Here is a 57,671-nt window from a genome sequence, read left to right on the forward strand (position 1 = left end):
TTAATCAGCGCTTCCCTATCTGGTCGCGGCGAACAATCAGCACTTCGGCGCGGCGTCGACGCTGCTGATGCCGGGCCGCGGTGTGAACATGGGCGATGGTTGGGAAACGCGCCGCCGTCGCGAGCCGGGCAACGACTGGGCGATTATCGCGCTGGCGCAGCCGGGCGTGATCAGGAAGATCGAAGTCGACACGGCTCACTTCAAGGGCAACTATCCGGACCGCTGCTCGATCCAGGCCGCGTATGTGACGGGCGGCACAGACAGTTCGCTCGTCACGCAGGCGATGTTCTGGCCGGTGCTGCTCGGCGAACAGAAGCTGGAGATGGACAAGCAGCATGTCTTCGAAAACGGGATCGCGGCGCTTGGGCCCGTCACGCACGTACGCTTCAACATCATTCCGGACGGCGGCGTGTCGCGTCTGCGTCTGTGGGGCACGCTCGCATCATGAAAGCGCTCGCGATCGAACCACTGACCAAACAAGCGTTCGCCGCGTTCGGCGACGTGATCGAACTCGCAGGCGCGAAGCAGATTCCGATCAACCTCGGCACGACGATCCGCTATCACGATCTCGCGAAGGTCGACGTCGCCGACCAGCACGGCCGCACGCTCGTGAACCTGTTTCGCGGGCAGCCGCGCACGCTGCCGTTCGAAGTGAAGATGCTCGAGCGTCATCCGCTTGGCAGCCAGGCGTTCGTGCCGTTGAACGACAAGCCGTATCTGGTCGTGGTGGCGCCGCCGGGCGAACTGGACCCGGCGAAGATTCGCGCCTTCGTGACGAGCGGCTGGCAGGGCGTCAACTATGCGAAGGGTGTGTGGCACCATCCGCTGATCGCGTTGGGCGACGTGAGCGACTTCATCGTCGTCGATCGCGGCGGCGATGGGCCCAACCTCGACGAACAGGATCTGGCCGAGTCGTTATGGCTGACTGAAGATGCGTTGAGCGCGGTGGCGGTTTGAGATTGGCCGCTTCGGTGTAGCGACCGGTCGATCGGAAAAGGGCCCATGGCATGCCGTGGGCTTTTTGCCGTAGCGCTCGCGAAACAGCGTGGCGACGTTCTTGCCCAGCACCTGAACGTCGAGCCTCATGAGTTCGCGTCCGGGCTGCGCTGTTCAGCGAGGGCATCGATTTCGGCGATTTCTGCCCTCATTGAGCCCTTGAGACACAAAATGCCGCCTCCGAATTGTGCCTCATGGGCTACATTTCAAGCGAATTTACCTGTTTTGTAGCCTTTGAGCTACAAAAGATGGTCGCTAGCCTGAAACCACCCCGCCAAAAGGGCACAAAAAAAACGGGCTTGCCGCTTGCGCGAAAAGCCCGCTTCAGAGTTGCACGTCAATGGCCAAGCCGACCGTCACGGCCGGTGCTGCGCGCTCACTTCACTGCGCCACCTTCGAACCATGCGGCGATCTTCATGCGCTCGTCGTCGGTCATATGCGTGACGTTGCCGAGCGGCATCGCCTTCAACGTCACGGCCTGCTGATAGATCCGCTGTGCGTTCTGCGAGATTTCGTCTGGCGTATCCAGCAGCACGCCGGCCGGCGCGCTGCCCATCATCGTCGGATGCGCGGAGTGGCACGCCACGCAGCGCTGCTGCAGCACCGGTGCAATGTCGGCCACTTTGATCGACGGCGCGTTCGCCGCTTGCGCTTGCGACACGACCGCCTTCGGCATGGTCCAGAAGAGCGCGCAGAACATCAGCGCAATGCCCGCGAGCGGCAGATACCACAACACCTGGCCGCGGTGGCGCATCACGAAGAACTGGCGAATCAGCGCACCAGCCAGCATGATGATCAGGAGTACGGCCCAGTTGTACGGATGCGTATAGGTCATCGCATAGTGGTTCGACAGCATCGCGAACACGACCGGCAACGTGAAATACGTGTTGTGCACCGAACGTTGCTTGCCGCGCTTGCCGTAGATCGGGTTCGGCGTGTTGCCCTTGAGCATCGCATCGACCATCTTGCGCTGGCCCGGAATGATGACGAAGAACACGTTGGCCGACATGATCGTCGCCAGCATCGCACCCATGATCAGGTAGGCCGCGCGGCCCGCGAAGATATGGCAGGCGAGCCACGCCGCGATCAGCACGTACACACCGACGCAGATGCCGAGCACCTTGTCGCGGTTGCCGAGCAGGCGGCACAGCGAGTCGTACACGATCCAGCCTGCCGCGAGGAAGCCGAGCGCCGACGCGACGGCCACCACCGGGCCCATGTCGAGCACGTTCCTGTCGATCAGATACGTGGTCGGCGAGAACAGGTACAGCACGGTGAACAGAGCAAAGCCCGACAGCCACGTGGTGTACGACGGCCATTTCGACCAGTGCAGGTCCTCCGGCATTTCCGGCGGCGCGACGGTGTACTTCTGCATGTTGTAGAAACCGCCGCCGTGCACGTGCCACAGTTCGCCGAACACGCCGCGCTTGCGCTGGTTCGGATCCTGCGGCGGTGTCAGGCTGTTGTCGAGCGCGACGAAATAGAACGACTCGCCGATCCATGCGATCGCGGCGATGACGTGGAACCAGCGAATCGCCAGGTTCAACCAGTCGGTGATAAAGCCTTCCATGAAACTCCTCCACTTCTGATTCGTTGTATGCGCGATGACGTTCGCGCCGCAGCGGCCCGGCTACCCAGCGGCTCGTGAGCTGGCACGAGGGTCACTGCACTGAGCGCGGGGGCGCGGGGGGCGCAGGGCGAGGGACGCGCTGCGTCCAGTTCCCACGGCGTCGTTCTTTTTGGATCTCAGGTTCGGGTAGGTCCTCGCGGACGTCTCCTAGCTGCCGCGATACGTGCTGTACGACCACGGCGACACCAGCAGCGGCACGTGATAGTGGGCAGCGGCATCGGCCACGCCGAAGCGCAACACCACGCGATCGACGAAGCGCGGCTCAGGCACTTTCGTGCCAATCGATGCGAAGTAGTCGCCGGCGCTGAACACGAGCTCGTATTCGCCCGCGACGAGCGCGTCGCCTTCGAGCAGCGGCTCGTCGCAGCGGCCGTCGTCATTGGTGGTGGTGGTTTTGAGCGCGCGCCGCGTGTCGCCGGCGAGCGCGAAGAGTTCGATCTTGATGCCCGCACCGGGACGGCCGTTCGCGGTGTCGAGCACGTGGGTAGTGAGCTTTCCCATTCGCAATTTTCCTTATGTGAATGCGAGGTGTCGGCGGCAGCCCGATCCAGATACGTGTGCGGCGGATCGAGGCTCCACGTCAGTGGCTACATACCCGTCGGCGAATTGAAACGAGCGCCGTGGCAGCCATTGTAAAAAGCTTGTCCAGCTCAGCGCACGAGAGATAGGAAAGATAATAGCTGGCGCATGACGGACAGCCTGGTGAAAGCCACAGCGAGTCGATTCGTTCGACTGTTGCAACGTCTGTGTCCCCGCCGGACGATCGTACTGGCGTCAAAAAAGGTCCACTATATCGGCAGCGTGAAGTTGGGTATCGCGTTGGCGCGAGTTGTCAGCGTTATTTTGACCGTCGAAGGTTACGCCTGTGCGCCGCAGCCGCCACGAGCCGGACCCGGCCCACGCACGGCACGCGCCCCGAAGGAAGTCCCCTTGGGGGGCGCCCCGAAGGAAGTCCTCTCGGGGGATATCCCGAAGACGGCGAAAAACGCTGGGTAACCGGGCCAATTGCGTTCGACGGACGCGGCGGCACGGTTGGCGTGCCGTCACATCGTGTTCGAACGACTTTGCGCGGAAGCATTGAAGCGGAGAAACGGATGACGATGGAGCAGGCGGCGCAACAACCGACGCAAGGACCGGCGCAACAACCGGCGCAAGGACCGGCGCAACAATTGGCGCAACAGGCAGATAAGCCGAAGAAAACGATGCTGGTCCAGCACGCGGACGTGCTGGTCCAGCACGCGGACGTGCTGGTCACGATGGACGGCGCGCGGCGTGAATTGCGCGACGGCGGTCTGTATATCGAGGGCAACCGCATCGTCGCGGTCGGACCCACGGCGCAGTTGCCGCAAACAGCCGACGAGGTGCTGGACATGCGCGGCCAACTGGTGATCCCAGGCCTCGTGAACACGCATCATCACATGTATCAGAGCCTGACGCGTGCGGTGCCCGCCGCGCAGAACGCCGAGCTGTTCGGCTGGCTGACCAGCCTCTACAGGGTGTGGGCGAACCTCACGCCGGAGATGATCGAAGTCTCCACGCTGACGGCGATGGCCGAGCTGTTGCTATCGGGATGCACGACGTCGAGCGACCATCTGTATATCTATCCGAACGGCAGCCGGCTCGATGACAGCATCGCCGCGGCCCGGCGGATCGGCATGCGTTTTCATGCGGCGCGCGGCAGCATGAGCGTCGGGCGGAAAGACGGCGGCTTGCCGCCGGATTCGGTGGTCGAGCGCGAAGCGGACATCCTGAAGGACACCCAGCGTCTGATCGAAACGTATCACGACGATGGGCGTTACGCGATGCTGCGCGTGGTGGTGGCGCCTTGCTCGCCGTTCTCGGTGAGCCGCGACCTGATGCGCGAATCGGCGCGGATGGCGCGACAGTTTGGCGTGTCGCTGCATACGCACCTCGCGGAGAACGCCAACGACATCGCGTACAGTCGCGAAAAGTTCGGCATGACGCCGGCCGAGTATGTGGAAGATCTGGGCTGGGTCGGCCACGATGTGTGGCACGCGCACTGCGTGCAACTCGACGACGCGGGGATCGACCTGTTCGCGCGTACCGGCACCGGCGTCGCGCACTGTCCGTGTTCGAACATGCGGCTCGCGTCGGGCATCGCGCCGGTCGGGCGCATGCGGCGCGCGGGTGTGCCGGTGGGGCTGGGCGTCGATGGTTCGGCGTCGAACGACGGCGCTCAGATGATTGCCGAAGTGCGTCAGGCGCTGCTGTTGCAGCGGGTCGGCTTCGGGCCCGACGCGATGACGGCGCGCGACGCATTGGAAATCGCGACCTTGGGCGGCGCGCAGGTGCTCAACCGCGACGACATCGGCGCACTCGCGCCTGGCATGGCGGCGGACTTCGTGTCGTTCGATTTGCGTCAGCCGCTCTTTGCCGGCGCGCTGCACGATCCGGTCGCGGCTCTGGTATTCTGCGCGCCGTCGCAGGTGAGCTACAGCGTGATTGGCGGCAAGGTGGTCGTGAAGGACGGACAGCTCACGACGCTCGATCTCGGACCGGTGATCGAACGGCACAACCGGCTGGCGAAGACGCTCTACGAAGCGGCGGCGTGACCCGGGAAAACGACGCGGGGAAATGGCGAGAGGAAAACGAAGAGAGGAAAACGGCGCAGAGAGGAAAACGAAGAGAGCAGGGTCATCAACGCCCACCGCCATGCACCACACGGCTGCCGATTCGATAACCCGCGCAACGACGCGTCAAGGCTTGTCGATCAACGTCCTGGTCGCTTCAGCGACGAGGCCGCGCAGCCAGCGCACTTCATCGGAGTAGTGCACGCGCTCGTGCCACAGCTGGTAATACTGCATCGGCGGGAAATCGAGCGGCGCGGGCACCACGGTGAGCGGCAGGAACTTTGCGTAGTAGTCGGCAAAGAGGCGCGTCGTCGTGAAGATCAGATCGGACTTGATCAGCACGTACGGCGCCAGATTGAAGTAGGGCAGTGTGACGACCACATGACGCTTGAGCCGCTCACGCGCGAGATGCACGTCGATCGCGCCGCGTTGGCCCACCGAATAGGGAGTCGGCGCGAGATGCGGGGCATTCAGATACTGGTCGAGCGTGAGGCCGCCGCGTTTGGCGAACGGATGCGCGTTGCTCATCAGGCAGACGATCTGATCGACGAACAGGTTCGACAGATGCAGTTGCTCCGGCGGCTCCGGCCAGTTGCCGACCACGATGTCGAGCTTGCCGTCCTCGAGCGCGAGTTCGTAGTCGAACGCCGGGCCGAGCGAGTGAAATTCGAGCGTCGCGTTCGGCGCGGCCTGGCGAAAGCGTTCGACCACGGTCGGCACGAACAGCACGTTCAGATAATCCGGGCAGCCGATCCGGTAGCAGCGGATCGAAGTGGCTGGATCGAAGTTGTGTTGCTGGAACTTGATGCGTTCGATTTCGCGCAGCGCGTTCTGCACCGGTTCGAGCAGGCGCAGGCCATATTCGGTCGGCACCATGCCGGATTTGCCGCGCACCAGCAGCGGGTCGCCGGTGATGTCGCGCAAGCGGCGCAGCGCCGCGCTGATCGCAGGTTGCGACTGATTCAGCTTGACCGCTGCGCGCGTGACGCTGCGTTCCATCAACAGCGTGTGCAGGACGCGCAGTAGGTACGTATCGATCGCCTCGCGTTGCTGACTCATGACTTCTCCGAAATATATGGGCTGGCTGATCGAACGGGGGTGGAGATATATGGCTTTTAGTATGGACGAAAAACGGCGTCAAGCGTGGCGTACCCGCAGAGCGTGCTGTGGCGCGGGTTTGCGGGAATTTTGGCGGCTCGACTGAGCGGGTCGAATTGGGTATTGTCATCCGGTTGTGGTGACGGATCGTCCGCCGGCAAGGTGGACAGACGCGTCGTAACCGGCGGTCACTGACGTACTACGGAATCACATGAGCGACTCTTCCTATAGCGACGGCGCCGCCGCGCAGCCGGCAAACGGGCCGACAGACAAGCCGACCAGCGGGCCGACAGACAAGCCGACAAACGGGCCGACAAACGGGCCGACAAGCGGGCCGACAAACCGGCCGGAACAGACGGCGCCCCGGCTGGTGCTCCAGGGCATCACCAAACAGTATCCGGCCGTGCGAGCCAACGACGACGTCACGCTGGTCGTCGCGCCGGGTGAGATCCATGCGGTGCTCGGCGAAAACGGCGCCGGCAAAAGCACGCTGATGAAGATCATCTACGGCGCGGTGCGGCCCGACGCCGGTGAGATCCACTGGGAAGGCCAGGCGGTCGAGATCGCGAGCCCGGCCGCGGCGCGCAAGCTCGGCATCGGCATGGTGTTCCAGCATTTTTCGCTGTTCGAGACGCTCACCGTCGGCGAGAACATCGCGCTCGCGCTCGACGAACCGTTCGATCTGAAGACGCTCTCCAAACGGATTCGCGAAGTCTCGGCCGACTACGGTCTCGATATCGATCCGCAGCGGCACGTGCATAGCCTGACGGTGGGCGAGCGGCAACGCGTCGAGATCGTGCGCTGCCTGTTGCAGAATCCGCGCCTGCTGATCATGGACGAACCGACTTCGGTGCTGACGCCGCAAGCGGTGCGCAAGCTGTTCGCGACGCTGCGCCGGCTGGCCGCCGAAGGTTGCAGCATTCTCTACATCAGCCACAAGCTCGACGAAATCCAGGAGTTGTGCGACACCGCCACGGTGATGCGCGGCGGCCGCGTGACCGGCCACGTGAAGCCGAAGGGCGAAACCCACGCGTCGCTCGCGCAATTGATGGTCGGCCATTCGCTGCCCGACTACACGCGGCGCGAACACAATCCGGGCGCCGTGCTGCTCGACGTGAAGCAGTTGTCGGTGCAGAGCGACGACCCGTTCGGCACGTCGCTCGAGAACGTGTCCTTCAGCGTGCATGCCGGCGAGATCTTCGGTATTGCCGGCGTGTCGGGCAACGGCCAGGCGGAACTGCTGGCGGCGCTATCTGGCGAAAAGCAGGGTGAAAAGCGGCGCGGCGTGCGCACCGACGCGGTCACGATCTGCGGCAAGGCGGCTGGGCGCCTCGGCGCGGGCGGCCGACGCGCGCTCGGTTTCGGCTTCGTGCCGGAAGAGCGTCTGGGCCGCGGCGCGGTGCCGGCGATGACGCTGGCGGAAAATGCGTTGCTCACCGCGCATCGTCAGCAGATGGTGAGCTCGGGCTGGATCAAGGCCGGCGCGATGCGCGCGTTCGCGAAGCGCTGCATCGACGCGTTCGACGTGCGCTGCGGCGGCCCGGAAGCGCTCGCGCAAAGTCTTTCGGGTGGCAATCTGCAGAAATACATCGTGGGCCGCGAGATGCTGCAGGCACCCAAGGTGCTGGTGGTCGCGCAGCCCACATGGGGCGTCGACGTCGGCGCGTCGGCGTTCATCCGCCAGCAGCTGCTCGATCTGTCGGCGCGCGGCGTGGCGATTCTGGTGATCTCGGAGGAACTGGAAGAGCTATTCGACATCTGCGATCGCATCGCGGTGCTCGCCGGCGGTCGGCTTTCACCGGTGCGCGCCGTCGGGGCGACCAACGCCGAGGAGATCGGCCGCTGGATGGCGGGCCTGTTCGGCGGCCGCGAGGGCGCGGCGCCATCGGCGGAACAGCCGGCGCATGCCTGATCGCGCGAGGCTCGCCGCCCGGCTCGATCAACGGAACCCGAACCCGGTCAATCACCAATAAATCAAACGCTACCCATGATGCTTCCCTATCGACTCGAAGCCCGCACGACGCCTTCGCGCACGATGCAGCTCGCCGTGCCGCTGGTCGCCGCGTTGCTCACGCTCGTCATCGGCTTCCTGATTTTCAGCCTCGTGGGCCGCGATCCGCTGCAGGCGATGCACGCGTTTTTCATCGAACCGCTGTCCAGCGTGAACGGCTGGACCGAACTGCTGCTGAAGGCGTCGCCGTTGTGCCTGATCGGACTCGGTCTCGCGATCGGCTATCGCGCCAACGTCTGGAACATCGGCGCCGAAGGCCAGATGCTGCTCGGCGGCATCGCCGCCAGCGGTGTCGCGATCTATTTCGATCAGGCCACCGGCTGGTGGATCCTGCCGACCATGATGATGGCCGGCGTGCTCGGTGGCATGGCGTGGGCGGCGATCCCCGCGCTGCTGAAGAGCCGCTTCAACACCAACGAGATTCTGGTCAGCCTGATGCTCACGTATGTCGCCACGCAACTGCTGATCTATCTGGTGAGCGGTCCGTGGCGTGATCCGCAGGGCATGAATTTTCCGCTCTCGGAAATGTTCAGCGGCGACGCGCTCTATCCGACGCTATACGGCGACTGGCACTGGAAATGGCTGCGCGGCACGCGGCTGAATGCATCGGTGTTCATCACGCTGATCGCGATTCCGCTCGTGTGGCTCTTCATGCGCAAGAGCTTCGCCGGCTACCGGATGAACGTCGGCGGTCTCGCGCCGCTCGCCGCGCGCTATGCCGGCTTCTCCGCCAAGAAGACCATCTGGACCTCGCTGCTGATCAGCGGCGGCCTCGCGGGTCTCGCCGGCATGGGCGAGATCGCCGGCCCGATCGGCCAGTTGCAGGCGACGTGGTCGCCGGGCTACGGCTTCACCGCAATCATCGTCGTGTTCGTCGGGCGGCTGCATCCGCTCGGCATCGTGCTCGCGAGTCTGCTGATGGCGCTGCTATATCTCGGCGGCGAAGCGGTGCAGACCTCGATGCAATTGCCGCAGGCACTGTCCGGCGTGTTTCAGGGGCTGCTGCTGTTCTGCCTGCTGGGCGCCGACCTGTTCGTGAACTACCGGGTGCGCCGTCGAACGCTCGCCGCCACGGCTCACTGATTGGCCTACCGACACGCTCACTGATTTCGCCGCCGGATTTCCATGGATATTCAACAAGCCAGCGCGCTCACTTCGAGCGCCATCACCGCCGCGATCCCGCTGATGTTCGCGGGCGCGGGCGAACTCGTCGCCGAGAAATCGGGCGTTCTGAACCTCGGCGTCGAAGGCATGATGCTGATGGGCGCCGTGACCGGTTACGCGGTCACGTCGATCAGCGGCAGCCCGTGGCTCGGCCTGCTCGCCGCGATCGGCGCGGGTCTCGCGATGTCGCTGCTGTTCGCGTTTCTGACGTTGACCATGCTCGCCAACCAGGTCGCCACCGGCCTGTCGCTGACGATCTTCGGCATCGGCCTGTCGGCGTATGTCGGCAAGCCGTACACGTCCGCCGCGGTGCGCGCGACCATCGACACTTGGGTCATTCCCGGCCTCTCGAAGATTCCCGTGCTCGGCACTGCACTCTTCAGCCTGACGCCGCTCGATTACCTCGCGTTCGTGATGTTCGCGGTGATCGGCTGGTTCCTGTACCGCACGCGTGCTGGACTCGTGCTGCGCTCGGTCGGCGAATCGCCGCAAGTCGCGCATTCGGTCGGCTTTCCGGTGGTCGGCGTGCGCTACGGCGCGGTGGCTTTCGGCGGCGGCATGGCCGGGCTCGCGGGCGGGTATTATTCGATCGTCAATCTGCACCTGTGGCAGGAAAACCTGACCTCGGGACGCGGCTGGATCGCGCTCGCGCTGGTCGTGTTCGCGACGTGGCGGCCAGGGCGCCTGTTGATCGGCGCGCTGCTGTTCGGCGCGGTGACCGGCCTGCAGTTCTACGCGCAGGCGATCGGCGTGCCGGTGCCGACGCAATTCCTCGCGATGCTGCCGTATGTCGCGACGATCGTCGTGCTGGTGCTGATCTCGCGCAATCCGAACACGATCCGTCTGAATGCACCCGCATCGCTCGGCAAGCCGTTTTTCTCGGCGGGCTGATCGACCACCCGCCGGCCAGATCTCGACCGCACAAAACACGTTTCAACCATTCGCTCAACACCACAGGACTACAACATGAAGAGAAGAAATCTGCTGACCGCATTCGCCTGGGGCGCGGCGTCGCTGGCGCTCGCCGCGCCGCTCGCGCAAACTGCGCAGGCCGCCGACGTGCCGGGCGTCGCATTCGTCTATCTCGGCAATCCGGGCGATGCCGGCTGGACCTTCGCACACGACCAGGGTTCGCGGGAAGCGGAAGCGAAGTTCGGCAACCGGATCAAGATCACCCGCGTCGAGAACGTGCCGGAATCGGCCGACTCGGAGCGCGTGTTCCGCGACCTGGCGAACAAGGGCAACAAGATCATCTTCGGCACGAGCTTCGGCTATCAGGACTTCCAGCTGAAGGTCGCGAAGGATTTCCCGGATACGGTGTTCCTGCACGCGACCGGCTACAAGAAGGCGCCGAATTTCGGCACCTACGACGTGCGCATGTACCAGGGCGCGTATCTGGCCGGCGTCGCCGCGGGCCGCGTGACGAAGACCAACACGCTCGGTTTCGTCGCATCGGTGCCGATTCCGGAAGTGGTCCGCAACATCAATGCGTACACGCTCGGCGCGCGTTCGGTGAATCCGAAGGTGCACACCAAGGTTATCTGGATCAACAGCTGGTTCGATCCGGGCAAGGAAAAGCAGGCGGCCGAAACGCTGATCGGCCAGGGCGCCGACGTGCTGCTGCAAAACACGGATTCGAGCGCGACGCTCGCGACCGCGTCGGAGAAACACGTGCACGCGTTCGGCTGGGATTCGGACATGAAGAAGTTCGGTCCTGAGGCGCACCTCGGTTCGGTGGTTGCGCACTGGGGCGTGTATTACACGGCGGTGATCCAGCAGGTGCTCGACGGCAAATGGACGAACGCTCCGGTGTGGTGGGGCATTCCGCAGAAGGCTGTCAACCTCGAGAACCTGAACACGTCGGTCATTTCAGCTGACGCGCAGAAGCAGGTCGCGGCCAGGCGCGACGAACTGGCGAGCGGCAAGTGGGACGTGTTCACCGGCCCGATCAAGGATCAGTCCGGCGCGGTGAAGGTGCCGGCCGGCAAGACGCTGACCGATCCGGAACTGCAGCGTCTGAACTGGTATGTGGAAGGCGTCGACGGTGCGCTGCCGAAGTAAGGTGGAGACCGGCCAGCGCTGAACGGTTCATGAACGACCAGGCGGCGGCCTCAGCAACCGCTGCTTTGAGGAGCTGCGTCCAGTTCTGGACGCAGCTTTTTTTTCGCCTGCGAATCCGGCGCTGACGTGTCGACCTGTTGACCTGTTGGTCTGTCGACGCGCGCTGGACCGTGCGTCAGTCGATTCGCAAGCCGACCTTGATGGTCACCTGCCAGTAGGCGACCTTGTCGTTTTCGATCTGGCCTCGCGTTTCCGTGACTTCAAACCAGTGCAGATTGTGCAACGTCTTCGACGCTTTGGCGATCGCGGTGCTGATGGCGTCATCGATCGATTTGCTCGACGAGCCGGTCAGTTCGATCTGTTTATAGACGTGGTCTGACATGAACTTCCTCCTGTGGTCTTCGTTGATGTTCAAAGAGTATAGGCAACGGGGCACGCCGATACTGCCCATTAGCTGCCCATTAGCTGCCCATCACCTGCCCATCACACCAGCGACTGCTGTCGCACATCGCGTGCCCGGTATGCCGTGACGACGCGCGGCCGTTATCATGTCCGCGAAACTCAATCCGATAGCCGACGAGGTTCGAAAGTGGAAATTGGTTTTTGCGGTCCCGGCCTGATGGGCGCGCCGATGATCCGGCATCTGCTGCGCGCCGGGCATACGGTGCATGTGTGGAATCGGACGCGGGCCAAGGCCGAGGCGCTGGTGGCCGACGGCGCGAGCGTGGTCGATACGCCGCGCGAGCTGGCCGGACGCTGCGAGGCAGTGCTGCTGTGCGTGGCCGACGCGGCGGCGGTCGAGCAGACCGTATTTGGTCCAGCAGGTTTGCTGGGGGCCGCTGCGGCAGCGCCGGACCGGCTGCGCTGGATCGTCGATCACTCGAGCATTGCGCCAGCCGCGACGCGTGCGTTCGCGCAGCGCGCGGCGGCCGGAGCCGTCGAGAGCGCGGCCGGTGGCGCCGCTGGGGGCGCCGCACGCGTGGGCTGGATCGATGCGCCGGTGTCGGGTGGCGTAGCCGGCGCGAACGCCGGCACGCTGGCGGTGATGGCGGGCGGTGCAGCAACCGACATCGATGCCGTCAGGCCGTTGCTCGGCGCGTACGCCGCGCGCATCACGCACATGGGCGAAGTCGGCGCGGGGCAAACCGCCAAGCTGTGCAATCAGACCATCGTCACCGCGACGCTGGCGGCGATTGCCGAGGCGGTAAGTCTTGCTCAGCGCAGCGGTCTCGATGCCGCGAAACTGACCGAGGGGCTCGCCGGCGGCTGGGCCGACTCCGTGCTGCTGCAGATTTTCGTGCCGCGCATGACGCAGACCGGCCTCGCGCCGATCGGTGCGTTGCGCACGTTCCAGAAGGACATCGATACGGTCGCGGCAACTGCCTACGAGACCGGCACGCCGATGCCGGTGTCGTCGACGGTGCAGCAACTGCTGCGGCTGGGCGCGGCGATGGGGCTCGCCGAAGCCGACCTGTCGGCCTTCATCGACGTTTTGCAGACGCCGCGCGAGGTTCGCAGCCGGTAGAGCGGAGGCTGCGTGGGTTGAAATCACGATAACCTGCTAAAATGTTTGGTTTTTCGCCGATATCACCTTCAAAGGGACGCGCCGTGCTGTCTACCGCCAATATCACCATGCAATTCGGGCCAAAGCCCCTCTTCGAGAACATTTCGGTCAAATTCGGGGAAGGGAACCGCTATGGCCTGATCGGTGCGAACGGCTGCGGTAAATCCACCTTCATGAAGATTCTCGGTTCCGACCTGGAGCCGAGCTCGGGCAATGTGATGCTCGAGCCGAACATTCGCCTCGGCAAGCTGCGCCAGGATCAGTTCGCGTATGAAGATGTGCGCGTGCTCGACGTCGTGATGATGGGCCACACCGAAATGTGGGCCGCGATGACCGAGCGCGACGCGATCTACGCCAACCCCGAGGCTTCCGACGACGACTACATGCACGCCGCCGAACTCGAAGCGAAATTCGCCGAGTACGACGGCTATACCGCTGAAGCGCGGGCGGGCGAACTGCTGCTCGGCATCGGCATCGCGATCGAAGACCACAACGGGCCGATGAGCAACGTCGCGCCGGGCTGGAAGCTGCGCGTGCTGCTCGCGCAGGCGCTGTTCTCGAAGCCGGACGTGCTGCTGCTCGACGAGCCGACCAACAACCTCGACATCAACTCGATCCGTTGGCTGGAAGACGTGCTCAACCAGTACAACTCGACGATGATCATCATCTCGCACGACCGGCACTTCCTGAACCAGGTCTGCACGCACATGGCCGATATGGACTACGGCACGCTGAAGGTCTATCCGGGCAACTACGACGACTACATGCTGGCCAGCACGCAGGCGCGCGAGCGTCAGCAGGCCGCCAACGCGAAGGCGAAGGAACGTGTCGCCGACCTGCAGGACTTCGTGCGCCGCTTCTCGGCGAACAAGTCGAAGGCGCGCCAGGCCACCAGCCGTCTGAAGATGATCGACAAGATCAAGATCGAGGAATTCAAGCCGTCGTCGCGGCAGAACCCGTTCATCCGCTTCGAGTTCGAGAAGAAGCTGCACAACATCGCGGTGGTCGCGCAAGACATCTCGAAGAAATACGATCGCACGATCTTCAACGACTTCAACATCAGCGTGCAGCCGGGCGAGCGGATCGCGATCATCGGCGAGAACGGCGCGGGCAAGACCACGCTGCTGCGCTCGCTGCTCGGCAATCTGCAGCTCGACCATGGCACGGTGAAGTGGGCGGAAAACGCGAACATCGGCTACATGCCGCAGGACACGTACGAAGAGTTTCCGGGCGACGTCACGCTGATGGAGTGGATCGACGGCTACCGCAAGGAAGGCGACGACGAGCAGATGGTGCGTGGCACGCTCGGCCGCCTGCTGTTCAATGCCGACGACATCCGCAAGTCGGTCAAGGTGCTCTCCGGCGGCGAGAAGGGCCGCATGATCTGGGGCAAGCTGATGCTGGGCCGCCACAACGTGCTGCTGATGGACGAGCCGACCAATCACATGGACATGGAGTCGATCGAGTCGCTGCAGATCGCGCTCGACAAGTTCGAAGGCACGCTGATTTTCGTGTCCCACGACCGCGAGTTCGTGAGCGGTCTGGCCAATCGCGTCATCGAAGTGAAGACCAATGGCACGCTGAATGACTTCGGCGGCAACTATGAGGACTTCCTGGTGAGCCAGGGCGTGCAGTAAGCGTATCGACGCGACGCACGCGCGATTCGCGTCAGAGAGAACCGCCAGGCCCGCTTCGTCGAAGCGGGCTTTTTTCATCGCGTGCAGACGCGCAAGCTGACCGGCATCAACCAAACGATACGCGCGCCCAGTTCATCGATCAGCGCATTGACCTGCCGCAAAGCAGGCCTCGCCCGACCAACGATTATCGATGGTTTGATAATTTGTCATCGGGCCAGTCATGCTCAACTCTCATTCCTTCCCGCCGCTGGTGATCCGCGGCCGCTCGTTGCTGCCGATCGTGCAAGGCGGCATGGGTGTCGGTGTCTCGGCCCATCGGCTGGCCGGCAGCGTCGCCCGCGAGGGGGCGCTCGGCACCATCGCCAGTATCGACCTGCGCCATCACCACCACGACCTCGTCGAGCGCTGCCGCCAGTCGCCCGACACCGCGACGCTCGAACAGGCGAACCTCACCGCGCTGGCGCGCGAAATCCACCTGGCCAGAATGCTCAGCGAAGGCCGTGGCATGCTCGCCGTCAACGTGATGAAAGCGGTCAGCGCGCAAGCCGACTATGTCCGCGTGGCCTGCGAGAGCGGCGCCGACGCGATCGTGATGGGCGCGGGCCTGCCACTCGATCTGCCGGACATGACCCAGGGCCACGACATCGCGCTGATTCCGATTCTGTCCGATAGCCGCGGCGTCGCGCTGGTGCTGAAGAAGTGGCTGAAGAAAGGGCGCTTGCCGGATGCCGTCGTGATCGAACATCCGGCCCATGCGGGCGGCCATCTCGGGGTCGGCAACCTCGCCGACATGCATGATCGGCGTTTCGATTTTTTGCGCATCCTCGAAGAACTCGAGACGGTGTTCGCGTCGCTCAGCCTGAATCGTCAGGATGTGCCGGTGATCTTGGCGGGCGGCATCAACAGTCACGATGCGGTGCGCGAACTGCTGAGCGCCGGCGCGAACGGCGTGCAACTGGGCACGCCGTTCGCCGTGACCGAAGAAGGCGATGCGCATCCGAACTTCAAGCGCGTGCTGGCCGAAGCGACACCCGAGGACATCGTCGAGTTCGTCAGCGTGACGGGACTGCCTGCGCGTGCGGTGAAAACGCCGTGGCTGATGCGCTATCTGCGCCACGAAACGAAAATCCGCGCGAAGCTCGGCGTGCTCAAACACGCATGCCCGACCGCGCTCGAATGCCTCAGCGCATGCGGCTGGCGCGACGGCATCGAGAAGTTCGGCCACTTCTGCATCGACACCCGGCTCGCAGCGGCCTTGCGCGGCGATGTGGCCAACGGTCTGTTCTTCCGTGGCCGCGAAGCGTTGCCGTTCGGCGCAGCCATTCGCAGCGTGCACGATCTGCTCGAACTGTTGCTGACGGGCGCGACGCGACCCGCTGTCGCAGGACGATGGGCATACTCGCTGGGTTGATGCTGCTCAACGCGCGTCCTGGCGAGAACTTCGACAATGTCCTGAGGATAACAAAACAAAGGGAAGGACATGAAGTACTCCTACAGAAACAAAAACAGGAGCAGGATCAGGACCGCTGTTATCGCATCGAGCCTGCTATGCGCTGCCGTGCTGGCGCCGTCGGCACAGGCCGCCGGCGACGATACGCTGAGCGGCATTCACGCCGGCGATGTGCTGGTGCGCCTGCGCGCGATCAGCATCATGCCGAACGTGCAGACCACCGGGACGCTGTCGGCGCTCAACGTAGGCGTCAACAACGCGATCGTGCCCGAGCTGGATCTGACCTACATGATCCGCGACGAGCTCGGCATCGAGCTGATACTCGGCACGTCGCGCCATCAGTTGACGTCGAGTCTCGGCGGTCTCGGTGGCGTAAACGTGCTGCCGCCCACGTTGCTGCTGCAATATCACTTCAACCATGCGGGACGCATCCGGCCGTATCTCGGCGTGGGTCTGAACTACACGCTGTTCTACAACAACGGCCTGAACGCGGGCGGCCAGCCGATCTCGATTTCGAATCACAGCTTCGGCCCCGCGCTGCAGGCGGGCGTGGACGTGCAGGTCACGCGCTCGCTGTTCGTCAATGCGGACATCAAGAAGGTCTGGATGCACACGGACGCGTCGCTTGGTGGCCAGTCGCTCGGCCGGCTGAGCATCGATCCGGTGATCGTCGGAGTGGGTGTGGGTATGCGGTTCTGATTCGGCGCGCGAAGAGCCGCGTTTGCTGGAATCGCGATAAAAAACGCTGGGGCATCCCAGCGTCTTTTATGGTCGGCACGCGGTTTGGCCACGCGCTTTGTTATGTGCTTCACGTGCTTCACGTGCTTCGTGATGCCGCGATCACAACGGCGTGACGCGAGACTAGAGCCTGTCGTTCTGGAAGCGCATCGCGGTGCCTTCCTGCTCGATGCGCAGCCACACGGCGCGCTTTTCCTCGTCGCTCAGGAACACCCAGTTGGACACTTCGGTCGCGGTGCGGCCGCAGCCTTTGCACACTTCGTCGAAGAGCGTGGAGCACACGCCGATGCACGGACTATCGGGAAGATCGTGGAGATTCGAAGCCATCGGAAACCCTGGAGCGAAAAAGCGAAGTTCCGCTATGTTATCCGATGCGCGGCGCGCGCCTTGCACATCGATCAAACCGGACCGGGCTCACACCCACCCGTGCGGCGAATGCCGGCGAGCCGCTTCACCGTTTCCGCTTCACCGTTTCCACTTCACCGCTTCATGCGCACGCGGACCACCACGCCGGGCTACCCACCGAACGCCAGTTGCCACAGCAGCGCCCCGTTCAGCACGATGATAAACGCCGCCGACAGCCACGCCAGCGCAAGCGGCACGCCGCGCACGCGCCAGTCGCGCATCAGGCCGGCGTCCGATGCGTAGCGAATCAACGGCACGACCGCGAGCGGCAATTGCAGGCTCAGCACCACCTGGCTTGCCACCAGCAACTGATTCGAGCCGTGCTGGCCGAACAGCGCGACTGCGAGCAGTGCCGGTCCGATCGCGAGCGCGCGGGTGAGCAGCGCGCGCTTCCAGCGTGGCAGCCGGATCTGCAGAAAGCCTTCCATGACCGCCTGACCCGCGAGCGTACCGGTGACGGTCGCACTCAGCCCGCACGCGAGCAGCGCTGCCGCGAACAGGATGCTGGCCCAGTGCGTGCCGACGAGCGGCGCGATCAGGCGGTGGGCGTCGGCGAGATCGGTCACGTCGCGATGGCCGCTGGCATAGAACACCGCCGCGGCGACGATCAGCAGCGCCGCGTTGATCACAAAGGCAAACGAGAGCGACGCGAACGTATCGATATTGACGACCTGTAGCGCGGCCTTGATCTGCGCGTCGCTGCGTTCGGGCGCGTGCTGTCTGACGAGCGACGAGTGCAGGTAAAGGTTATGCGGCATGACCGTCGCGCCGACGATGCCCGCCGCCAGCCACACCATGCCCGCGTTCCTCAGCAGCTCGACGCTCGGCGCGGTGCCGGCCAGCGCGGCGTGCCAGTCGGGCCGCGCGAGCGCCAGCTGGACCACGAAGCACAGGCCGACGAAGCCGATCAGCCCCGCGACCACCGCTTCGAGCTTGCGGCCGCCTTTCTGCTGAAGCGCGAGCAGCGCGAAGGTGCACACCGCCGACATCAGCACGCCGACCGTCAACGACACGCCGAGCAGCAGTTGCAACGCGACCGCGCTGCCGACCACCTCGGCGACGTCGCAGGCGATGATCGCGACTTCGCTGGTCAGCCACAGGAAGAGCGTGCCACGCCGGCCGGTGCGCTCACGACAGATCTGCGCCAGATCGCGCCCGGTCACCACGCCCAGCCGCGACGACAGCCATTGCAGCAGCATCGCCATCAGGCTCGACAGCAGCACGATGCCGAGCAGGCGATAGCCGTAGCCCGCCCCGGCGCCGAGCGCGGTCGCCCAGTTGCCCGGGTCGATATAGCCGACTGCGATCAGCGCGCCCGCGCCGAGCAACGAAAACCAGTGCGGCGGACCTGCCGGCCCGCTGCCCGGCAAGCGCCGGCGGCGATTCGGTCGCAGCGCGAATGGATTGGTGTTCATCGGTGCCCGAGGTCGAAGACTGCATCGTTTCGCAAGCCACGTGCCCGCTGTGCATACAGCGGGCCGCGCGTTGGCCCGCAGGCGGCGCGCGACGAGCGCCGCGCCGTGCGTCGGTGCGCCAGCAGCTATCCAGCAGCTATCCAACAGCAGCTATCCAGCGGCTATTGTGCACCGTCAGCCGCCGGCCGGCTCGCGCGCTCGCGGGGTACACCTCGCGCCGCGCGCCGATTCGCATGAAAGCCGACGAAACGGGCCTGCCGCCGCCAACCGCGTTGCACCTCGCGCCGCGCTCCGACTCGCATGAAAGCCGGCGAAACAGGCCTGCCGCCGCCACCCGCATACTGGCGAAATGCGCCAGTACCGCGTCGACTTGACAGCCTGACGACGACACGGTCGCCGCCGGGGTTTTTTTCAGGTAGACATGCGCCGATAACCCGCTAAAATTGCGCCCATTTTCCAATGGTGCGGCCCGCGCTGTACCGTTTGCGCGACAACCCGGCATTTTTTTTGGAGCGCGCAATAATTAATGGTAGTTTTCGGGGTTTTCAGGGGAGCCGTGGGCGCGAAGCTGCGGCGTCAGTGACGACGGTCGGCGCGAGCCGGTTACGAGCGGAGAACGGGATGAAAAAACGGATAGTGGGACAAATGGCGGCGCTGATCCTGTGCGCGACGCCGTGGTTGACGGCCGCTGCGAAGGATACGCAGCTGAATGTGTATAACTGGTCCGATTACATCGCCAAGGACACCATCCCGAACTTCACGAAGCAAAGCGGCGTCCAGGTCAAATACGACAACTACGACAGCGACGACACGCTGCAGGCGAAGCTGCTCACCGGCAACTCCGGTTACGACATCGTCGTGCCGACCAGCAACTACGCCGGCAAGCAGATCGCCGCGGGCATCTTCGAGCCGCTCGACAAGTCGAAGCTGCCGAACCTGAAGTACCTCGACCCGTCGCTGACGGCGCTGGTGGCCGGTGCCGATCCGGGCAACAAGTACACGGTGCCCTGGGCGTACGGCACGACCGGCCTCGGGTACAACGTCACCAAGGTCCAGCAGATCCTCGGCAAGAACGCGCCGCTCGATAGCTGGGACATCCTGTTCAAGCCAGAAAATATTTCGAAGCTGAAAGCCTGCGGCGTGTCCGTGCTCGACGCGCCGGACCAGATGTTCGCCGCCGCGCTGCACTACATGGGCAAGGATCCGATGAGCACGAACCCGGCCGACTACCGCGCCGCGCTCGAGATGATGAAAAAGATCCGCCCGTACATCACGCAGTTCAACTCGTCGGGCTATATCAACGACCTGGTCGGCGGCGACGTGTGCTTCGCTTACGGCTGGTCGGGCGACGTCGTGATCGCCAAGCATCGCGCGATCGAAGCGAAGAAGCCGTACAAGATCGAGTACTTCATTCCGAAGGGCGGCGCACCGGTCTGGTTCGACGTGATGGCGATTCCGAAGGACGCCAGGCACAAGGAAGCGGCGCTCGAGTGGATCAACTACATCGAAACGCCGCAGGTGCACGCCGCGATCACCAACGCCGTCTACTACCCGAGCACCAACGTCGAAGCGCGCAAGTACGTGGACAAGGACGTGGCGAACGATCCGGCCGTGTACCCGCCGCCAGAGGTCATCAAGACGCTGTTCCTGCTCAAGCCGCTGCCGCAGGAAATCCAGCGGCTGCAAACGCGGCTGTGGACTGAGTTCAAGTCCGGCCGCTGACCCGCGGCAAGAAGGAAGGGTCGGTATCATCATGAAGCCCCCGGTGTTTACCGGGGGCTTTGTTCGTCAAACGCTGGAGTGAAGCAGCATTATGATCAGTAGTGACCAGTCGGGCGCACTGGCGGCGACAGGCGCGCCGCACGCGGGCCTTGCCGCCGTTACGGATGACGCAGCGGACCATTTCGTCCAGATCGTCGACGTCGTGAAGAAGTTCGGCGAGACCGTGGCGGTCAAAGGAGTCAACCTGTCGGTGAAGAAGGGCGAGCTGTTCGCGCTGCTCGGTAGTTCCGGCTGCGGCAAGTCGACGTTGTTGCGCATGATGGCCGGCCTCGAGACCGTGACCTCGGGCCGCATCCTGATCGACGGCGAGGACCTCGCGCAATTGCCGCCGTACCGCCGGCCGGTCAACATGATGTTCCAGTCGTACGCGCTGTTTCCGCACATGACGGTCGAGGCGAACGTCGCCTTCGGTCTGAAGCAGGAGGGCGTGCCGAAGGCCGAACTGAACGAGCGCGTGCAGACCGCGCTCGAACTCGTGCAGATGGGCCGCTTCGCGAAGCGCAAGCCGCATCAGCTGTCGGGCGGGCAGCAGCAGCGCGTGGCGCTGGCGCGTTCGCTGGTCAAGCGGCCCAAGCTACTGCTGCTCGACGAACCGATGTCCGCGCTCGACAAGCAGATCCGTCAGCGCACCCAGATCGAGCTGCTCAACATCCTCGACAAGGTCGGCGTGACCTGCGTGATGGTCACGCACGATCAGGAAGAGGCGATGACGATGGCCGACCGCCTTGCCGTGATGAGCGAAGGCGAGATCGTCCAGATCGGCACGCCGAATGAAGTCTACGAGTATCCGAACAGCCGCTTTTCGGCGGAGTTCATCGGCTCGACCAATCTGTTCGAAGGCCATACGGTCGAAGACGAACCCGACTACGTGTTCATCGAAACGCCCGATCTGCCTTGCCGCCTGTACGTGAGCCATGGCATCACCGGTCCGCTCGGCATGCCGGTGACCATCTCGGTGCGGCCCGAGCGCATCGCGCTCACGCGCAAACCGCCGGAAGGCGCGTACAACTGGGGCAAGGGCGTCGTCACGAATATCGCCTACATGGGTGGCTATTCGCTGTATCACGTGAAGCTCGAAGCCGGCAAAACGGTGATCGCGAACGTGACGAGTCTCGCGTTGACCGAGATCGATCCGCCCACGTGGGGCGACGAAGTGTACGTGCGCTGGAGCGCCTCGGCCGGCGTGGTGTTGACGTCATGAAGCGCACGTTCACTGCCCTGATCGGCTGGCCGGTGCGGCGCTTCAGTCTGACTGGCCGCAGCGCGGTGGTCGCGGGGCCGTTCATCTGGCTGCTGCTGTTTTTCCTCGCGCCGTTCCTGCTGGTCGTGAAGATCAGCTTCGCCGATTCGCAGCTCGGCATTCCGCCGTACACGCGGCTCGTCACGCTCGCGGAAAACGCGATTCACATCACGCTCGACCTGTCGCATTACGCATTTCTGCTGACCGACAGCCTCTATTTCGCGACCTATGTGAATTCGCTGGTGGTTGCCGCGATCTCGACGCTGCTGTGTCTGCTGATCGGTTATCCGATGGCCTACTACATCGCGCGATCCAATCCGGCGAGCCGCAATCTGTTGATGATGGCCGTGATGCTGCCGTTCTGGACGTCGTTCCTGATTCGCGTCTACGCGTGGATCGGCATCCTGAAGAACAACGGCTTGCTGAACAACTTCCTGATGTCGATCGGCCTGATCCATTCGCCGATCGAGCTGTATCACACCAACACCGCGGTCTATATCGGCATGGTGTATTCATACCTGCCGTTTCTCGTGATGCCGCTGTACGCCCATCTCGTGAAGATGGACCTGACCTTGCTCGAAGCCGCGTACGACCTCGGCGCGAAACCGTGGAAAGCGTTCTGGCAGATCACGTTGCCGCTGTCGAAGAACGGCATCATCGCCGGCTGTCTGCTGGTGTTCATTCCGGCGGTGGGCGAGTACGTAATCCCCGAATTGCTGGGTGGCGCGAACACGCTGATGATCGGCCGCGTGATGTGGAATGAGTTCTTCGACAATGCCGACTGGCCGATGGCTTCCGCGGTGACGTGCGCAATGGTGTTGCTGTTGCTGGTGCCGATGGCGCTTTTCCAGCATGCGCAGGCCAAGGCGATGGAGGAAAGGCCCTGATGAAGCCCAACCGGATTTTGCAGTGTATCGCGCTCGCGATCGGGTTTCTGTTTCTGTATATACCGATCGCCAGTCTGGTGGTGTATTCGTTCAACGAATCGCAACTGGTCACGGTGTGGACGCGTTTTTCGACGCGCTGGTACGCGGCGTTGCTGCAGGACGACGAACTGATCGCGGCCGCGTGGTTGTCGTTGCGCATAGGGTTGCTGACGGCTTTCGCGTCGGTGGTGATCGGCACGTGGGCCGGTTTCGTGCTCGCACGGATGGGCCGGTTTCGCGGTTTCACGCTATATACCGGCATGATCAACGCGCCGCTGGTGATTCCCGAGGTGATCCAGGGAATCTCGCTGCTGCTCCTGTTCATCGAAATGGCCAAGTGGCTCGGCTGGCCGGCCGGGCGCGGCATTTTCACGATCTGGATCGGCCACGTGATGCTGTGCATTTCGTATGTCGCGATCATCGTGCAATCGCGTGTGAGGGAGTTGCATCCGTCGCTGGAAGAAGCGGCGCTCGATCTCGGCGCGACGCCGCTGCGCGTGTTCTTCTTCATTACGTTGCCGCTCATCTCGCAGGCGCTCGTGTCGGGCTGGCTGCTGTCGTTCACGCTGTCGATCGACGATCTGGTGCTGTCGGCGTTCCTGTCCGGTCCCGGTTCGACGACGCTGCCGCTGGTGGTGTTCTCGCGCGTGCGGCTCGGGTTGAATCCGGAAATGAATGCGCTCGCCACGCTGTTCATCGCGGTCGTGACGGTCGGCGTGGTGGCGGCCAACTACTTCATGCAGCGGGCGGAGCGCAAGCGGGTGATGATGGCGGTCTAGCGTGCGATGCGCTCGCGCGGCGCCTGCATGGCGCATGTGTTGAGCCTGTATGGCGCCTGTGTTGCGCCTGTGTGGCGCACGTGCATCCACAGCGCGCATGCGTGCGTGCCGCGCTCAGACCTTGTAGCCGATCCGAAAGCCACCCCAATGACGCCCGGCCACGAACACCGGTGCCGACGCGTCCTTCATCAGCACGAACTGGCCGCCGCCCATATCGCGGCGATAGGTCTGCAGCAGGAACTGCCTGGTATGCGATGCGGCCGCGATGCCGGTGCGATCGTCGAACATGCGCCGGTTGCGGCAGTTCGCCATGTTCCAGACGACGTCGTCGCGCGGCGGCAATGAAAACTTGCGGTTGTGGGTCGGCAGATAGCCGCGCACGTCGATCGCGGCGCAGAACGCAACGCGTGGATCGAGCTCGAGCAGCGGCTCCTGGATGGCCGGCAAGACCCGATCGGTGAAGGCGGTAAAGCGCGTCAGAAACTGAGGCGGATTGCTGCCCGCGACAGGCACGTACTGTTGGTCGAACAGATCGTCGAGCGACACCTCGCCGCGTGCCACGGCCGCTTCGAACAGCTTGCTCACGGCTGCGGCGGCCTGCTGCGCCGCCTCGATGAAGCGGGTGTCCGCGGTCTCGACGCCGGTCGCGGTGGTCAGCTCGATCAGTGTTTCGGACACGCCGAGCAGATGGCCCAGACGGTCCTTTGCCTGCACGAAGTTTTCGCTCGAATCCTCGACGCCGCTCGCCATTTCCAGCACCTGTGCCTCGAGCCCGTCGCATTGCGTTTCGATTTCGCCGGTCAGCGTCGCGATTTGCCCGGCCTCGCTGTTCAGATGCGCGATCGCATTGCCCGTTGCCTGCACCACGTCGCCGATCTTGCGCGTGCTTTCGCGCACCCGGTGCGCTCGCGCGGTGTTCACCGAGCCTTCGTTGATCAACTGCTCGGTTTGCTGCGTGAGTTGCGCGAGCGTCGTCTCGATCTGGCTGGTGGCTTGCGCGGTTTTCGCCGACAGGTTCTTGACCTCGGCGGCCACCACCGCGAAGCTTCGGCCGGAATCGCCGGCGCGGGCCGCTTCGATTGCCGCGTTCAGCGCCAGCAGATGGGTCTGGCGGGCGATCAGCGAGATCTCTTCGGAGACTCGGCTCACGTGTGCCAACGCGCTGCGTAGCGCGCCGATCTGGCTTTCGATCACTGTCACGCCTTCGACCAGTCCGTGAATGTCGGCGAGAGATGCTTCGAGCGTCTGCTGCGACGCCTGCACGCCGCTTGCGGCTTCGGCCGACACGCTGCGCATATCGCGGGCGGCTGCGGCGATGCGATGATTGCCCGCGAGGGTTTGCGCGGCGGATTCGCGCAGTGCCTGGCAGACTTGCGCCTGGTGTTGCACGCGTGCGGCGACTTCATCGACGTGGCCTGCTACGTCGCAGATCTCGATGCCCAGTTTGCCGGCTTGCGCGGCGATGTTGCCGACGACCGTGTGCGGGCGGGTTGCTTTGCGAAAGCTGAAACGCTTCATGTTTGTCTCCTGTCGACCAGAGTTAGCGCTTCAGCGCTTACTCCAGTCCCTCAGCGGTCGACCAGATTTAGCGGTTTAGCTCTTACTCCAGCCCCTGGCACTTACTCCGATCCCCTGCCTCTCAATCGCTCGATGGCGCGGGTGACGCGAGATGGGCGCCGTCACCGGGCGCGAACGCGGTATCTTTCCGATGCGTTTACGGCAGACTTTCAATCAACTTCATACGGAGTATCCCGCAGTCGTTATGATGTGCGGTCGAACGGTAATTCACTATCCTTCCCGCAGCCTTTCCCCTCTTTACCGGCAACCATGATCGATTCCCTCGTGCGCGTTTCGGGCTGGCAACAGCTCTATCACCTGTGGGAACTGCTCGTGATGCTGTTCAAGTTTCTGTGGGCATTGCTGCGTCTTTTGGGGGGCGGTTGAGCGCGAAACCGGGCACGGGCCGATGCGCGGCTCGCAGCCACCAACCGGCACGCTCGCGACCGGCAAGCCCTTCGACAGCGTTTGAAGAAGTTCGGGAAGTTCGCGATGCTGGTGCCCAGATAGGCCTCTGCGCCATCGCGCTGCCACATTGCAGCGAGGTCCGCGCCGTCGTGGCCGGTCACGTCGAACGGTGCGCCGACGTCGTTGACCTGGAAGCCGGTGCCGCAGATGATCGCGTCGGCGTGACGTCTACATATGTCTACGCAGCGAAACGGGTAGGGTAGACAAGTGAGCACTTCGCTTCAAGATCGCCTGGAGTGCGGCTGTTCAATTAGACGCGCGTGCCGCTCAGTGATTTCAAGCCGATGAAATCCATTCCCGACGCACGCACGGTCTGCACAGCAGCATCACCGTGACAGAGACCGGCGGGAGTGATGGTCGACCTTGGGAAGCCGGTGACCGACAAGCCGATTTCATCTTCTTCATGACGTCATCGTAGCCGAGCGCGGTGCAATCGTGGCAATGACGTTGTGTAGCCTGTGGCACAGAAAAAGATAATTCATTCAGTTAATTTCGTTAACGCTTTTAACATGGTTCGCGACCCTACCAAGGCACTTCGGTATATCGAAGTGCCGTGCGCGTTCCGTCGTGAATCAATATCCGGTTTGCGACATCTAGCCGACGCATATAAAATTCGGAATAAAAATTAATGAACAGGTTATCGGCTGCATTTGCGTTGGTTCTGACTGCGGTTCTTTGTGCGTGTAGCGGCGGTGAATCAGGGAGTGATTCGAATAGCGGTGATTTCGCTGCGAATCTGGCGCAGCAGAGAAGTCATCTCATGACAATCGCCACGCCAGCGAAGGCGCAATGGTCGAACGTCACCACACTGTCTCTCGTTCCTTCCCTCGCGTCGCCTTTGCCCAACGGCAAGGTTTTGCTGTTTGCGGCAGACTCTCAATTCAGCTTTACGATGAATCAGTCCGGTGCGGGAGGCGCTCAGACCTATTCGACTTTATATGACCCGAACACCAATGCAGCCACAGACGTGCTGGTAAGCAATACGGGACATGAGATGTTCTGCTCGGGCACCAGTAACTTGATGGATGGCCGCCTGCTGATTGCAGGCGGTGGAGACGATGCCAAGACCAGCATTTATGACCCCGCATCCAACACCTGGACATCGTCTGGTCTACTGAACATTCCCCGTGCCTACAATGCGAACACGGTGCTCGCGAATGGTTCGGTGCTGACCTTGGGTGGCTCCTGGCTGGGAGGATCGGCCGACAAGAATGCCGAAATCTGGTCGCCCTCGACCGGCAACTGGAGTCTGCTGAGTGGCGTGCCTGTTTCGCCTTTTCTGGAGCCGGGACAAAGTTCTCCCGACCTCTATGTGGCGGACAGCCACTTGTGGCTGATTCCTGCCGGCAACGGCAAGGTCTTCCATGCCGGCGCGGGCGAGCAAATGCACTGGATCAGCACGCAAGGCAGCGGCAGCGTGACGAGCGCAGGGGTCCGTGGCGACGACGTATTCGCCTTTCACGGCAATACCGTCATGTATGACACGGGCAAGGTACTGAAAGAGGGCGGGTCGCCGCAAAACGTCAATGCACCGTCGAGCAGCGCCGCATACGTGATTGATCTGAACACCGGCGTCAATGTGCGCAAGATCAACCCGATGAACTTCACGCGTTCATACCACAATTCCGTAGTCCTGCCGAACGGGCAGGTGGTCATCATTGGCGGGATGACCGTGGGCGGTCAGTTTACGGACAGCAACGCGGTGATGCAGCCGGAGATTTTCGATCCCGTCACCGAAACCTTTACTTTGATGCCGGCAATGGCCGTTCCGCGGGACTATCACAGTGTCGCCGTACTGCTGGCCGACGGTCGCGTGCTGGCGGCCGGTGGCGGATTGTGCGGCGCGGGGTGTGCCGCGAATCACCCTGATTTGCAGATCCTCACGCCGAACTATCTGCTCAACTCGGATGGCACGCCTGCAGTGCGGCCCGCGATCACGAGCGCGCCGAGCTACGCGAGCTACGGCAGCGTCATCAATGTGACGACGGATTCGACGGTCACCGCGTTTTCGCTGGTAAGGGTCGCGTCGACCACGCATACGGTGAACAACGACCAGCGCCGCTTATCGCTTACTTTCAGCAGTAGCGGTGCGAACAGCTATCAGCTCAACGTCCCCAGCAATCCCGGATGGGCAGTGCCTGGCGTATACATGCTCTTCGGCATGAACAGCAACGGCACGCCGTCGATTGCGAAAATGATCACGGTTGGCGGCAACGGCGCCCCCGTGCTTACGCCTCCAGACACGCAGACCAGTTACGTGGGGACCGCTGTATCAGTCGCGCTTCAGGCAGGTGCGAACGGCGGTGCGGCGATTTCCTTCAGCGCCGCGGGTCTGCCTCCGGGTTTGAGCATCAATGCGTCCACGGGCGTGATCACCGGCACTCCGACAACCCAGGGAACCTTTTATCCCACCGTGACGGTCGCCAACGGCAGCAGTCGTGTCAGCTCCTATCTGGAATGGGACGTCGGCGCTACGGCTCCTTCGCGCGGCGTCGGGCAGGTGTACGGGTCTCCCGCTGCAGGTACGGCTTTTACCGATGCCGTCGCAGGACCGCTGACCGCCGTGAATCTGCATGCCGGATGGTGGCTGGATAGCATCCAGGGCGTGAACGCATCTGGCCCGCTCGCGTTGCACGGCGGGTCGGGAGGCAATGCCGCGGCGTTCACGGTGCCCGCAGGGCAATATCTGGTTCGTATCTTCGGCATCGCGGGCGATTCGGCGATTGCGCAGATCAGTTTCGTCACCAACACAGGGCAGACTTTCGGCTCGTATGGTTCCGATCAGGGGCAAACCCACAATACGCCGTTCGACTACACCGTCCCTCAGGGCACGCAGATTGTCGGCTTCACCGGCAGTGCGGGCCAGTACCTGAACGCACTCGGCGTGCTTTATAGCCCGGTCGTGACAGCGCCCGTCATGCCCGTTATCGCGACGCCCACTGCGCCCACTTCCTATGTTGGCGTGCAGACCTCACTTGCGCTGTCGGCCAGCGAGCCAGGCTCGAATACGTTGACGTATTCCGCCACCGGCTTGCCGCCCGGCGTGCTGATCAATCCGTCCACGGGCGTTATCGCCGGCTTCCCGACCGCGGCGGGCAGCTACCCCGTGAACGCGAGCGTCAGCGACGGGAATGGGGGCAGCGCCAGCACCAGCTTTACCTGGGTCATTCAACCGCCGATCCCTGTCATTCAGCCTGTTAGCGCACCGCCTGCCGTCAGTGGGGCGGCCGTCAATTACTCGGTAGATGCCGGCACCGGCACGTTCCAGTACACGTGGAATTTCGGCGATGGCAGCCCGACGACGGCCCTCAGTTCGGCCAACACAGCCAGCTATACCTATGCCAGCCCGGGTGTCTATACCGTCACTGTCACGGCGCAAAATTCAACAGGTGTTTCTGTCACGCGCACCTTCGTGCAAGCGGTTACGGCCAGCGCCGCTACAGGCGGCAGCGCGCAAAGTTCATCCAGCATCGCGGTCGAGAAACGTAGCAGTGCGAGCGATCGGCTTTGGGTTGTCAATTCCGACAACGGCAGCGTGTCGGTCATCGATACCGCAAGCAATACCATGGTCGCCGAAATTCCCGTGGGCAACGAGCCGCGCACGGTCGCCATCAATGGCGCAACGGCAGTCGTGACCAACAAGGAGTCCGCCACGCTGAGCGTGTTGAGCACCGCCAGCCTGAGCGTGGTCAAAACTGTCGCGATGCCGCGTGCGACGCAGCCCTACGGCGTGCTGATCGGTCCTGACGGCAGCGCATATGTGAGTCTCGAGGCCACGGGGCAGGTCCTCAAGTTCGACACCAGTTGGACGCAAACCGCGAGCGCGGCCGTTCCCGGTGTCCGTCATCTCGCGTTGAGCGCCGACGGCAAGCGTCTGTTTGCCAGCCGCTTCATCACGGCGCCGCAGCCGGGCGAGAACACCAAGTCGGTGCAAACGAGCGTCAATGGCGTGGCGACAGGCGGCACGGTGACCGAACTGAGTCCGACGAATCTGGCGCAGGTGCGCCAGATGGTGCTCAAGTTCAGCCCGTTGCCCGATACGGTTGTATCGGGGCGCGGCGTGCCCAATTATCTGGGTGCTCTCGCTATTTCGCCCGACGGCGCCAATGCATGGGTGCCGTCCAAGCAGGACAACATTCAACGCGGCAGTTACCGCGACGGCAATCCGCTGGATTTCCAGACGACCGTGAGGGCGGTGACATCGCACCTGGATCTGAGCGCCAATACGGAGGATCTTGCCGGCCGCGTGTTCCACGTCAACAGTGGCTTTGCGACTGCCGCCGTCTATCATCCCAGTGGCGCATATCTGTTCGTCGCGCTCGAAACTTCACGTGAAATTGCTGTGCTCGACGTCGCGGGCAAACGAGAAATCTTGCGTGTCGCAGCGGGTCGCGCTCCTGATGGGTTGAGCCTGTCGTCCGATGGCACGAAGCTTTATGTGTACAACTTCATGGATCGCACGGTGGGCGTCTATGATCTGAGCCTTCTGCTGAAGTACGGTTCGCTGGGGCTGCCTCAGCTTGCGACAATGACTACCATTGGCACGGAGAAACTGCCCGCCAACGTCCTGGAGGGGAAGCAGTATTTCTACGACGCGCAAGATACCCGCCTCGCACGCGACCGTTGGATGAGCTGTGCGTCTTGTCACAACGAAGGGGGACAGGACGGGCGCGTGTGGGATTTCACGAGTCTGGGCGAGGGCTTGCGTAACACCATCATGCTGCGCGGACGCGCGGGTGGTCATGGCAACAAGCACTGGAGCGCCAATTTTGACGAAATTCAGGACTTCGAAGGACAAATACGTTCCTTTGCCCAAGGCACGGGCTTGATGACCGATCAGCAATTCAATACAGGCACCCGCAACCAGCCGTTGGGTGACCCGAAGGCCGGCGTCAGTGCGGACCTGGACGCATTGGCGGCTTACGTCACATCGTTCAACGTCTTTAGTCCGAGCCCCTACCGCAACGCGGACGGCAGCCTGACAAGCGCTGCCGTGGCTGGCAAAGCGGTATTTGCCGCACAGTGCTCCAGTTGCCATGGCGGTGTCAACTTTACGGATAGCTACACATTTGCCGGCACTTCCACAGCGGATCTGCACAACATCGGCACGCTTTACGCCGGTAGCGGCAATCGCCTGGGAGGAGCGCTTCCCGGTTTCGACACACCGACGCTGCGCGACGTATGGCTGAGCGCACCGTATCTGCATGACGGCTCGGCACCGACCATTGGCGCGGCGATTACGGCACACACCAGTCTGAGCCTGAGCGCCGCGGACCTGGCGTCTGTTTCGGCCTATGTTTTGCAAATCGGCTCGGAGGAGTCTGCCGCTCCGGTTGCGCCCGGCTCCTATAACACGAGCCCCATCTTCGGTACGCCCTCCGCTGGCACTGCGTTCACCGACGTCGCCAAAGCGGGAGCGCCGCTCACCGGCGTCAAGCTGAATAGCGGTTGGTGGCTGGACAACATTCAAGGCGTGACCAGCGCGGGTGCGTTGGCGGCGCATGGCGGCACGGGGGGGACGGCTGCGAGCTTCGCTTTGCCAGCGGGTCAGTATTTGGTGGGGATTTCCGGTATCGCGGGCGATTCAACCATTTCGCAAATCTCTTTCATCAGCAATACCGGCAAAGCTTACGGGCCATATGGACAGAATCTGGGGCAGACGACCAGCAAACCGTTTAACTATACGGTGCCCGCGGGCAACAAGATTTACGGCTTCACCGGCGCGAGCGGCGTCTATCTCAACGCGATCGGGGTCATCTATGGTCCGTGACGGATGGCGACAGGGGACGCAAGAGGTTGGCGAGGCATGATCGGGCGCGACGCACGCTCGCGGGCGGTGCGCTGGTATTGGAGCGGGGCGCTCGTCGTTGTGGCATGCGTCTGGATCGGTTGGCAGGCACTGACCCGGTGGCAAACGTCGGTCGCCGCTCACGACGCGGAACTCGCCCAGGGCAGGCAACTATACGAAGCGGCTGTGCCGATACGAGCCCGACTTGCGGGCCACCATCTCGATCTTCCGCCGGCTGCCACACGCTGCGCCAATTGCCATGCCACTGCAATACAGATAGGGCAAGCCGGGTTCGCCCCGGCACTCACGGCGACGCTGCTGACCGAAAGCCATCCGCGGCGCGGCGGTCCCGCAAGCAGATATGATGTGGCCGCTTTTTGCCGGGCGGTGCGTGACGGGCTAGATCCGAATAGCGTCATCATCGACGAGGTGATGCCCCGTTACGACATGAGCCGGGAGCAATGCTCGGCACTATGGGTTTTTTTAACTCAGGAATACTGATTATCATGCATCGCTACTCTCACCCGGTTGATAGATAACGTTCCCATGAGCTTTTCACCCATGCGCAGAGCCGTGCTGCGCACCGCATCGGCTTTGGCGCTCTCTGGCGTATGTGAGGTGTCGCGCGCACATAACAGTGCGGGTATCGTGAAGCCGCCGCTCGACGTTCCGGACATGGATCTGATGCTGGACACGGGCCGCCAGACGACCTTGCGCAAACTGCTCATCGGTCGTGCAACGGCACTGCAACTGATGTTCACGGGTTGCAGCGCCACCTGTCCGATTCAGGGTGCCTTGTTCGCACAGGTGCAGAATTACTTGTCGAACAACACGCTGCCGCTTCAGTTGGTATCCTGCAGCATCGATCCGCTGGGCGACAATGCGCGAGCGATGCAAACGTGGCTGGCGAGGTTTGGCTCGCGTGCAGGTTGGGTGGGCGCGATTCCCGATCCCAGCAAGCTGGATGCGTGGCTCGATTTCCTGAACGGCCGGGCCGCTGGTGTCGATCGGCATACCGGTCAGGTATTTTTCTTTAACCATCAGGCGCAGTTGAATTTGCGTACGGTTGACTTTCCTCAACCTGAAGAAGTTGCGCGCTTGCTGGTATCGCTCGCGGGGCAAGGGCAAGGGCAAGGGCAAGGGCGGAGCTGAGGGATGCAATTCGCGCGCTAATGCATCGATACAAGACGCTCTAGCCTGGCTTTCGTTGCAGCCGCGAATTGAGGGTTCGCCGATGAACCTTCCACTGTCCGAACCGTCGTCCACGATCGGCCAGCTCGAACAGTTACGCAGAGCGGCGCCGCGCAGATTCGCGCGGCGCTATCGCACGATGCTCAGGTATCGGTCCAGCCGCCGGAATCGTCGTTGCTGCCCATGTCGACGTCGCCGCCGCCGCCGTTATCGCTCCAGTCGTTCGATCCCTGGCCGAAGTCGAGGCCGCCGCCATTGCCGCCTTCGTTGCGACGGCGCCGGGCTTCGTCGTCGACGATCACGTCGCGTTCCACCACGCGCTCACGTCCGGAATTCAGTGCCTCGCCGAGCAGCACGCCGGTCAGCAAACCGCCCATGCCGCCGCCGAACCCGCCGCCTTGCTGCACGATGACCGGCGGTTGCTGCTGATACGGCCCTTGCTGCGGATAAGGCGCTTGTGGGGGATAGGGCGCTTGCGGCGGGTTGCCGAAACGTTCGGCTTCCTGCGCATAGGGCGACTGCTGACTGCCGGCGGCTGGCGCGGCAGCCGGATCGGGCCGCCCGTCGGCGCGAGCGCGCAGGCTGCCGACGCGTTGCTCGAGTTCGTCGAGCTGATACGGCGGCAGCGGATTCTTGCCGTTCGACAAGGTTTCGACGACACCGCGCAGCTGGTCTTCGGTCGTTTCGACTTCCTTCTCCAGCGCCTCATGACCCGGCGCAGTGGACAGCTTCACATCGAGCTTCAGCGAGCGCACGGTGTTGAGCATGTCCGTCGCGCGCTTGAGTTGCACGCGACGATCGTCGTCGGCGCGCGTATCTTCTTGCGTGCGGGCGCGGCGCACGGTCCAGCGCAGCACCAGCGCGATCGCCACAAGCAGAACAATGATACCGATCCACATACCCACCCCCGGACCATGCCGTTGTTGCGCTTGCGAGATCATCGCCGACTGTTGCTGCACGGCAGGCGCATTCTGCTGTACGAACGGATTCGCGGCGCGATTGGATGTGTTGCCGCCCGCGCGTTCCGCGTCCCGGCGGATACGTGCTTCGGTTTGCGCGAAACGGCCCGGGTCGGTGAAGCGGATTTGCGGGTCGAGCGTCTTCGCCTGTTGCACCTGGGCGAGCGCGTCGCCATAGCGGCCTTCGCGATCGAGCACCTGGGCGTACAGATAATGCGCGCGAGCATTGTTCGGATGGGCCTGCAGCACTTCGCCCAGACCGGCATCGGCCTGTTGCCAGTTGCCTTGCGCCATCGCCGATTCGATCTGCTGAACCGTGGGCAAGGCGAACGCCGCAGCCGATACCAGCAGCAATGAAGCGAATACGGATGCAAGAAATTTTTTCATTTGCGGACCGGGCGCGCAGCGCCCGTCTCCTTCAGTCATGTCGAGTGGCCGCGCGAGGCAGCGGCCAGCATACCGACGCACTACACGCGGACGCCCCGCATGCGCACGCCGGCATGTACGGCTGGCGCATTACTGCGCCGGCGTGTTCAGCTGCTTCTTCAGCGCTTCCAGACGGTCTTCGACGGACGGGCCGCGGTTCAGGTCCGCGAGCTTGTCGTCGAGTGCCTTGCCGCTAGTCTCGTCGGCCGAATTCAGACGCGCGTCCGAACGGGCATTCGACAACGCGACCTTGTCTTCCAGCTTCTGGAAATCCTCGGACAGGTTCTTGCCGCCGATGCCGCCCAATGCGGTGGCCGCGACGTCTTTGGCCTGCGCGATCTGCTGCTTCGCCTGCAGGATGTTCGAGCGCGCGTTCAGGTCGTTGCGACGACCGCGCATGTCTTCGATCTGGCTCTTCAGTTGCGCAACCGATGGCTCGAGCGTGGTCAGTTCCCTGGCGAGCGCATCGCGTTCGGCTTCGGCCGTGGCCTGTGCGCCGAGCGCTTCACGCGCGAGCGCTTCGTCGCCCGCTTGCAGCGCGCGCTTTGCGCCGTCTTCATACTTCTTCGCCTTGTCCGCGGCGACGTCGCGCTTGCTTTGCTGCGTGGCCACTTGCGCCTGAATCTCGATCAGCGAGTTCTCGGCCTTGCCGATGCTGTCGTCGAGTTCGCGCACGATCTGGCGCGAGTCGCGCGACGGATCTTGCACGGAGTCGGCCGCGTCGTTCAGGAGACCTTTGAGCGTGCGCGAAATGCTGTCAAAAAGCGACATGAAAACCTCCAGGAAATGGTGTCGGCGCTGAATAATTCCGCGCGCTCAACTCTTGCTTTCAACCGCTACTCTACGCCGCTGCGCGAGATGCTGCGCAGCGTCCGGACCGAAGTTAGGGGCGCGCTCGCCAATTGCAATAGCGCGGCCGTCAACGGTTCGATTTGAATAGGAATGGCGGAGAGTTTCAAAGGTTAAAACGCGACGGGTGATTGACTTGCTGGCGGATATTACACCACCAGCGTTCTTAAAAACGGCTTAAAGGTGTCATGCCGAAATGGCCGGCCGGTGGGGCGCGGCGGGTATTGCCGGAGATCGGCGAGAGGAGCGGGCGCGCTGTGCAAAAGGGTTGTGCGTCAATGATTGCGGGCGTCAGGGCGAGGGTTGCGCCGCGTTTGGCGATACAGGTTCGGTGACGCAAATCATGCATACAGCGCATGTATTAAAGACGCTTTGTCTTCCACGCAGATTGCGATTTAACTGATAAAGCTTGCAATATCGAAAGCTGGCTAATTCGAAATCGCGCGAATGTAACGATATGCAACTTGCCCGTTCACGCCGCGCGAAATGCGGCGTAATTCTTAATCAGGCGAAGCGGCCGCCTTCGGTGCTGGGATCGTTGCGTGGATCGTCGTCGTCGCGCGCGCTGTCGATGCGCGGGCGCTTCGGCACACGGCGCGGCTGCGCTTGCGGATCGGTCTGCTGCAGCATCGCATCGTCAGCCGCCGCGGCTCGGGCCGCCGCGACACGCGCGACAGCTTCGGCGGTCGCCGCGGCTTCCAGATCGACTTCGGCGGCGAGGGCGGCGGCCAGACCCGCTGGCAACAGCGGCGCGGGCTCCGCCGTCACGGGCTCGCGCGGCAGACCGCGCGAGGCGGGCGCGGAATCAGCCGCGGCCGCCGAGGGCAGCGAACTCGCCGGGCCGATTGCCGGGGCGTCGGCCGCTGGCGCACCTGCCTCGTTGTCCCCGCGTGCCTGCAGCGCCACCGGCAGTGCCGAGCGCGCGTGCCGCGTGCCACGCGCCACCCGCTGGAGCGCGGCATTGAGCGCGTCCGGTGCGCGCGGCGCGCGCAGCCGGTCGACGATGCTGGCCGCTTTCACCTGCTCACTGGTCGCGCCGAAGCTCAGCACCGCGCGCCGCATCAGCTCGCTGACACTGATGCCCAGGTTCTCGGCGGTGGCCGTGATTGCGCGCTTCTGCGCGGGTGTGACGAAAACGACGATGCGCTCGCTGGGCTTGTTCATGATCGGCTCGCATACTTGTTGGCATTGGCGGGTCAAAGGGCTGGCATACGGCGTCGCGCGCATCGGGGTCGCCGCATGCGCCGCGTCCATCATATGACGAGTTGCACCGATGCGGAACGGCCGACGCATGAAAATCGCGTGACATCAACGGGTTGCGGCCTTTCCAGGCGGCTTGTCCTCAGACCTTTCAACATTTTCTGTCGACAACCCGCGCTGCGCGCACCGCAGACCGCCCGGAACCACCCGCTGGCATCGCGAAAAGGGATTTCTTACAAAAAAACTGTCTTGGAGCGCGCCTGATTTCTTTAAAATGCGCTGTTGCGTTGCGCCGGACATGGTTCCAGGCGTGCCGTGCGGCTGGCCGGGGGCAAGCGGTCGCGCGGCGGTTTGCGCCTCAGGCTACGATGCTCGACCACGACCCATGCGCGCGCCACGAGCGCGGGCCGAAAGGCGTTCTGTTACGCGCCCACTATTCCATTCATGCCAATCATCAAACGACCGCATTCCTCCCATTCTCCGGCCGGTGAAGACCGGGACTCGCGCCAACGCACTGCAGGACGCAACGCCGCCTCGCGCGAACCGGGGCCGAGCCGCGGTTCGTTCGGCGCGACCATCGCGCTCTGGTTTGCCGGCCTGCTCGCGAGCGTTGCGGTGGTGGGTGCGCTGATCATCGGCTATGCGCTGGTGGTGATGGGGCCGCAACTGCCGTCGCTCGACGCGTTGACCGACTATCGCCCGAAAGTGCCGCTGCGGGTCTACACCGCGGACCACGTGCTGATCGGCGAGTTCGGCGAGGAGCGGCGCAGCCTCGTGCGCTTCCAGGACATCCCCGACCAGATGAAGAAAGCGGTGCTCGCGATCGAAGACTATCGCTTCTACGAGCATGGCGGCGTCGACTTCGTGGGCATTCTGCGCGCCGGCTTTGCCGACCTCACGCACGGCGGCGCGTCGCAGGGCGCCAGCACGATCACGATGCAGGTGGCGCGCAACTTCTTCCTGTCGAGCGAGAAGACCTATACGCGCAAGATCTACGAAATGCTGCTCGCGTACAAGATCGAACGCGCGCTGACCAAGGATCAGATTCTCGAGCTGTACATGAACCAGATTTATCTGGGCGAGCGCGCTTACGGCTTCGCCGCGGCTGCGCGCGTGTATTTCGGCAAGGATCTGAAAGACATCACGCTGGCGCAAGCCGCGATGCTTGCCGGCTTGCCGAAGGCGCCGTCCGCGTATAACCCGGTGGTCAATCCGAAGCGCGCGAAGATCCGTCAGGAGTACATCCTGAGGCGCATGCTCGAGCTGAAATACATCAGCCAGGATCAGTACGACGCAGCGGTGAAAGAAGAGATTCACACTCGTAATCCCGGCAACGAATACAGCGTGCACGCCGAGTACATCGCCGAAATGGTCCGGCAGATGATGTACGCGCAGTACAAGGACGAAACCTACACGCGCGGCCTGAACGTCACCACGACGATCGATTCGGCGGATCAGGACGCCGCGTATCGCGCGGTGCGCAAGGGCGTGATGGATTACGAGCGGCGCCACGGCTATCGCGGACCGGAAGGCTTCGTGGAACTGCCCGAGCCGGGCGACGACCGCGATCAGACCATCGACGACGCGCTCACCGATCACCCGGACAACGGCGAGATCATCGCGGGCGTGGTGACGGACGCGAGTCCGAAGCAGGTGAAGGCGCAGCTGGTGGACGGCACTCAGGTGACCGTGCGCGGTGACGGTCTGCGCTTCGTCGCCGGTGCACTGAGCGCGCGAGCGGCGGCGTCCACGCGGATCAAGCCGGGCTCGATCGTGCGTCTGGTCGCCGACGACAAGGGCAACTGGCAGATCACCCAACTGCCGCAGGTGGAAGGCGCGCTCGTGTCGCTCACGCCGCAGGACGGCGCGATCCGCGCGCTGGTCGGCGGCTTCGACTTCAACAAGAACAAGTTCAATCACATCACGCAGGCGTGGCGTCAGCCGGGTTCGAGCTTCAAGCCGTTCATCTACTCGGCGGCGCTCGACAAGGGTATCGGACCGGCGACGATCATCAACGACGCGCCGTTGTACTTCCCGGCGAGCACGCCGGGTGGCGATGCGTGGGAGCCGAAGGACGACGACCAGCCTGACGGTCCGATGCCGATGCGCCTCGCGTTGCAGAAGTCGAAGAACCTGGTGTCGATCCGCATTCTGTCGTTCATCGGCACCAGGTACGCGCAGGACTTCGTCACGCAGCGTTTCGGTTTCGACGCCGACAAGACTCCGCCGTATCTGCCGATGGCGCTCGGTGCGGGGCTCGTTACGCCGCTGCAGTCGGCGGGCGCGTACTCGGTGTTCGCGAATGGCGGCTACCGGATCAATCCGTATCTGATCAACGAGGTGACCGACGCGCGTGGCGTGCCGCTGTCCAAAGCGCAGCCGCTGACCGCCGGGCGCGACGCGCCGCGCACGCTCGAGCCGCGTAACGCCTACGTCATGAACAGCCTGCTGCATTCGGTGGCGACGGCCGGCACGGGCGCGGGCACCAACGTGCTGCATCGTTCCGACCTGCAGGGCAAGACGGGTACCACCAACGATGCGAAGGACGGCTGGTTCGCCGGCTATCAGCAGTCGCTGGTGGCGGTCGCATGGATGGGTTACGACCAGCCGAAGAGCCTCGGCAGCCGCGAGTTCGGCGCGCAGCTCGCGTTGCCGATCTGGGTCGAGTACATGCAGCGCGCGCTGCGCGGCGTGCCGCAAACCGAACCGCAACAGCCGGACGGCGTGAGCGTGGTCGACGGCGAACTGTTCTTCACCAACATGACGCCGGGTAACGGCTTCGTCGCCAGCATCGGCCTGGATTCCGCCAATCCGATGGCGGGCGTGAGTGGCGACGCGGTCGGCGGCGTTGGCCCGGCGGGTTTGACACCGCCGGTGGTGCCGCCGCCGAGCGTGTCGTCGAGCGAGAAGAAACAGATCCTGGATCTGTTCGAATCGAACAAGCCTTGATGAGCGAGCGTGTGCGGGCTGTGTGGGCCGCACACGCAAGTTTTGTCTCCAGCACGACGTCTCGCCGCGAGCGGGACGTCTCTCTTCAGGACGCGCAGCGTCCGTACCGCGTCAGCAAAAGTATCTGATCCCGAATCCATAACGCGCTCAAGCACTTGATCGGAATCTCAAGGCGTTATCAACAGGTCTATGAACACATTCTGTGGATAAGGGGCAGCGCGCCGATATGTTCCGCGCCCGACTCGCATCCCTGTGTGCTGCTGCATCCAACCGCACCGGCCTTTACAAAGCGATTCGCTTCAAGCACTTAAGCGCGTAGCCCCGCGGTTATCAACAGTTCTGTCAACACAAACTGGGGATAACGTTGAGGCATCCCGAGCGCTTCATCGCAAGAACAAGCAGCCACTCGACTCCCGCTGGCTGATTCCACACCGCTTACCCAAATCCCCGCGCGCTCAATGCGTTAGCCCGCTTGTCAGATAGTTTTCAACAGGCTCTTCAACAAAAACTGGGGATAAGTTAGCTGTCTTCAGTACGGACTACCAGGTTTAGTTGGGCATGTACGTTTTCGCCGATGACGTCGAGGACGCTGCCGCTTCCACTAGCGGGCAGACGCACGTCTGCCCACGACCCGGGATGATCTGAACCTGGGAAGGACGGCTGAGGCAGCAGCGTGAATCGGGCTAGCGCCAACACGAGTCGCACGACGGTGATCGTCAGCACGACCAGGCGCCGCGCTGCATCAGCCGATGCAGCGACCAGGCGCGTGCGGAAGCGGGTGCCGTAAATATCCTGACAGGGGTTAGCCGTGTTTTCCTAAGCGCCTTGCCAATGAGCAGACCGGGTTGTTCGTGCGTTCAAAAGGAAATCGCATTTTTAGGAGTTGTCGGATTGAGGGAGGTGGTGCGCACTCTATAGGGTACTTGGGAAACAACCACGTACAACCAGTAGGGGATAACAATGAAAAGAACTGGAATTGCTGTCAAAGCGACAGGCCTTGCAACACGCCTGACAGCGGCGTTCATGTTTCTCATTTTCGCGCCCGGAGCAAACGCCGCCGATTGCTCCTCGCTTTACGCACAGTCCGGCGCGACGCCGGGTACACCCACCTGCAAGCTTGACGTGACTGGCAATACGCCAGGTGGTCTGGGCAACTACGCCTGTATCAACGACCTCGCTCAGATCGATCAGTGGTGCAACACCCCAACAACGCCGAACAACAACGCCACGCCTGACGACTCCTGCCCGGTGGCGGACCCGGTGCTGCCGGCAAAGGGGACGGTCACGCTTTCCGAAGCTGACTATACGAGCGGCGACGCCTCTCCACGTGTCTTCAGGCGCATCTATCTATCAAAACCCTATGACGCCTCGCAGGCATTGATGGGGAGCAACTGGATCAACAACTGGCAGCGAAGGATTGATTTGAGTCGGGTCAACGCGACCGTACCGACCATTGTTGCTTATCGAGGTGCCGAGCAACCTGTGACGTTCAAGTTGATCGGTGGAGCGTGGGTCGTGCCGGGAAATCGCGGACTGTCACTGACGAAAGCAGGGGATGGCTACTACTACCTGAAAGACGAGCAACGAGGGACGACAGAAGGCTACTCGGATACCACAGGCATGTTCTATACCGAGAAGACCCGCACGGGGATGCTCCGCGAAGTTGGATACGACGGGCAGCGGGTCGTGAACATTGGCCAGCGACCGGCTGATAGCACAGCGTGGACAGCGCAGAACGGATTGGTGCTCACGCCGGGTTACGACAGTAGCGGCCGCATTACGAGCGTAGTGCCTCCAACCGGGCAAGCCGTACATTATGCCTATGACGCGAAGGGCAATCTTGTTTCGGTAAGAGAACCGGATGCCTATGTGCATGAGTATCTGTACGAGGACGCGCGTTTCCCCAATGCGTTGACAGGAGCAAAGGATGAGTCCGGCTCACGGATCGCAACATGGAGTTACGATGCCAGCGGCCGTGTCGTCTCGGTTACTCATCCCGACACAACGCGCATTACGTCATTGAGCTACGGTTCTGGCGGGACGACAGTCAGTGACATGTCCGGCGCCAGCGTGTACACCTTTGAGGCGGCAGACACGTTGCGGCCTCGTTCAATTGCCACACCAGGCGGCACGGTGTCGCGCATGTGGGATGCAGCAGGCAATCTGCAGCAGAGAGTGACCCCTGACGGAAATATCCAGTACACCTGGGACAGCGCCAACCGGCCAACAAAAGCAATTGCAACGGTCGCGGGAAAAAAGGCGGTAACGTCGATCGAATATAACGATGCCAGCTCGTTGCGTCCCCATCTGGTCGCTACACCGGGCAAGATCCGTACGTTTGTCTATGACGCAAGCGGCAACGTTACAGGTTACACGGAGCGGCAAACGACGGACCTGACGGGCGAACAGGGGATGCAGGCGGTCGGGACCGGCAGTCAGTTGACGGTCAGTGCACGCTACGATGGAGCAGGTCGTCTTCTGTCGGGCACGATCGTTCAGGATGGCAAAACGATTGAAGACTGGAGCTACACCTACGACGTAAGGGGCAACATCGCAACGACGCGCGATGCCGTGTCGGGTTGGCAGATGCGGACGCTGGCGCGCAACCCCGACAATCGTCCGGGAACGATTGCGAGTAATAGCGGGCAGGCAGGCATTGTTTACGATGTGCGTGGTCGCGTATCGAGTTTTACCTATGATGAGCCGGCAGGCGTGGCGAATGGCGGACTCGCCCGCACATTGCAGGTCGTTTATAAGTACGGCCCGAACGGCGCGGTGTTGACGCGCACAGCGAATGTTTCAACGAACGGCGCCTGGTGGAAACCGATCAGCGATTCCGAACTGGATGTATGGCTCACCAACTGGTATTTGGGTGATGATCCGGTTTCGCCACCCGCAAACCTCACGGGATCAACGTCTGCGGCTGTTGCTTCCCCTCCGGCACTCTGCGTCGAGTGCTATATGGCGTGGAAGGCGAAGTTATCGGGAAAGCTTTTTGGTAGTGAGTTGACCGATATACTTCCGAAGTGGGGCGAGACAACGGAACTGATGCTGAGTGATCAGTCGCAGGTTCCTTATCCGATCCTCGTGCCGGACGTGACGGATTCTGCGAAAAGGTCAGCGCTTTATAGCACCGTCTTCGGAGCCGGGAATGGTGGTGGGGGAACGGTGAAGTGCAGTGCGAGGGAAGATCGCGAGGATGAATGCTTCGCGCAATACAATGTGCAGATGTCAATGTGCGATGCGATTGCTTTCCCCAGGGGGGCGCCCGGGATCTCGCGCTATGTAAACAGAAGGCATTTCAAAATTACCAATCCTGCAGGGGGTATTGATGGCGAATCATCCGCCGTACTGTGTGGTTCTGACCTACATGGAAGATCGTCAAGAGTTTGCCTTGCAAGCAGTTGATCGAGCTAGGCTGGCGCCACTCCTGGCCGGGCAATTCGAAATACCGATCTCGTTGAACGGACACGATTTCAAGCTTGACGACGAATTTGCGCAAGGGCTTGGAGCCACAATGCTGAATCTGATAGCTCTGGGCCAGCCCGAAATCAGGCAATACATGACTGTCACGCAAGAGCCAATCGATAGGCCACCGAGCAATTCGGAGTAACTCATGTAATCCTGTCCCGCCTGCTCGGTGAGCGGGCGAGATTGCGCTTGAACTGGCATTGCGTGTGGGGCCGAGGCCTGTGTGGATCGTGGCGTGCGGGCAGTCGCGTTGTGCAAGCAGAGGGTATTTCAAATCAATCAAGTGTGCAGAGGGCATTAATGCCTAAACATCCGCCATATTCTGTGGTTCTGACTTATTTCGAAGATCGTCAGGAGATTGCAGTGCAAGCTATTGATCGAGCCAAATTGGCCCCGGTCGTGGCCGGGAAATTAGAAATGCCAATCCTGCTGGACGAGCACAATTTCAGGCTTGATGACGCGTTCGCGCGTCGGCTTGGGGCGCTGATACTCACTGTGATAGCACTGGGGCAGCCTGACATCAAACAATACATGAGCGTTACGCAAGACCCAATCGGCTAGTCGTCAGCGCAACGAAGCAGCGGACAACCGCCGCCTCTTTTGTATATCGACAGCGCCGAGGGCAATAATGGATAAACATCCGCCATGTTCGTATCGAAGGCTAATCATCCGCCGTATTCCGTAGTTGTGACCTACACCGAAAATCCGCAGCAACTGATCATGCAAGCCGTGGATTCAGCCAGGTTGGCACCCATTGTGGCCGGAAGTATGGAAGTGCCGTTTTTTTGGGGCGATGACAATTTCGAGTTTGACGACGAACTGGCACGACAGTTGGGAGTAGCAATGCTCAATGTCATTGCAGCGGGCCGACCTGGTATCAAACAATGTCTGAACGTCACGCAGCACCCGCTTGACAGGCCGCACAGTGATGAGGATATCGATGGCGATTGATCCACCGCGCTCCGTGGTTCTGAACTATGACCAAGATCGTCAACGCATGAATGTGCAGTTAATTGACCCAGTCAAGCTGGCTCCGCTGCTGGCTGGAATATTCGAGGTACCGATACTGTTAGATGAATTTGAATTCACGCTTGACGATGAATTTGCGTGAAGGCTTGGAGTCGCAATGCTCAATGCGATCGCGCTGGGTCAGCCCGAAATCAGGCAATACATGACTGTCACCCAAGAGCCAATCGACAGACCGTCGAGCAATTCGGATGGCATGCAGCCCCCAACGCCCGCTGGCTGATTCCACACCGCTTACCCAAATCCCAGCGCGTTCAACGTGTTAGCCCGCTTGTCAGATAGTTTTCAACAGGCTCTTCAACAAAAAACTGGGGATAAGTCAGTTGTCTTCAGTACGGACTCCCAGGTTTAGTTAGGCATGCCGGCGCTCGCCGCTGGCGTAGATGACATTGCCGCTTCGACCAGCGGATTCCCCATCGCCTGAAACAAAGCCGCGGTGTCCGTCAAACGCGCGCTGGTATAGCGGATCTCATCGAGCTGAGCATTGCGAAACTGCTGCTCGCTCGAACGTGTCGCTGCGACCGGCAGCGCGCCCAGCCGATAACGTCCCGACGTCTCTTCGAACACGCCTTGCGCCGAGCGTGCGGCGACGTTCGCCGAGTCCAACGCCTGCGCATCATGTTCGAGCGCCGCGAGCGTGTCAGCAACATTCTGGAACGCAGCCAACACGGTCTGTTTGTACTGCGAGATCGTCGCGTCGTAGGTGTCCTGGGCCGCGCGTCGCTGCGCGACCAGCGCTCCGCCATGAAACAGCGGCTGCGACAACGACGCGCCGATGCTCCAGATCGCGCCTGCACCAGACAGCGCCACCGGCCAGCTAAAGCCGCCTTGTCCCATCGATGCGCTCAGCGACAGCGTCGGGAACATCTGCGCGGTCGCGACGCCGACATCGGCTGCGGCGGCCTTCACTGCGGCGTCGGCGGCCTGGATGTCCGGCCGCGAACGCAGCAACTCCGACGGCACCACCACCGGCACCTGCTCCGGCACGTGCAGGCGCGCGAGATCGAGGTCATCGGGCGCGGCGTCCGGCGTGCGGCCGAGCAGCACTGCCAACGCGTGACGTGTGGTCAGCCATTGTTGCTTGAGCGTCGGCAGGCTCGCCGCCAGGCTCGCCGCGCTCTGTTGCGCGCTCAACTGATCGGCGTGCGAGACCGCGCCCAGCACATAGCGGCGCTGCGTGTCGCGCGCCTGGTCGTTGGCGATCGCCACGAGCCGCTCGGTGGTGTCGATCTGCGCATGCAGCGCGGCGCTGGTGATCGCCGCCGTCACGATGTTGGCCGCCAGCGCACGGCGTGCGGCATCGAACTGGTAGACCTGTACGTTCACGCGTGCGGCGAGCGCGGCGTTAGCCAGACGCGACGCGCCGAACAGATCGAACGTGTAGTGCGCCTGCAATTGACCGACGAAGATGTTGTAGAGAAATGTGTTGGGGCCGATTTCGGGAATCGCCAGCGCGCGATTGCGGGTCGCCTGACCGCCCGCGTCGATGGTCGGCAGCAGCGAACTGCCGATCTGCGCGCGCAATTGCTCGCGGGCGGCGGCGAGATTCTTGTCGGTGGCGGCGAGTGTCGGGCTGTTGCGCAGACCTTCATCGACCAACGCGTTCAGCGCGTCCGACTGGTACTGCTTCCACCATTCGGGCACGGGCTTCGCGCCGACCACGAACTGCTGCGTGACGCCTTGTGCGGGCACAGTCTGCGTCGGCTGCGCGGCGGCGCCATAGTGCGCCGGCTGTGGCATCGCGGGCGGCTCGCCGCTCGGTCCGAACGAGCAGGCGGCGAGCGTGCAGGTGGCGACGGCAAGCACGCCGAACCGCGGATAGCGGGCGTATCGGGAGAGTGCGAAAGTAGCCATGCTCAATTCCCCGTGTACGTCGCGCCGGGCGCGGACGGCGTCTGCGGTTCGCGTTCGTCGCCACGCACCCTGAACGACGCGGCGTACAACGCCGGCAGATAGAACAGCGTGAGGATGGTCGCGCTCGTGATGCCGCCCATCAGCGCGGTCGCCATCGGGCCGAAGAAGTTCGAGCGCAACAGCGGAATCAGCGCGAGCACGGCGGCCGCCGCGGTCAACGTGATCGGCCGGAAGCGCCGCACGGTCGCGCCGACGATCGCGTCAAAACGCTTGTACCCCGACGCGATATCCTGCTCGATCTGATCGACGAGAATCACCGAGTTGCGCATGATGATGCCGAACATCGCGATCACGCCGAGCATCGCGACGAAGCCGAACGGCTGGCCGAACAGCAGCAGCGTGAGGACCACGCCGATCAGCCCGAGCGGTGCGGTGAGCACGACCATCAGCACGCGCGCAAAGCTCTGCAACTGGACCATCAGCAACGTCAGCACGGCGATCACCATGATCGGAATCTGTGCATTGATCGAAGTTTGGCCCTTTGCGCTTTCCTCGACCGAGCCGCCCACTTCGATCCGGTAGCCGACCGGCAGCGTCGCGCGAATCGGGCGCAATGCGCGGTCGACCGCATGTGTGACGTCGATGCCTTGTGCACCTCGCGCGACGTCGGACTGCACGGTGATGGTCGGCTGACGGTCGCGCTCCCAGATCACGCCGTACTCGAGGTCGTTGCGCAGATGGCCGAGCGTGCCGAGCGGCACCGGGCCATTCGGCGTGGGCATGGCCAGCGCGATGAGCTGCGAAGGATCGACGCGTTCGGCGCGCGGCGCGCGCAGGTCGACGCTGATCAGTTTGTCGCGTTCGCGGTACTGGGTGACTGTGTAGCCAGACAGCGTCATCGCGAGGAAGCTCGAAACGTCTTCGGAGCTCACGCCGAGTTCGCGGGCGCGCTTCTGGTCGATTTCGAAGCGCACCGAGCGCTCGGCGGGTTCGTCCCAGTCGAACTGCACGTTGCTGGTGCCGCGGTCCGCGCGCATGGTGGCGGCAACGCGTTCGGCGATCGAGCGCACGGTCGCGATGTCGTCGCCGCTCACGCGGAACTGCACCGGATAGCCGACCGGCGGTCCGTTCTCGAGGCGCGACAGGCGCGTGCGGATCGCCGGGAAGTTGTTGCGCAATTCCGGTTCGAGCCACTGCGCGAGCTTTTCGCGATCCTTCACCGACTTCGCCGTGATCACGAACTGCGCGAAATTGGGCTGCTGCAATTGCTGATCGAGCGGCAGATAGAAACGCGGTGCGCCCGTACCGACGAAGCTCACCGAATGGTCGATTTCCGGGCGGCCTGCCAGCGCCTTTTCGAGCCGCTGGGCCTGGCGCAACGTGGCATCGAACGAAGCGCCTTCCGGCAGACGCACGTCCACCAGCAACTCGGGACGGTCCGAACTCGGGAAGAACTGCTGCGGCACCAGGGTGAAGCCGGCCAGCGCCAGCACGAACAGCACGACGGTGATCGCCAGTACGACGAAGCGCCGCTCGATGCACCAGCCGATCCAGCCGCGCAAACGGGTATAGAAGCGGGTGTCGTAAATGTCGTGTTCGTGGTCTTCCGCTTCGTGCGCTTCACGTTTGCGCTCGGGCAGCATGTGATAACCGAGCAGCGGAATCAGCACGACGGCCGCGAGCCACGATGCGATCAGCGCGATCGCCGACACCTCGAAGATGGAGCGCGTGTATTCGCCGGTGCTCGATCGGGCCAACGCGATCGGCAGGAAACCCGCGACGGTCACGAGCGTGCCGGTCAGCATCGGAAACGCGGTGCTGGTGTACGCAAAGGCCGCTGCGCGGGTGCGGTTCCAGCCTTGCTCCAGCTTCACCGACATCATCTCGACCGCGATGATCGCGTCGTCGACGAGCAGCCCCAGCGCGAGCACCAGCGTGCCGAGCGACACCTTGTGCAGGCCGATGTCGAACAGATACATGCACAGCGCGGTGACGGCGAGCACCACCGGGATCGAGATCACCACCACCATGCCGGTGCGCACGCCGAGCGACACGAGGCTGACCACCAGCACGATCCCGACGGCTTCGGCGACGGCTTCGAGAAAGTCGTCGACCGAGCGCGCGACCGCGTGCGGCATGCTCGATACTTCGACCAGTTGCAGGCCGGCGGGCAGCATTTGGCGCAGCCGCGCGGTTTCCTGATCAAGCGCCTTGCCGAGGCGGATCACGTCGCCGCCCGGCTGCATCGTCACGCCGATGCCGAGCACGGCCTGGCCGCCAAAGCGCATTTGCGTGACGACCGGATCGTCGTAGCCGCGTTTGATCGTCGCGATGTCGCCGAGACGGAACGTGCGGCTGTTGATACGGATCAGCGTGTCGGCGAGCGCATTGACGTCGTTGAACTGGCCGGTGGGGCGCACGAACACGCGATCGTCGGTGGTGGTCAAGGTTCCCGACGGCGCGATGCTGTTCTGTGAATTGATCGCCTGGGCGAGTTGCTGGGGCGAAATGCCCAGACGCGTGAGTTGGGTGTTGGCGATCTCGATGTAGACGTGCTGATCCGGATCGCCGAAGTAATCGACCTTGCCGACGCCGGGCACGCGCAGCAGCACGGTGCGCAGCTCGTCCGCGTAATCGTGCAGTTGCGCGGCCGAGAAGCCGTCGCCTTCGAGCGTGTAGATGTTGGTGTAGACGTCGCCGAATTCGTCGTTGAAGAACGGGCCTTGAATGCCCGGCGGCAAGGTTGCCGCGATATCGCCGACTTTCTTGCGCACCTGATACCAGGTCTCGGGCACGTCCTTCACGGGCGCCGAGTCTTTCATCGTGAAGAACATCAGCGACTCGCCGGGGCGCGAATAGCTGCGCAGGAAATCGATGGCGGGCGTTTCCTGCAACTTGCGGCCGATGCGATCCGTGACCTGTTCCTGCACCTGCCGCGCGGTCGCGCCGGGCCAGAAGGTGCGGATCACCATCACGCGGAACGTGAACGGCGGGTCTTCGGATTGCGCGAGCCGTGTATAGGCGAGGATGCCGAACGCGGTGGCGAGCGCAATCAGGAATACGACCAGCGCCTGGTGGCGCAACGCCCACGCGGACAGGTTGAAGCGTCCTTCCTCTTGCGCAGTGCTCATGAAGCGAAGTCCTCGGGATGCAGCGGCGCGATCGCGCGGACCTTCTCGCCGGCGCTCGCGGTATGCACGCCTTGCAGCACGACGCGCTCGCCGTCCTTGAGTCCCGCGCCGATCACGATGGTGCGCTCGTTGTAGCGCGTGACCGTGACGCGGCGCAATTCCAGCGTGTCGTCAGCGGCGCGCACGACCCACACGGCCGGCTGCCGGCCTTCATGGAACAACGCGGTAACGGGCAAGATGAACGCAGCATTCTGATTCGCCGCGCCATTGGACGACCACGCCGCGCCGGATGTGACATCGGCGGTCATGCCCAGACGCACGTCGGGGCCGGGCTCGTTCAGTGTGAGTCGAGCGCGCCAGGTGCGGCTTTGCGGGTCGGCGGTGGGCGACAGCTCGCGCACGCGTGCGGTGAACCTGCGCCCCGGCAGCGCGGCGAGCGTGACGCTGGCGGGTTGCCCGACGGCGAACGCGGCGAGCGCGCTTTCCGGCACATCGCAGAGCACGTCGGTGTCGCCGCTCCACGCGAGGTTGTAGACGGGCTGACCCGCGGACACGTTCTGGCCGGTGTCGGCCTGTTCCGCAGTGATCACGCCAGCATGGCCGGCGACCAGCGTGGTGTATTGCAACTGGTTCTTCGACAAGGCCGCCTGTTGCGCCGCCTGGTCGCGCCGCGCGAGCGCGGACGCATAGGCGTTGGTGCTCTGTTCGAGCTGGGCGGGCGCGATCAGGTTTTCTTTCGCCTGCGCCTGGTCGCGATCGAGTTGTTGCTTCGCGTAGAGGAGGCCGTGCTGCGCCGCCTCGAGTTGCGCCTGCGCGCTCGCGGCGCTCTTCTGCGCATCGGCCGGGTCGAGCAGGGCGACGATCTGCCCGCTCTTCACGACGTCGCCCAGGCGCACGCGCCGCTCGATGATCTTGCCGCTCACGCGAAACGACAGCGGCGTGGCATAACGCGCCTGCACTTCGCCGGGCAACGACGCGGCCGGCATCGCCTGGCCGTCCGCGTGCACCGCGACCGCGACCACAGGGCGCGGCGCGGGCGCCGCCACTTCTTTCTTCGAGCACGCGCTCAGCGCGACGACGCCGGCCAGCGCAACGGCACAAGCTGCGCGGCGCACCTGCCGGTGCGATGGCCAGCGCATCGCTGACGATGCGGGAGGACCGGGACGCTTCACAATTACCCCAACTAGAGACAGCGAACCAACACGGCAAGCCGCAGCGGCCCGCCAGCAAAGACGCGCAGGCCGTTCATGCAATTGGCATACGCATCTGACTTGGAATGACGAAATGCATTCTAATACATACATGTATTTGAATGGGAATATGAATTGGAATTCTTTTCGGTGCTAGACTTGCGCCCATGAAACGTCAACGACTCACCCGCGAACAAAGCAAGGACCAGACGCGCGAGCGTCTGCTGGACGCTGCGCAAGCGATTTTTATGAAAAAGGGCTTTGTCGCGGCGAGTGTCGAAGACATCGCCGCGGCGGCAGGTTATACGCGCGGCGCGTTCTATTCGAACTTCCGCAGCAAGAGTGAACTGTTCCTGGAGCTATTGCGGCGCGATCACGAAGCGATGCAGGCGGGCTTGCAGGCCATCTTCGAAAGTGCGGCGGGGCGCGAGGAGATGGAAGCGCGCGTGCTGCATTACTACAGCATGCTGCATCGCGAGAACAAATGCTTTCTGCTGTGGGTCGAGGCGAAACTGCTCGCGGTACGCGACGGCCGCTTCCGGTTGCGCTTTAACGCGTTCATGCACGAGAAGCTCGAACAGTTGGGCGCGTATATCCGCGAGTTTTCGACGCGCGTCGGCACGCCGGTGTTGATGCCGCCCGAGCAACTGGCACTCGGTTTGATGGGCTTGTGCGACGGCGTGCAGTTCTTCTACACGGTCGACCCGCAGAATGTGCCGACGGAGATGGCGGAGACCGTGCTGGCGGGATTTTTCTCGCGCGTGGTGTTCGGGCGGGAGGCGTGATCGGCAGGGGGCGCGCACGAAAACGCGAGCGGGGGCGGTTGGTTCAGGCTGGGCCGCTACTTGAGCCGTGCCGAGCAAAAGGCGCCACTGGAGAGCGGCGCTGCGCAACGCAACGTATGGCGTGTAGAGCTGATGCGCTGCATCAGTTGATCGGCAACTGCTCGCAAATGTTGACGGCCGGCGCCGCGCAGGCGAATGAGTACTGTCCGCTGTCGAGCACGATCTGTTCGCCGGCATGCAGGACGACCTTGATATCCGGGCAGCGTTCATAGGCGATGAACGCCGAACAGGCTGCGGCGGACCAGCAGACCAGCGAAAACGCGATTTTTTCGAAGAGTTGAAAACGTTGGGTCATAGCGGTTGATTTCCTTTCGGCCGCTATATTACCAGCATACTAGGGTTTATACCTAGTCAGAATCCGGGGCAGGCATCGCGACGCCTGTCACAGGCGCCTCGCCAATCTGTCCGGAATGTCATGTTCAGGTCAGCGTTGGGACAGGGTCGGGTCGATACAATCGATTCGTTGGGCAAACCCGTGCGCGCCTTGCCGCGCGGGTCGACATAGGCGGCAAAGGTTGCGCCGGCCCGGCTTCACCGAGGCAGGAGTCGTCCCATGAATCAACTGCAGTCGATGCGCGTGTTCGTCAAGGTGGCGGACCTCGGCAGTTTCGTCGGCGCGGCGAACGCGTTGGATCTTTCCTCCGCAGTGGTGACGCGGCACGTCGCCGATCTGGAAGCGCGGCTCGGCACGCGTCTGCTCAATCGCACCACCCGCCGTCTGTCGCTGACCGAATCCGGCGCAACTTATCTGGAGCGGGTGCGCCACATTCTCGACGACCTCGAAGGCGTCGAGCAGATGGTCGTGGCCCGCAATCACGAACCGGTCGGCACCTTGCGGATCGTCGCACCGGTGGTGTTCGGGCTGCATAGCCTCGCGCCGGTGGTGCAGTCGTACGCGGCGCGCTATCCGGACGTGGTGCCGGATGTCACGCTCGCGGATCGCCAGGTCGATCTGGTCGAAGAGGGCTTCGACGTCGGCATTCTCATCGCGCGGCACATGCGCAGTGCGAGCATCGTCACGCGACGCCTGATGACCGGCCACCTGACCGTCTGCGCGACGCCCGCGTATCTGGCGCAACACGGCACGCCGACGCGTCCCGAGCATCTGCTGGAGCATCCGTGTCTGAGCCGACCGTCCGAACAGGGCGGCGAGGAGCGGGTGTTCAGCGGACCGGACGGCGACGTGCGGGTGCGGCCGGTCAATGCGGTCGCCGCGAACAATACCGAGATGCTCCGGCAATTCGCACTGCTAGGTATGGGTGTGGCGATCCTGCCGAGCTATCTGATCGGCCGGGATCTGGCGTCCGGCAGGCTCGTGCCGTTGCTCGGCGATTACCGGTTACCGCAGATCGAGATCACGATCGCGTATCCGAGCCGCCTTCACTTGCCGGCCAAGGTGCGTACTTTTATCGATCACCTTGTCGAGCATTTCGAGCAGAGCGGCCAGCAGGCCGGAGATACGCGGAACGTGACGCCGGCGAGCGCGGTCGGCGACGCGTCGTGCGAGGCGGATGAACCGAGGGTGTCCGCATTCTCGCCCAGCATGGCGCGGCGCCTGTCGAAGGCGTCGCGCACGCGAATGGTGGCGGCGTCGCAGGGTTGAGTGGTCGGGATGGCTTGGGCGGTTTGAGTGCTTTGAGCAGCGGCGCGTCGACGCGCGCCGCGTTTGGCCTTGCTTGCAGCTTCGGGACGAACGTTGAAGGATCAGAACGGATCCAGAACGGATCGGGAACGGATCACCAGGGGCTTATGCGCCCAGCCCCGGACCGTAGTTGCCGCTGATCAGGCGCGTGACGGAGTCGATGTCGACGTAATCCTGCTCCGGCATGCCGTCGAGCATCGCCAACACTTCATTGCTCGCGCCGGCTTCGCGTGCGGCGTCGACGAGGGCGTCCTTGTTGGTTGGAAAGTGGACTTCGCTCAGAAGGTCGGCGATCTGCAAGTCGATCGATTCGCCGGGAATAGCCGAGGCTGTCATGCAATGCTCCTGTATTGGCGCTGGGACCGGTTGTTGACGCTGGAGGGGAAGGATACTCGCAGGCGCGCACACAATGTACCGCCGGGTTGGCCCGAGAACCCAGCTCTGAACCTGCACCAAACCCGATCTCGAAACCCGATCTCGAAACCCGGCCTCGAAACCAGACCTCGAAACCAGACCTCGAAACCAGACCTCGAAACCCGGCCTTCACGCCGCCAACCCATCGAGCGCGATCGTGACCGCGCTCAGGTCTGCAAATGCTCGTTCTGCGCGTGCAAGCCGCGCTCGAGATGGCGCGATTTGGGCAGTGCAATATGCTCCCACCGTTGCGGGCGGATATCGTCCGGGGCGGCGACATCGGGGGCGGGTGGCGCAACCGGAGCCGCATTGGCGCGCTCGGCAAGGCTAATGGCATTCGTGCTGTCCGGCGCGGTGTGAACTGGCGCGGCAAAGCACGAGGCGGACAGCGTCACCATGGTCAACAGTGTCGAGGTTTTCATCGCCCGACCTCCTAAGCTCATGCGGCGCTGACAATGGAGCAAATGCTGTGCCGTCCCGCGTCGAAAGGAAGGCACAAGCTGGAGGCGGCATTGCGATGCGACCTGCGCGTGCGCAATGCGGCGCACCTTTCATCTTAGATGGCAAATACTGCAACGCGCGCACATTTGCGACAAAACGGTATTGTCGATTCCAAATGATCGCACGACTACGGCCACTCCAGCGCACCCGCTGCGCGGACCGTCGCGCGCCGCAGGATGATTGGCGCGGCGAACCGGGCGGATGCCCCTAGCGCAGTACCTCGAAGCGCGTCCACGGCCACGACGGCCGATCGCGCATATAGCCGTTCAGCCAGTTCCACTGCGGATGCCGTTTCATGAACGCCTGGGCATCGAACGGCCGCCCGCACGGATGCCCCCAGCGCGCAGTGAACGCCATCGCACGCGCCATCTCGCTGTCGACCACCTTGCCGTCGTTGGCGCCCCACGGATTGAACGGCCCATGGTCGGTGCCGCCGAAGCGCGCGTCGTCAAGCTCCAGATGGCCGCAGATGGTGCGCGAGCACGGATTGTCGGCGCGGTCGAGATACACGTCGTGATGGTCGGCGATCATTTCCTTGGCCAGCTCGACGTCGATCCGTCCACGATGCGTTTCTTCGAGCTGCATGAAGCGCAGACGTCGCGCGCCGTTCTTGCGCACGTCCGTAAAGTCTTCGCCTTCGCCGATGCATTCCTGGTTGCGAATCTTCAGATCGGTCGCGGTGTTGTAGCCGCTGTAGAAACCATCTTTGGTGGTCTCGAAGCCGGAATAGCGCAGCCCCAGTTCGTAGCGCGCAATCTCGCCGGTCTTGGTGTCGCCGAGCAGCCAGCTGTTCGCGTAACCGCCGTTATTGGCGAACGAAAACATCTCGCACCATTCGCCGATGCTGTTCGCGTACTGCGACGCGCGTCGCGAGCGATAGAACTCGGGCGCGCCCCCGGTGTTGTAGCCAGCAAAGTTGGAGATGGTGGTTTCCGTCACCATCAACCCGGCCGCCGTGACCCAGAAATCGGTGAGGCTGGAGATGCAGCCCGGCAAGCCCTGCATCAGGATGCGGTTGCCCCGGTCCGGCACGATGTCGAATACGACATTGAACGCGTCGCCGGCGGCATAGCGGTCCCACGAGTTGTGCGCCATCACGATGCGGCCGTCGCGCGTCGCGTTGCCGGTCGCGATGAACGCGCTGCAATGATGCCCACGCCGGCCGCGCCAGGGTTTCAGGCCGAGCTGCGGTTGCTGCTGCGCCGCGTGGCTCGGCCACCAGCTTTGCAGCAGATCCATGTAGCCGTTCCACGCCAGCACTTCGGCGAACGGCAGCTTCGCGCCGTCGGCGATGCCCTGGATTTCATCGGTGAATTCGGTGTCGAGCTTGCTCGCGAACTGGGCGACCGCCGCGTCGACGAAGGTCTCGAACTCTTCGCCGGTATCCCACTTCGCGAGATAGCGGGCGGTGTGGATCGCGTTGCGGATTTCGGTGGCGAGCAACTGGCCGTGCTGCTCGCCGCGATCGTAGGGCTCGCCTTCGATGTGCAGGAAAATCCAGCCGGCCTGATCGCGGCGCACGGCATCGAGGGAAGGTTCGCTCATCTTCGCTCCGATCGAACGGCGGGCGTCTCGATGCGCCCGTGCTGACGTAACGCGCGCTGTCGGCATTTTTTTGCTGGTTTTTTGCCGCAGCGATCTCCCCATTGTAGAGAATTTGCCGCGCTTTGCAGCGCGCCGCGGCGAGCAGGGCGCGCGCCTGGCGGGTCCAGGCGGGCCGAGGTGTGCCGAGGCGTGTCTTAACGCGTCGGATTCATGCGGAAATAGGCGTCGAGCAGCGAGGTCTTGTAGACCACACCGGCCAGCTTCGGCTGCGAGGCGCTTTCGACCACCGGCAGGCGCTCGCCCTGAAACGCGAGGAAGTGCTGCAACGCGTCGCCGAGCGACATATCCGGCGTGAGCACGTCGAAATGCCGCTGCAGGTAATCGGCCGCGGTGCGAGTCGACGTATCGCGGCGCTCGAGCAGATCCGACGTGATGTCCTTCAACGCGACCACACCGAGAAACGCGCCGGATTCATTCGCGACGTACAGATACTTCACCGGATATTCAAGGAACACGCGCGTCATGTCATGCACGGTCGCGTTGGGCAGCACGACGGTTTCGGCGGGCCGGATCAGCTCGCGCATCTGCGTGCCGCGCAGCCGTGCGCGCTCCTGTTCCTCGCGATTGCGCCGCAGCGTGATCTCGTACATCGAGGTCTTGCCGATCGCGCGTGCGATGAAATACGCGACCACGCACGACAGCATCAGCGGCAGCACGACCTGATAGCTGAGCGTCATCTCGAAGATCATCAGGATCGCCATCAGCGGCGCCTGGGTGGCGCCGGCCAGAAACGCGCCCATGCCGACCATCGCATACGCGTACGACGCCGACGTCGCGTGCGGCCACAGCTCGTGCATGCCCTGGCCGAACAGCGAACCGACCGCCGCGCCGACGAAGAGCGTCGGCGTAAAGACCCCGCCGACCGCGCCGGAGCCGGCGGTGGCCGCCGTCGCGGCGAGCTTGGACACCAGCACGACAACGAGCGCGCCCCACGTCCACGGCGAATGCAGGATCGAATTGACGACGCTGTAACCGTTGCCCCACACCTTGGGCTCCCAGATCGAGATGATGCCGACCACGAAGCCGCCGAGCGCGAGCCGCACGGGCAGTGGCACCGGCAGCTTGCGAAAGGCCGCCTTCGAGGCATCCAGCAGCCGCAGGAACTGCGGCGCCGCCGCGCCGCACAGCGCGCCGAGCGCGACGAACAGCAGCACTTCCGGCCCCGTCACTGCCGGAAACACCGGCATTTCGTAGGGCGGTTTGTAGCCGGCGAATTCGCGCATCGTGATGTTGGCGACCACCGCCGCGACCACCACCGGGCCAAAGCTTTCCATCGCGATGGAGCCGAGCACGATCTCGGTGACGAAGAACGCGCCCGCGATCGGCGCGCTATACGCGGACGTGATACCGGCCGCCGCGCCGCAGGCGACCAGCAGGCGCAGCCGTGGCGGATCGAAATGCACCCAGCGCCCGATCAGCGATGCGCCGAGCGCCGCCATTTGCACCATCGGTCCTTCGCGGCCGATCGAGCCGCCGCTCGCGATCGTGAACAGCGACGACACACTGCGCCACAGGCTCAGCCTGACCGGCACCACGCCGTCGCCGATCGCGACCGCTTCCATGTAGTCGGTGTGGATGTGTTTGTCGGCGTGACGCTGCGCGATCAGCAGAAACATGCCGGCGATCAGGCCGCCCGCGGCCGGCAACCAGACCCGCACGGTCCACGGCAGGCTGCGCGCCATTTCGACGAAGCTGCCCGAGCGGCCGCCCATCGCCAGCTGCAGCAGCGCGATGGCCTCGCGAAAAATGATCGTCGCGAATGCGCCGGCGATGCCGACCACCACCGACCAGACCAGCATCGTGTGGGCGTCGGAGAGACGGAACAGGCGTTGGGCGCGGGTGCGCAGCTTCAGCAGGAATGAAAGCACGTCGGCGGTACGGGGCGTGAGGGAGGGTTCGAACACGCGCACGGTAACAGCAACGCGCCCGCAGCGGAAGGCGGGCGCGTTACTGCGGATGGGCGAGGCAAGGCGGCGCGGCTCAAGTGGCGGCCTTGTCGAGTTCCGGATAGTGCCGGAAGACGCAGGCCTCGTTATGTTCGATGCGCCGCCCCGACTCCAGGTACGCGGCGATGTTCGGCCGTACGAGCACCGCGTCGTGCAAGGCGGCGAGCCGCGGATAGTGCTCGCCGAAACGCTTCAGCGCACGCGGAAACGCGTACAGCAGGCCGTCGATCAGCTGGAACATCGACAGGTCGACATAGCTCAACGCATCGCCGACCATGAAGGTGTCGCCGGCCGGATTCTGCTTCAGCACGCGCTCGAAGTACGACATGAACTTCGGAATCCGGTGGTCGATGAAGTCATGCGCGCGCAGCTTGGCCGCGTCTTTCTGGTCTTCGTAGTTCAGGCCGCTCGCGAGCGGATGGTGCGTGTCGTGCGCTTCGGTCACCATGTCGGCGATGGTCAGTTGCAGGCCGTTGGCAACGTAGCGCAGACTCTCGACCGACGGCGCGAGATTGAGCCGCGGACTGAGATAGAACAGGATGTTGGCGGTCTGCGCGATCACCAGATCGCCGTCTTTCAGAAACGGCGGCGCGAACGGCGGATACGGCTCGTCGCGGCTTTTCATGAGCGCCATCATCGCGGCGGTGCCGAGACCTTCCGACGACTTGCCGCGCACCACCTCGACGTAGTCGGCGCGCGCTTCTTCCAGCGCCAGCCGCACGAATTCACCGCGGCCTTGCAGGCCGTCCCAGTAGTACAGTTCCAGGCTCATCGTTCGATCCTCATTCCGGTCGCTCGGGGCACTGTATGAGCAGGCTGCATGAGCGGGTTGCAGGAGCAGGTGACGCCGGCAACCAGTATGCCGTGCACGCGCGCCGGATGGTTCGCCCGAATGCGCAAAACCCCGCACGCGGCGGGGTTGGTGTGAAGGCGGGAGCGGCCTAGCCGAGCAGGTGCTGGACAGCCCATGTGATTCCCAGTCCGCCGGCAACCAGCCACACGTACAGGATCAGGCCGGTGGTCAGCGCCCGGGGTCCGGCCTGACGGATCTGCGCGAAGCGCGTTTCGATGCCGAGCGCGGTCATGGCCATGGTCAGCGCGAAGGTGTCGAGCATATTGAGCGTGCTGATCGCGGCTTGCGGCAGCACGTGCAGCGAGTTGATCACGACGAA

Annotated in this window: 44 protein-coding genes and 2 pseudogenes (1 of these 46 running past the window's edge); 25 read left to right on the forward strand and 21 right to left on the reverse strand. The window is 63.3% G+C overall.

What is annotated here, in order from left to right; all coding sequences use genetic code 11:
* Positions 1 to 16: 16 nt before the first annotated feature.
* Together BN2475_RS09400 and BN2475_RS09405 are read left to right on the forward strand one after the other, a co-directional pair.
* Positions 17 to 448, forward strand: a pseudogene (locus BN2475_RS09400) (allantoicase); the annotation flags it as partial.
* Positions 445 to 957 (forward strand): ureidoglycolate lyase, encoded by a 513-nt coding sequence (locus tag BN2475_RS09405; RefSeq protein WP_094779265.1) that lies wholly within the window; start codon positions 445 to 447, stop codon positions 955 to 957. The pseudogene BN2475_RS09400 and the gene BN2475_RS09405, both read left to right, overlap by 4 nt.
* A gap of 415 nt (positions 958 to 1,372) precedes the next feature.
* Here the strand turns inward: BN2475_RS09405 and BN2475_RS09410 are convergent, their stop codons facing one another.
* Positions 1,373 to 2,566: a urate hydroxylase PuuD gene (locus BN2475_RS09410; protein ID WP_094779266.1), complete on the reverse strand. Its 1,194-nt coding sequence runs from the start codon at positions 2,564 to 2,566 to the stop codon at positions 1,373 to 1,375.
* A gap of 207 nt (positions 2,567 to 2,773) precedes the next feature.
* Positions 2,774 to 3,127 (reverse strand): hydroxyisourate hydrolase, encoded by a 354-nt coding sequence (gene uraH, locus BN2475_RS09415; RefSeq protein ID WP_094779267.1) that lies wholly within the window; start codon positions 3,125 to 3,127, stop codon positions 2,774 to 2,776.
* Positions 3,128 to 3,828: 701 nt separating this feature from the next.
* Between uraH and BN2475_RS09420 the strand changes: the two genes are divergently transcribed.
* Positions 3,829 to 5,199, forward strand: a complete 1,371-nt coding sequence (locus tag BN2475_RS09420; RefSeq protein ID WP_094779465.1) for an 8-oxoguanine deaminase — start codon at positions 3,829 to 3,831, stop codon at positions 5,197 to 5,199.
* 144 nt (positions 5,200 to 5,343) lie between these two features.
* On the opposite strand, the gene BN2475_RS09425 is transcribed toward BN2475_RS09420, so the two are convergent.
* Positions 5,344 to 6,276, reverse strand: a complete 933-nt coding sequence (locus tag BN2475_RS09425) for a LysR substrate-binding domain-containing protein (protein WP_073428085.1) — start codon at positions 6,274 to 6,276, stop codon at positions 5,344 to 5,346.
* Between the two features lie 250 nt (positions 6,277 to 6,526).
* Here BN2475_RS09425 and BN2475_RS09430 point away from each other — a divergent pair, with 250 nt between their 5' ends.
* From BN2475_RS09430 to BN2475_RS09445, 4 genes are all read left to right on the forward strand, one after another.
* Positions 6,527 to 8,227 carry an ATP-binding cassette domain-containing protein gene (locus BN2475_RS09430; protein ID WP_174641909.1) on the forward strand — a complete coding sequence of 567 codons (1,701 nt, stop codon included), beginning with the start codon at positions 6,527 to 6,529 and terminating at the stop codon, positions 8,225 to 8,227.
* A gap of 75 nt (positions 8,228 to 8,302) precedes the next feature.
* The gene (locus BN2475_RS09435; protein WP_094779268.1) at positions 8,303 to 9,409 is read left to right on the forward strand and encodes an ABC transporter permease; all 1,107 of its coding nucleotides are present in this window, start codon (positions 8,303 to 8,305) and stop codon (positions 9,407 to 9,409) included.
* Between the two features lie 42 nt (positions 9,410 to 9,451).
* Complete coding sequence (locus tag BN2475_RS09440) at positions 9,452 to 10,381, forward strand: ABC transporter permease (protein WP_094779269.1); 930 nt, start codon at positions 9,452 to 9,454, stop codon at positions 10,379 to 10,381.
* Between the two features lie 75 nt (positions 10,382 to 10,456).
* On the forward strand, positions 10,457 to 11,551 hold the full coding sequence (locus tag BN2475_RS09445) for a BMP family ABC transporter substrate-binding protein (RefSeq protein ID WP_094779270.1): 1,095 nt from the start codon (positions 10,457 to 10,459) through the stop codon (positions 11,549 to 11,551).
* Positions 11,552 to 11,726: 175 nt separating this feature from the next.
* Here the strand turns inward: BN2475_RS09445 and BN2475_RS09450 are convergent, their stop codons facing one another.
* On the reverse strand, positions 11,727 to 11,933 hold the full coding sequence (locus BN2475_RS09450) for a dodecin (RefSeq protein ID WP_094779271.1): 207 nt from the start codon (positions 11,931 to 11,933) through the stop codon (positions 11,727 to 11,729).
* A gap of 207 nt (positions 11,934 to 12,140) precedes the next feature.
* Between BN2475_RS09450 and BN2475_RS09455 the strand changes: the two genes are divergently transcribed.
* The 4 genes from BN2475_RS09455 (at position 12,141) to BN2475_RS09470 (ending at position 16,901) form a co-directional block, all read left to right on the forward strand.
* A complete protein-coding gene (locus tag BN2475_RS09455; RefSeq protein WP_094779272.1) occupies positions 12,141 to 13,076 on the forward strand; it encodes an NAD(P)-dependent oxidoreductase in 936 nt (311 codons plus the stop codon).
* Between the two features lie 83 nt (positions 13,077 to 13,159).
* Positions 13,160 to 14,752: an ABC-F family ATPase gene (locus tag BN2475_RS09460; protein ID WP_094779273.1), complete on the forward strand. Its 1,593-nt coding sequence runs from the start codon at positions 13,160 to 13,162 to the stop codon at positions 14,750 to 14,752.
* A gap of 220 nt (positions 14,753 to 14,972) precedes the next feature.
* A complete protein-coding gene (locus BN2475_RS09465; RefSeq protein ID WP_094779274.1) occupies positions 14,973 to 16,163 on the forward strand; it encodes an NAD(P)H-dependent flavin oxidoreductase in 1,191 nt (396 codons plus the stop codon).
* A 69-nt stretch (positions 16,164 to 16,232) separates the two neighbouring features.
* Positions 16,233 to 16,901, forward strand: coding sequence for an OmpW/AlkL family protein (locus tag BN2475_RS09470; protein ID WP_094779275.1), 669 nt, complete (start codon positions 16,233 to 16,235; stop codon positions 16,899 to 16,901).
* 162 nt (positions 16,902 to 17,063) lie between these two features.
* Here BN2475_RS09470 and BN2475_RS09475 read toward each other — a convergent pair whose 3' ends face one another.
* Both BN2475_RS09475 and BN2475_RS09480 read right to left on the reverse strand, forming a co-directional pair.
* Positions 17,064 to 17,267, reverse strand: coding sequence for a DUF1289 domain-containing protein (locus BN2475_RS09475; protein ID WP_094779467.1), 204 nt, complete (start codon positions 17,265 to 17,267; stop codon positions 17,064 to 17,066).
* A gap of 188 nt (positions 17,268 to 17,455) precedes the next feature.
* Positions 17,456 to 18,760, reverse strand: coding sequence for an Nramp family divalent metal transporter (locus tag BN2475_RS09480; protein WP_094779276.1), 1,305 nt, complete (start codon positions 18,758 to 18,760; stop codon positions 17,456 to 17,458).
* 621 nt (positions 18,761 to 19,381) lie between these two features.
* Here BN2475_RS09480 and BN2475_RS09490 point away from each other — a divergent pair.
* The 4 genes from BN2475_RS09490 (at position 19,382) to BN2475_RS09505 (ending at position 23,487) form a co-directional block, all read left to right on the forward strand.
* Positions 19,382 to 20,482: a polyamine ABC transporter substrate-binding protein gene (locus BN2475_RS09490; protein WP_094779278.1), complete on the forward strand. Its 1,101-nt coding sequence runs from the start codon at positions 19,382 to 19,384 to the stop codon at positions 20,480 to 20,482.
* A 91-nt stretch (positions 20,483 to 20,573) separates the two neighbouring features.
* A complete protein-coding gene (locus BN2475_RS09495) occupies positions 20,574 to 21,743 on the forward strand; it encodes an ABC transporter ATP-binding protein (RefSeq protein WP_162494327.1) in 1,170 nt (389 codons plus the stop codon).
* A complete protein-coding gene (locus BN2475_RS09500) occupies positions 21,740 to 22,669 on the forward strand; it encodes an ABC transporter permease subunit (RefSeq protein ID WP_094779279.1) in 930 nt (309 codons plus the stop codon). The genes BN2475_RS09495 and BN2475_RS09500 overlap by 4 nt, the downstream gene beginning before the upstream one ends.
* The gene (locus tag BN2475_RS09505; protein WP_094779280.1) at positions 22,669 to 23,487 is read left to right on the forward strand and encodes an ABC transporter permease subunit; all 819 of its coding nucleotides are present in this window, start codon (positions 22,669 to 22,671) and stop codon (positions 23,485 to 23,487) included. The genes BN2475_RS09500 and BN2475_RS09505 overlap by 1 nt, the downstream gene beginning before the upstream one ends.
* Before the next feature lie 114 nt (positions 23,488 to 23,601).
* Here the strand turns inward: BN2475_RS09505 and BN2475_RS09510 are convergent, their stop codons facing one another.
* Together BN2475_RS09510 and BN2475_RS35425 are read right to left on the reverse strand one after the other, a co-directional pair.
* Complete coding sequence (locus tag BN2475_RS09510) at positions 23,602 to 25,005, reverse strand: methyl-accepting chemotaxis protein (RefSeq protein ID WP_094779281.1); 1,404 nt, start codon at positions 25,003 to 25,005, stop codon at positions 23,602 to 23,604.
* A gap of 509 nt (positions 25,006 to 25,514) precedes the next feature.
* Positions 25,515 to 25,676: pseudogene (locus BN2475_RS35425) on the reverse strand (4-hydroxyacetophenone monooxygenase); the annotation flags it as partial.
* 674 nt (positions 25,677 to 26,350) lie between these two features.
* Between BN2475_RS35425 and BN2475_RS09520 the strand changes: the two are divergent.
* Genes BN2475_RS09520 through BN2475_RS09530 form a run of 3 tightly spaced genes read left to right on the forward strand, consistent with a single transcriptional unit; the run spans position 26,351 to position 32,452 of the window.
* Positions 26,351 to 31,282, forward strand: a complete 4,932-nt coding sequence (locus BN2475_RS09520; protein ID WP_159444541.1) for a jacalin-like lectin — start codon at positions 26,351 to 26,353, stop codon at positions 31,280 to 31,282.
* A gap of 36 nt (positions 31,283 to 31,318) precedes the next feature.
* Positions 31,319 to 31,801, forward strand: a complete 483-nt coding sequence (locus tag BN2475_RS09525; protein WP_143325761.1) for a hypothetical protein — start codon at positions 31,319 to 31,321, stop codon at positions 31,799 to 31,801.
* A 60-nt stretch (positions 31,802 to 31,861) separates the two neighbouring features.
* Positions 31,862 to 32,452: an SCO family protein gene (locus BN2475_RS09530; protein ID WP_094779284.1), complete on the forward strand. Its 591-nt coding sequence runs from the start codon at positions 31,862 to 31,864 to the stop codon at positions 32,450 to 32,452.
* A 182-nt stretch (positions 32,453 to 32,634) separates the two neighbouring features.
* Here the strand turns inward: BN2475_RS09530 and BN2475_RS09535 are convergent, their stop codons facing one another.
* The 3 genes from BN2475_RS09535 to BN2475_RS09545 form a co-directional block, all read right to left on the reverse strand.
* Positions 32,635 to 33,837 carry a tetratricopeptide repeat protein gene (locus BN2475_RS09535; protein WP_094779285.1) on the reverse strand — a complete coding sequence of 401 codons (1,203 nt, stop codon included), beginning with the start codon at positions 33,835 to 33,837 and terminating at the stop codon, positions 32,635 to 32,637.
* A 129-nt stretch (positions 33,838 to 33,966) separates the two neighbouring features.
* Positions 33,967 to 34,647 carry a PspA/IM30 family protein gene (locus BN2475_RS09540; RefSeq protein WP_094779286.1) on the reverse strand — a complete coding sequence of 227 codons (681 nt, stop codon included), beginning with the start codon at positions 34,645 to 34,647 and terminating at the stop codon, positions 33,967 to 33,969.
* Between the two features lie 582 nt (positions 34,648 to 35,229).
* On the reverse strand, positions 35,230 to 35,889 hold the full coding sequence (locus BN2475_RS09545; protein ID WP_094779469.1) for a plasmid mobilization protein: 660 nt from the start codon (positions 35,887 to 35,889) through the stop codon (positions 35,230 to 35,232).
* Positions 35,890 to 36,369: 480 nt separating this feature from the next.
* Here BN2475_RS09545 and BN2475_RS09550 point away from each other — a divergent pair, with 480 nt between their 5' ends.
* The 5 genes from BN2475_RS09550 (at position 36,370) to BN2475_RS36315 (ending at position 43,456) form a co-directional block, all read left to right on the forward strand.
* Complete coding sequence (locus BN2475_RS09550) at positions 36,370 to 38,874, forward strand: penicillin-binding protein 1A (protein ID WP_094779287.1); 2,505 nt, start codon at positions 36,370 to 36,372, stop codon at positions 38,872 to 38,874.
* Between the two features lie 960 nt (positions 38,875 to 39,834).
* Positions 39,835 to 42,282 carry a DUF6531 domain-containing protein gene (locus tag BN2475_RS09555; protein ID WP_245841239.1) on the forward strand — a complete coding sequence of 816 codons (2,448 nt, stop codon included), beginning with the start codon at positions 39,835 to 39,837 and terminating at the stop codon, positions 42,280 to 42,282.
* A gap of 363 nt (positions 42,283 to 42,645) precedes the next feature.
* A complete protein-coding gene (locus tag BN2475_RS09565) occupies positions 42,646 to 42,906 on the forward strand; it encodes a hypothetical protein (RefSeq protein WP_094779289.1) in 261 nt (86 codons plus the stop codon).
* Between the two features lie 84 nt (positions 42,907 to 42,990).
* Complete coding sequence (locus tag BN2475_RS09570; protein WP_094779290.1) at positions 42,991 to 43,296, forward strand: hypothetical protein; 306 nt, start codon at positions 42,991 to 42,993, stop codon at positions 43,294 to 43,296.
* On the forward strand, positions 43,286 to 43,456 hold the full coding sequence (locus tag BN2475_RS36315) for a hypothetical protein (protein WP_342744599.1): 171 nt from the start codon (positions 43,286 to 43,288) through the stop codon (positions 43,454 to 43,456). Before BN2475_RS09570 ends, BN2475_RS36315 begins: the two co-directional genes overlap by 11 nt.
* 263 nt (positions 43,457 to 43,719) lie before the next feature.
* On the opposite strand, the gene BN2475_RS09580 is transcribed toward BN2475_RS36315, so the two are convergent.
* From BN2475_RS09580 to BN2475_RS09590, 3 genes are read right to left on the reverse strand one after another with little or no spacing between them, the layout of a single operon-like run.
* Positions 43,720 to 45,225 (reverse strand): efflux transporter outer membrane subunit, encoded by a 1,506-nt coding sequence (locus BN2475_RS09580; protein ID WP_094779291.1) that lies wholly within the window; start codon positions 45,223 to 45,225, stop codon positions 43,720 to 43,722.
* 2 nt (positions 45,226 to 45,227) lie between these two features.
* A complete protein-coding gene (locus BN2475_RS09585; RefSeq protein WP_094779292.1) occupies positions 45,228 to 48,356 on the reverse strand; it encodes an efflux RND transporter permease subunit in 3,129 nt (1,042 codons plus the stop codon).
* On the reverse strand, positions 48,353 to 49,495 hold the full coding sequence (locus tag BN2475_RS09590) for an efflux RND transporter periplasmic adaptor subunit (protein WP_094779293.1): 1,143 nt from the start codon (positions 49,493 to 49,495) through the stop codon (positions 48,353 to 48,355). The genes BN2475_RS09585 and BN2475_RS09590 overlap by 4 nt, the downstream gene beginning before the upstream one ends.
* Before the next feature lie 218 nt (positions 49,496 to 49,713).
* On the opposite strand from BN2475_RS09590, the gene BN2475_RS09595 reads away from it, so the two are divergent.
* Positions 49,714 to 50,331 (forward strand): TetR/AcrR family transcriptional regulator, encoded by a 618-nt coding sequence (locus BN2475_RS09595; protein WP_094779294.1) that lies wholly within the window; start codon positions 49,714 to 49,716, stop codon positions 50,329 to 50,331.
* Between the two features lie 142 nt (positions 50,332 to 50,473).
* Here the strand turns inward: BN2475_RS09595 and BN2475_RS09600 are convergent, their stop codons facing one another.
* Positions 50,474 to 50,686: a hypothetical protein gene (locus BN2475_RS09600; protein ID WP_094779295.1), complete on the reverse strand. Its 213-nt coding sequence runs from the start codon at positions 50,684 to 50,686 to the stop codon at positions 50,474 to 50,476.
* Positions 50,687 to 50,944: 258 nt separating this feature from the next.
* Here BN2475_RS09600 and BN2475_RS09605 point away from each other — a divergent pair, with 258 nt between their 5' ends.
* Positions 50,945 to 51,994 (forward strand): LysR family transcriptional regulator, encoded by a 1,050-nt coding sequence (locus tag BN2475_RS09605; protein WP_094779296.1) that lies wholly within the window; start codon positions 50,945 to 50,947, stop codon positions 51,992 to 51,994.
* A 144-nt stretch (positions 51,995 to 52,138) separates the two neighbouring features.
* Here BN2475_RS09605 and BN2475_RS09610 read toward each other — a convergent pair whose 3' ends face one another.
* The 6 genes from BN2475_RS09610 to BN2475_RS09635 form a co-directional block, all read right to left on the reverse strand.
* The gene (locus BN2475_RS09610; protein WP_094779297.1) at positions 52,139 to 52,369 is read right to left on the reverse strand and encodes a DUF2795 domain-containing protein; all 231 of its coding nucleotides are present in this window, start codon (positions 52,367 to 52,369) and stop codon (positions 52,139 to 52,141) included.
* A gap of 245 nt (positions 52,370 to 52,614) precedes the next feature.
* Positions 52,615 to 52,869 (reverse strand): hypothetical protein, encoded by a 255-nt coding sequence (locus tag BN2475_RS09615; protein WP_094779298.1) that lies wholly within the window; start codon positions 52,867 to 52,869, stop codon positions 52,615 to 52,617.
* Between the two features lie 286 nt (positions 52,870 to 53,155).
* The gene (locus tag BN2475_RS09620) at positions 53,156 to 54,493 is read right to left on the reverse strand and encodes a C45 family autoproteolytic acyltransferase/hydrolase (RefSeq protein WP_094779299.1); all 1,338 of its coding nucleotides are present in this window, start codon (positions 54,491 to 54,493) and stop codon (positions 53,156 to 53,158) included.
* Positions 54,494 to 54,687: 194 nt separating this feature from the next.
* Positions 54,688 to 56,421: a ClcB-like voltage-gated chloride channel protein gene (locus BN2475_RS09625; protein WP_094779470.1), complete on the reverse strand. Its 1,734-nt coding sequence runs from the start codon at positions 56,419 to 56,421 to the stop codon at positions 54,688 to 54,690.
* 112 nt (positions 56,422 to 56,533) lie between these two features.
* Entirely contained in the window at positions 56,534 to 57,271 is a 738-nt protein-coding gene (locus tag BN2475_RS09630; RefSeq protein ID WP_094779300.1) for a glutathione S-transferase, read from the reverse strand.
* A 169-nt stretch (positions 57,272 to 57,440) separates the two neighbouring features.
* Positions 57,441 to 57,671, reverse strand: partial view of a YeiH family protein gene (locus BN2475_RS09635; protein WP_094779301.1) — the end only. The gene runs 855 nt beyond the window's last position; 231 of the gene's 1,086 nt are visible here — the last part of the coding sequence; its start codon lies beyond the right edge, outside the window; its stop codon occupies positions 57,441 to 57,443.

Origin of the sequence: Paraburkholderia ribeironis (assembly GCF_900019265.1) — a bacterium.
GTDB lineage: Bacteria > Pseudomonadota > Gammaproteobacteria > Burkholderiales > Burkholderiaceae > Paraburkholderia > Paraburkholderia ribeironis.

What these genes read in the sequence shown, in the direction of transcription:
- BN2475_RS09405 (WP_094779265.1), top strand. Translation starts at nt 445, where the DNA reads ATGAAAGCGCTCGCGATCGAACCACTGACCAAACAAGCGTTCGCCGCG.
- BN2475_RS09410 (WP_094779266.1), bottom strand. Translation starts at nt 2,566, where the DNA reads ATGGAAGGCTTTATCACCGACTGGTTGAACCTGGCGATTCGCTGGTTC.
- uraH (WP_094779267.1), bottom strand. Translation starts at nt 3,127, where the DNA reads ATGGGAAAGCTCACTACCCACGTGCTCGACACCGCGAACGGCCGTCCC.
- BN2475_RS09420 (WP_094779465.1), top strand. Translation starts at nt 3,829, where the DNA reads ATGCTGGTCCAGCACGCGGACGTGCTGGTCCAGCACGCGGACGTGCTG.
- BN2475_RS09425 (WP_073428085.1), bottom strand. Translation starts at nt 6,276, where the DNA reads ATGAGTCAGCAACGCGAGGCGATCGATACGTACCTACTGCGCGTCCTG.
- BN2475_RS09430 (WP_174641909.1), top strand. Translation starts at nt 6,527, where the DNA reads ATGAGCGACTCTTCCTATAGCGACGGCGCCGCCGCGCAGCCGGCAAAC.
- BN2475_RS09435 (WP_094779268.1), top strand. Translation starts at nt 8,303, where the DNA reads ATGATGCTTCCCTATCGACTCGAAGCCCGCACGACGCCTTCGCGCACG.
- BN2475_RS09440 (WP_094779269.1), top strand. Translation starts at nt 9,452, where the DNA reads ATGGATATTCAACAAGCCAGCGCGCTCACTTCGAGCGCCATCACCGCC.
- BN2475_RS09445 (WP_094779270.1), top strand. Translation starts at nt 10,457, where the DNA reads ATGAAGAGAAGAAATCTGCTGACCGCATTCGCCTGGGGCGCGGCGTCG.
- BN2475_RS09450 (WP_094779271.1), bottom strand. Translation starts at nt 11,933, where the DNA reads ATGTCAGACCACGTCTATAAACAGATCGAACTGACCGGCTCGTCGAGC.
- BN2475_RS09465 (WP_094779274.1), top strand. Translation starts at nt 14,973, where the DNA reads ATGCTCAACTCTCATTCCTTCCCGCCGCTGGTGATCCGCGGCCGCTCG.
- BN2475_RS09470 (WP_094779275.1), top strand. Translation starts at nt 16,233, where the DNA reads ATGAAGTACTCCTACAGAAACAAAAACAGGAGCAGGATCAGGACCGCT.
- BN2475_RS09475 (WP_094779467.1), bottom strand. Translation starts at nt 17,267, where the DNA reads ATGGCTTCGAATCTCCACGATCTTCCCGATAGTCCGTGCATCGGCGTG.
- BN2475_RS09480 (WP_094779276.1), bottom strand. Translation starts at nt 18,760, where the DNA reads ATGAACACCAATCCATTCGCGCTGCGACCGAATCGCCGCCGGCGCTTG.
- BN2475_RS09490 (WP_094779278.1), top strand. Translation starts at nt 19,382, where the DNA reads ATGAAAAAACGGATAGTGGGACAAATGGCGGCGCTGATCCTGTGCGCG.
- BN2475_RS09495 (WP_162494327.1), top strand. Translation starts at nt 20,574, where the DNA reads ATGATCAGTAGTGACCAGTCGGGCGCACTGGCGGCGACAGGCGCGCCG.
- BN2475_RS09500 (WP_094779279.1), top strand. Translation starts at nt 21,740, where the DNA reads ATGAAGCGCACGTTCACTGCCCTGATCGGCTGGCCGGTGCGGCGCTTC.
- BN2475_RS09505 (WP_094779280.1), top strand. Translation starts at nt 22,669, where the DNA reads ATGAAGCCCAACCGGATTTTGCAGTGTATCGCGCTCGCGATCGGGTTT.
- BN2475_RS09510 (WP_094779281.1), bottom strand. Translation starts at nt 25,005, where the DNA reads ATGAAGCGTTTCAGCTTTCGCAAAGCAACCCGCCCGCACACGGTCGTC.
- BN2475_RS09525 (WP_143325761.1), top strand. Translation starts at nt 31,319, where the DNA reads ATGATCGGGCGCGACGCACGCTCGCGGGCGGTGCGCTGGTATTGGAGC.
- BN2475_RS09530 (WP_094779284.1), top strand. Translation starts at nt 31,862, where the DNA reads ATGCGCAGAGCCGTGCTGCGCACCGCATCGGCTTTGGCGCTCTCTGGC.
- BN2475_RS09535 (WP_094779285.1), bottom strand. Translation starts at nt 33,837, where the DNA reads ATGAAAAAATTTCTTGCATCCGTATTCGCTTCATTGCTGCTGGTATCG.
- BN2475_RS09540 (WP_094779286.1), bottom strand. Translation starts at nt 34,647, where the DNA reads ATGTCGCTTTTTGACAGCATTTCGCGCACGCTCAAAGGTCTCCTGAAC.
- BN2475_RS09545 (WP_094779469.1), bottom strand. Translation starts at nt 35,889, where the DNA reads ATGAACAAGCCCAGCGAGCGCATCGTCGTTTTCGTCACACCCGCGCAG.
- BN2475_RS09550 (WP_094779287.1), top strand. Translation starts at nt 36,370, where the DNA reads ATGCCAATCATCAAACGACCGCATTCCTCCCATTCTCCGGCCGGTGAA.
- BN2475_RS09555 (WP_245841239.1), top strand. Translation starts at nt 39,835, where the DNA reads ATGAAAAGAACTGGAATTGCTGTCAAAGCGACAGGCCTTGCAACACGC.
- BN2475_RS09565 (WP_094779289.1), top strand. Translation starts at nt 42,646, where the DNA reads ATGCCTAAACATCCGCCATATTCTGTGGTTCTGACTTATTTCGAAGAT.
- BN2475_RS09570 (WP_094779290.1), top strand. Translation starts at nt 42,991, where the DNA reads ATGTTCGTATCGAAGGCTAATCATCCGCCGTATTCCGTAGTTGTGACC.
- BN2475_RS36315 (WP_342744599.1), top strand. Translation starts at nt 43,286, where the DNA reads ATGGCGATTGATCCACCGCGCTCCGTGGTTCTGAACTATGACCAAGAT.
- BN2475_RS09580 (WP_094779291.1), bottom strand. Translation starts at nt 45,225, where the DNA reads ATGGCTACTTTCGCACTCTCCCGATACGCCCGCTATCCGCGGTTCGGC.
- BN2475_RS09585 (WP_094779292.1), bottom strand. Translation starts at nt 48,356, where the DNA reads ATGAGCACTGCGCAAGAGGAAGGACGCTTCAACCTGTCCGCGTGGGCG.
- BN2475_RS09590 (WP_094779293.1), bottom strand. Translation starts at nt 49,495, where the DNA reads ATGCGCTGGCCATCGCACCGGCAGGTGCGCCGCGCAGCTTGTGCCGTT.
- BN2475_RS09595 (WP_094779294.1), top strand. Translation starts at nt 49,714, where the DNA reads ATGAAACGTCAACGACTCACCCGCGAACAAAGCAAGGACCAGACGCGC.
- BN2475_RS09600 (WP_094779295.1), bottom strand. Translation starts at nt 50,686, where the DNA reads ATGACCCAACGTTTTCAACTCTTCGAAAAAATCGCGTTTTCGCTGGTC.
- BN2475_RS09605 (WP_094779296.1), top strand. Translation starts at nt 50,945, where the DNA reads ATGAATCAACTGCAGTCGATGCGCGTGTTCGTCAAGGTGGCGGACCTC.
- BN2475_RS09610 (WP_094779297.1), bottom strand. Translation starts at nt 52,369, where the DNA reads ATGACAGCCTCGGCTATTCCCGGCGAATCGATCGACTTGCAGATCGCC.
- BN2475_RS09615 (WP_094779298.1), bottom strand. Translation starts at nt 52,869, where the DNA reads ATGAAAACCTCGACACTGTTGACCATGGTGACGCTGTCCGCCTCGTGC.
- BN2475_RS09620 (WP_094779299.1), bottom strand. Translation starts at nt 54,493, where the DNA reads ATGAGCGAACCTTCCCTCGATGCCGTGCGCCGCGATCAGGCCGGCTGG.
- BN2475_RS09630 (WP_094779300.1), bottom strand. Translation starts at nt 57,271, where the DNA reads ATGAGCCTGGAACTGTACTACTGGGACGGCCTGCAAGGCCGCGGTGAA.